Genomic DNA, 57,453 nt, shown 5'->3' with positions numbered 1-57,453 from the left:
CTGAGCTTGTTCGCGGAGAATTCCGGAGTCCGGGAGGTTTTCCAGGGTCATTGGAATGTTGGCGGGGTGCTGCAGGAACCATTCATAGGCGTGGTCATCGTGGACCGTGACCCAGGGTTTCGGTAAGCCTTTGAGCTTCCGGGCCTTCCTTCCCCGCCATTCCTGGGTGACATTGAAGTACCCCTGGACAACGACAAGCCCAAAGACCATTGCGAAGAACAGCATGACGAGGATCATCACGGGGAGCTTGAATAACGCGATGACTGCCAAGAGCAGACAGCCAAGCGCAGCCGGTAGGAACAGCAGGACGGTCGTCACCAGGCTGAAGTAGAAGTAACTGACCTTTGAGCACGGAGTCATGCAGGATTTCCCAATTACTGCTCCGATAATGTCAGTGGTCGACGGAAGACTTTGGTTATGGAAGGCGCTCAGGAAACAGAACCCCGTTGGATGGCAGGGCCATCCGGCGTTGCTTCCTGGAATGCGGCCGTGCGTGGCTTGATTTCTGCCGCAAGAACCACTCGACTGTCCTCCGATAGCGCCGGTTTGATCAATCAAATGCGCGGCCTTGAAGACTTGAAGTCGGCGAACTGTGGCGAGCAAGCGCGGCTTGCGGTGGCCTTTGATGGCCTCGAACGCTGGAAGCAGGCCGAACAGGGGCTCCCGGCCGACGAGCAAGGCCAAGGCGTCAGCGCCCAAGTTGCCCTCGCCCGGAGGGAATCCCCTGCCCGTGGTAGCCGCCTGCTGGGTCTGGCCAAAGCACTGGTGACGGAAATGCCGCACACTTTGGCCGCCCTGGACAGTGGCCAACTGAACGAATGGCGGGCCACCTTGCTGGTGAAGGAGACGGCGTGTCTGAGCGCCGAAGACCGATGTGCAGTGGATGAGGAACTCTCCGCAGATACCGGGACATTCATTGGAGCGGGCGACCAGGCAGTTATAGCGGCGGCACGGGCCGCTTCCTATCGCCGTGATCCGCGTTCGATCAGCCAGCGGGCCAGCCATGCAGCATCGGAGCGGGCTGTCAGCCTGCGCCCGGCACCGGACACTATGGCTTATCTCACTGCCCTTTTGCCCGTCGCGCAGGGTGTGGCAGTGCACGCAGCCCTTACCCGCCACGCCGACGCCCTCCGCTCGGGTGGGGACACACGATCCCGCGGCCAGGTAATGGCCGATGCCCTCGTGGAACGTATCACCGGCACTCCTGGCGGCGTCACGGGCGTCGAAATTCAACTGGTCATGACCGACAGAACGTTGTTTCAGGGTGACAGTGAACCCATGCGCTTGGCAGGCTACGGAATCGTGCCGGCGGTTTGGGCGCGCAGAATGGCCATGCACGGGCAAAGCCCTTCAGGAACAGAAAATGACGCTGATGGAGGCTCCGGACACTGCACGGGCGCCCTCAGCGTTTGGCTTCGACGGCTCTACACAGCTCCCGAAACGGGGGACCTTGTGGCCATGGATTCCCGGGCGCGCCTGTTCCCGGCGGGCTTCGCCGTTTGATCAGTGCCAGGGACGACACCTGCCGCACGCCCTATTGCGACGCACCTATCCGGCACTATGACCACGTCGTGCCTTGGCACCACGATGGGCTGACCGCCGCCGCGAACGGGGCGGGACTCTGCGAAGCGTGCAATCACACCAAGGAAATATCGGGCTGGAAGGCGAGACCGCGGCCGGGACCCCGGCATACCTTCCTACTTACTACCCCTACGGGCCACAGCTACTACTCGACGGCTCCTCCCCTGCCCGGAACGCATGGAGCGGACGCATCATTCAAGCCGCCGAGAAGAGTCGGACGGGCCAGTTAGGGGAAGTGGCCTTCAGCTGTGTGTCCGAACGGCGGCTGGGCACAGTCACTGCTTCGGCGTGCTGCTGTAGACGTGATCGCTCAAGCTGCCCGGTTCAGAGCGTGTAGACGACCTTGTCGGAGATCTGCCTGACCGGAGATAGGGCTCGGACGGACCACCTATGCTGCCGACTGCAAGGAAAGCATTGCCTACGCGACCGTTTGGGTCCGCATTCTTATCGGCGTCCTCCTGATCCTTGGCAGTGCCATCACTATGGCAATACTCAGGTCAGAGCCTGCTTCCCGCGCCGCCATCCCATCGGCTAAGAGGGCGCCGACGGCCGCTAGCCAGATCCTAGAGCTAGCCCGGCTGAGGGATGTGGCCTAATCACGCCCGACGAGTTCGAATGGAAGAAGCAGGACCTGCTGTGGCGTTCCTTGTAGACCCAGGTTGCTTGAAGCCTCAGCTTGCGAAGCGGGGGATGGGGACGGCTGTCGAGCGGGTGGTTAGGCTAGGTGGATGGCGACAGTTCTTCTCGTGCGGCACGGCCGCACCACAGCCAATGCCGCTGGACTGTTGGCTGGTCGGGCCGCTGGCGTCAGCCTGGACGAGATCGGGCGCGAGCAGGCGGCTTTGACAGGAGGCCGACTCGCGGTCGTGCCCTTGGCTGGGGTGGTATCCAGCCCTCTAGAGCGTTGTCAGCAGACCGCCCAGTTCATCCTCGATCGTCAGGCTGGCAATCCCTATGCGCCGGTCGATCCCGATCTCACCGAGTGCGATTACGGTCAGTGGCAGGGCCGCACGCTCAGTGATCTCGAGACCGAGGATTTGTGGCCGGTTGTGCAGTCCCAGCCGTCCGCCGTCACTTTTCCCGGCGGTGAATCTATGGCCTCGATGCAGGCTCGGGCGGTAGCAACGATTCGACGCCACGACGCAGCCTTCGAAGCCGAGTACGGACAAGGAGCCGTGTGGGTGGCGGTGAGTCATGGTGACATCATCAAATCAATCCTCGCCGACGCGCTCGGCATGCACCTTGACCTATTCCAGCGGATTAACGTGGGCCCCGCCTCCGTATCGATCGTGCGCTACGGTGCTAGTCGGCCCAGCGTTTACGCGACCAACACCGACGCGGGAGATCTGTCGTGGCTGACGAACGCACTCCACTCAGGCGATGCGCCGGTGGGCGGCGGTGCAGGGCAGAAGGCGCCATGAAGCTCATATGCCTAAAATACTCATATGCCTACACGTGTTCACGAATTCGCCTGGCCTGATCGGGTCGTCGTCGGCACCATTGGCATCCCGGGGGCCCGCACGTTCTATCTGCAGGTGCGCACAGGGACTCAAATCGTAAGTATCGCCTTGGAGAAGCAGCAGTCCGCTCTGCTCGCCGACAAAATCGATGAAATTCTCGACCAGCTTCTCACCGTCGAGGGCAACCCCCACAGCGTTCCCGCCGGTACTCCCATCGAACTCGTCGACAATGACCAGCTCGAGGCCGTTCAGGAGCAGTTTCGCACCGGCGCCATGGGATTAGGTTGGGACCCGACGACGGCGCAGGTTGTGATAGAGGCCTACCCAATCACCGATGTCGACCCTGATTACAACGAGGAATCCCTTGATGAGGACGGCGCTGACGTGCCCGAAATGCTGCTGGTGCGGATGCCGGTTGGCACCGCCCGCGCATTCGCCAAGCGAACCCGTGAGGTGGTGGGCGCCGGGCGTCCCGCATGCTCGCTCTGCGGTTACCCCCTAGACGCCGACGGGCACGTCTGCACTCTTCCCGAGGTCTGATGCCGGCGCCAGACCTGTTGACGGCCGAGCTGACGCTCACTGGGCGCATTACGACGGCGTCGAACGCCACCTTCCTGGGCAGCATCGGCGACACGACGGTCGTCTATAAGCCGATGGCCGGGGAGAAACCGCTTTGGGATTTTCCCAACGGCTTCCTTGCTCACCGGGAAGTTGCGGCCTACCTCGTCTCGGAGGTCCTCGGCTGGAACGTGGTGCCATGCACCTGGCTGCGCGATGGTCCGTTCGGCGAAGGGATGGTGCAGCTGTGGCAGGAGACTGACCCAGACCAGAACGCGGTGGACCTCGTTGCATCGAACGACGTACCAGCGATTGGTTGGAAACACGTCCTCGAGGGTCAGGATGAGAACGGACGGATGGTCGTCCTCATCCACGAGGACTCTCCGGCGCTCAGACGCATGGCGGTGTTCGATGTCGTCGTGAACAACGCCGACCGCAAAGGCGACCACATCCTGGCGATGTCAGACGGACACCGGCGTGGTGTGGACCATGGGCTCACGTTTCACCGTGACCATAAGCTGCGCACGGTGCTGTGGGGGTGGCTAGGAGATGCTCTGACCGCGGAGGAACGCGACGGCATCGATCGCGTCAGCGAAGGACTGAGCGATGAGCTGGGCCGAAACCTGGCAGATTTGCTCAGCGTCGAAGAAATCGCTTCGCTCGCCGCGCGCTGCGCCCGGTTGCGTTTGGCAGGGCGGCTTCCGGCTCCGAGTGGTGAGATGTCGGCGGTACCCTGGCCGCTGTTCTGAAGAAGTTACGGCTACGAGCTTCGCAGGCTGCGCCACGTTGATGGCCACATGGTCAACGCTCACCGGCCAGAAGGCGCAGAAGGCCCCGCGCTGGAAAGCACGGGACCTGTGACTGCGCGAGTGAGAAGTCAGCTAGGCCGCCTGATCGGCGACCAACTTTGTTGTTCCTAGAAGTCCCAGTCCTCGTCTTCAGTGTTAACAGCCTTGCCGATCACGTACGAGGAACCGGAACCCGAGAAGAAGTCGTGGTTCTCGTCAGCGTTCGGGGACAAGGCAGAGAGGATAGCCGGGTTCACGTCGGTGACCGATGCCGGGAACATGGCCTCGTAGCCCAGGTTCATCAGCGCCTTGTTCGCGTTGTAGTGCAGGAACTTCTTGACGTCCTCGGCCAGGCCAACGGAGTCGTAGAGGTCATGCGTGTACTGGACTTCGTTCTCGTACAGCTCGAAGAGAAGCTCGAACGTGTAGTCCTTGATCTCCTGCTTCCGCTCCTCGGAAAGTCCCTCCAGGCCCTTCTGGAACTTGTAGCCGATGTAGTAACCGTGCACGGCCTCGTCGCGGATGATGAGGCGGATCAGGTCAGCCGTGTTCGTCAGCTTGGCCCGAGAGGACCAGTACATGGGCAGGTAGAAGCCGGAGTAGAAGAGGAAGCTCTCCAGCAGTGTGGAGGCTACCTTGCGCTTCAAGGGGTCATCGCCCTGGTAGTAGTCCATGACGATCTGAGCCTTCTTCTGAAGGTTCTCGTTTTCGGTGGACCAGCGGAAGGCCTCGTCGATCTCCTTGGTGGAGGCGAGCGTGGAGAAGATGGAGGAATAGCTCTTTGCGTGCACGGACTCCATGAACGCGATGTTCGTGTAGACGGCCTCTTCATGCGGAGTGAGGGCATCCGGAATCAACGAAACAGCCCCGACAGTGCCCTGGATGGTGTCCAGCAGGGTCAGTCCGGTGAAAACGCGCATGGTGAGCTGCTGCTCGTCGGGGGTCAGCGTTGCCCAGGACTGGATGTCGTTGGACAGCGGCACTTTCTCCGGCAGCCAGAAGTTGTTGACCAGGCGGTTCCAGACGTCAACGTCCTTGTCGTCCTGAATGCGGTTCCAGTTGATGGCTTCGACGTGCGTCAGCAGCTTGACCTTCTCGGTCATTTCTTCCCCTAAAGGTTGGGTTTCTTCTTAAGGTAAAGCGTACGACGGCGGGCGGTGGCCCGCCGTCGTAATCAACCGATTTCGGTTACAACATGCACGAAACGCAGCCCTCCACCTCCGTGCCCTCCAGCGCGAGCTGGCGGAGACGGATGTAGTAGATGGTCTTGATGCCCTTGCGCCACGCGTAGATCTGGGCCTTGTTGATGTCGCGGGTGGTGGCGGTGTCCTTGAAGAACAGCGTCAGGCTCAGGCCCTGGTCCACGTGCTGGGTGGCAGCGGCGTACGTGTCGATGACCTTCTCGTAGCCGATCTCATACGCGTCCTGGTAGTACTCCAGGTTGTCGTTGGTGAGGTAGGGCGCCGGGTAGTACACGCGTCCCAGCTTGCCTTCCTTGCGGATCTCGATCTTGGATGCCACCGGGTGGATCGAGGAGGTGGAGTTGTTGATGTAGCTGATGGAGCCCGTCGGCGGAACAGCCTGCAGGTTCTGGTTGTAGATGCCGTGCTCCATGACCGAAGCCTTCAGCTCACGCCAGTCATCCTGCGTGGGAATGTGGACGTTCTTGAAGAGTTCCTTGACTTTCTCGGTCTGCGGAACCCATTCCTGCTCGGTGTACTTATCGAAGAACTCGCCGGTTGCGTACTTGGACTTCTCGAAGCCGCCGAAGGTCTCGCCGGTCTGGATGGCCAGCTTATTGGAGGCGCGGACTGCGTGGTACACCACCGAGTAGAAGTAGATGTTGGTGAAGTCCAGGCCCTCTTCGGAGCCGTAGTGGACCCGCTCGCGGGCAAGGTAACCGTGCAGGTTCATCTGGCCCAGGCCGATGGCGTGCGACTGGTCATTGCCCTTGGCGATGGAGGGAACCGAGGTGATGTTGGACATGTCCGAAACCGCTGAGAGGGACCGGATGGCCGTCTCGATGGTCAGGCCGAAGTCCGGTGAATCCATGGTCTTCGCAATGTTCAGCGAGCCCAGGTTGCAGGAGATGTCCTTGCCGGTCTCCGCGTAGGAGAGGTCATCGTTGTACGTGGTGGGCTGGGAAACCTGGAGGATCTCCGAGCACAGGTTGGACATGATGATCTTGCCGTCGATCGGGTTGGCCCGGTTCACCGTGTCCTCGAACATGATGTACGGGTAGCCGGATTCGAACTGGATCTCGGCGAGGGTCTGGAAGAACTCGCGCGCCTTGATCTTGGTCTTCTTGATCCGGGAATCGTCCACCATCTCGTAGTACTTCTCGGTTACCGAGACGTCAGAGAACGGCATCCCGTAGACGCGTTCGACGTCGTACGGCGAGAACAGGTACATGTCCTCGTCCTTCTTGGCCAGCTCGAAGGTGATGTCCGGAATCACGACGCCGAGCGAGAGGGTCTTGATGCGGATCTTCTCGTCAGCGTTCTCCCGCTTTGTGTCCAGGAACCGGTAGATGTCCGGGTGGTGGGCGTGCAGGTACACCGCTCCGGCACCCTGGCGGGCACCGAGCTGGTTGGCGTAGGAGAAGCTGTCCTCGAGAAGCTTCATCACGGGGATGACGCCGGAGGACTGGTTCTCGATCTGCTTGATGGGCGCGCCCACTTCGCGGATGTTGGTCAGCGCGAAGGCCACGCCGCCGCCGCGCTTGGAGAGCTGCAGGGCCGAGTTGATGGAGCGGCCGATCGATTCCATGTTGTCTTCGATACGCAGCAGGAAGCAGGACACGAGCTCGCCGCGCTGGCGCTTACCGGCGTTCAGGAAGGTCGGAGTCGCAGGCTGGAAACGCCCCTCGATGATTTCGTCCACCATCTGCAGGGCAAGCTGCTCGTCGCCGCGGGCAAGGTGCAGGGCCACCATGCAAACGCGGTCCTCGTAGCGCTCCAGGAAACGCTTGCCGTCAAAGGTCTTCAGCGTGTACGAGGTATAGAACTTGAACGCTCCGAGGAAGGTTTCAAAGCGGAACTTCTTCTGGTACGCCCGCTTGTAGAGGTCGCGGATGAAGTTCATCGTGTACTGGTCGAGGGTTTCGCGCTCGTAGTACTGGTTCTTCACCAGGTAGTCGAGCTTCTCCTCGAGGTCATGGAAGAAGACCGTGTTGTTGTTCACGTGCTGCAGGAAGTACTGGTGCGCCGCTTCACGATCCGCCTCGAACTGGATCTCTCCGTTGGGACCGTAGAGGTTCAGCATCGCGTTCAGTTCGTGATAGCCGAGGCCCTTGTAGGCAGCCGGCAGCGCCTTTTTAGCGGGGGCGACGGCGGTTACTTCTGTATCTGCGACAGTCGTGTCCAAAACTTGTCCAATCCTTGGTTGACCAGGCGGACGTCGTCTGGCGTCCCCATAAGTTCAAATCGATAGAGGTGTGGGACCTTGCATTTGGCCGCGACGATGTCGCCGGCCATGCAGTAGTTGTCCCCGAAATTCGTGTTTCCGGCGCCAATGACCCCGCGGATCAGCTTCCTGTTCTGCGGATTGTTGAGGAAACGGATGACCTGCTTGGGAACCGAGCCCTCTCCCCCGCTCCCGCCGTATGTTGGCAGCACCAGCACAAAAGGCTCAGTAGCGACCAAAGGACTCTCGCTCGCGTAGAGCGGAATCCGCGCCGAATCCCGTCCAAGCTTGTCGACGAAGCGCTTGGTGTTCTCCGACGTGGAGGAAAAATAGATCAATGCGCTGTGCGTGGTGTTGATGGCCTGAGCCCCAAGCGGAGCATCGGCCACTGCCAGTGCTGCCATGGGAGTCACCTCACCTGTGCTTGTTCATGTACTGCGGCTGTCTCGGTGCCGCAGCGGTCGGGGTTTGAGCCCCGGTCCTATGCGACGGAGGAAGTGGCCAGCATGGCCAGTTCCTCGATCTTGTCCGGACGGAAGCCGGACCAGTGATCCTGGTCGGTGACCACAACTGGTGCCTGCATGTAGCCAAGGGCCTTCAGGCGCTCGAGGGCATCCGCATCCTGCGAGATGTCGACGCTCTGGTATGTGATGCCCTTCTTGTCCAGCGCGCGGTAAGTCGCGTTGCACTGAACACAGGCCGGTTTCGTGTAAACCGTAACGGTCATGGTCCCTGTCCCCTTTGTTGAACTCTTAGCTCTTCGTTATCCGTAGGCCGCAACCGGAACTGGGATTCCTTGTCCGTTACTGCCCCTGGTTCAAGCTGCCTGAGCCACACTGAACCAGTTTCTTGTCTTCGCTGATTCCCCGATCAATCAGTAAGTCGATACTACATGTAGTGCACGTTCCTCCGTGGAACCCCAAGATGATGTATTACAAGTATGTCATTTAATGCACCGTTAATCCACAGGCAAGGTCTTTCAAAATGTCCGGATTTCTCCTGTTTTGACGGACTTAATCCACACCCTGTGGAGTACTTAGCCACATTTAAACCCCAGCGTGTCGCCTCGTGGACGGCGTGTCGCGGCACGTCCCCTGAAGCATCTGGACGCCGCCGTTTGCCCTGACCTAGGGTCGAACCAACTGCACACCAGCCTGCAACGGATCAGCTGCAACGGATAGGGAAGGCCGAGTGGCCATGGCGAAATTGATCTACACCGGGATCACGTCCCTGGACGGCTACATCGAGGACCGCGAAGGCAACTTCGACTGGAGTGCTCCGGACGATGAAGTCCACACGTTCATCAACGCGAATGAAAGGTTGATTGGCACATTCCTTCTGGGGCGCCGGATGTATGAGGTGATGGTCTGGTGGGAGACTCTTCCGCTCGCCGACGAACCCCCTGCCATACGGGAGTTCGCCCGGATCTGGAAGGAGGCAGATAAGGTGGTCTACTCCACCACGCTCGACGCTGTGTCCAGCACCAGGACCAGCATCGAGCGGGGCTTCGACCCCGGAGCAGTGCGGCAGCTGAAGGAAATGGCCGACCGGGATATTGGTATTGCCGGCCCGGATCTTGCTTCCCATGCCATCAGGGCAGGGCTGGTGGATGAGTACCGCGTCTACGTCACGCCGATGATCGTTGGAGGGGGCAAGCAGTTCCTGCCCGACGACGTCCGTCTCGGGGTCGAATTACTGGAGGAGCGCCGCTTCGCCAGCGGCGTGGTCTATCTCAGGTACCGCACCAGGTCCTGAGCGGGGATCGCCGCAACGCGGCGCACGAAAGGAAAATCATGGCACCTGCCCGGGGAACTGTTGCCGTTATCGGCTCCATCAATGTCGACCTCTTGCTGATGGTTGATCGCCTCCCGGCCGCGGGTGAAACCGTCCTGGGCACTGGCGGCACGCTTTCGCCAGGCGGCAAAGGCGCCAACCAGGCGGTCGCTGCTGCGCGTCAAGGCGCAAGCGTGCTGATGGTCGGTGCGGTCGGCAGTGATGCCAACGCCGCAGAAGCAACGAGACTGCTCCATAAAAGTGGAGTCAGCCTGGATCTGGTAGCTACTGCTGGAGGCCCCACCGGGTTGGCGGTGGTGAGCGTTGACCGTAACGCCGAGAACAGCATCGTGGTGATTCCCGGGGCCAATCAGCACGTGGATGCCTCAGCGGTTTCGGTGGCACTTCCCCGCCTGCGCTCTTGCGACGTTGTTGTGCTCCAGGGTGAGCTGCCCCTTGCCACCACGGATTTCGCCCTCCGGGAATTGCGCGGCACGGGAGTCCTGGTTGTTTTAAATCTTGCCCCGGTGATTCCCCTTCCTGCCGAAAGCATCCGGTCGGTCGACGTGCTGATCGTCAACGAACATGAGGCCGTTGAGGCCTTGCGGTTGCTCTCGAAGGAAACAAAAATCCAAGCAGGGCATGAAATGGACGACGACGACGATGCCGTGCGCATTGGGGTGGCCCTGGCGGACTCACTGGTTTCCAGCGGCATTCCTTCCGCCATCGTCACGCTGGGCGCCCGCGGGGCAGTCGTCGGTAGGTCGGAAGGCTCGGTCCACGTTCCGCCGGTTGCCGTGGATGCAGTGGATACCACGGGCGCAGGCGATGCTTTTGTGGGCGCCGTGGCTGCCGGACTGGCTGAAGGCCTGACGCTGCACGCAGCTGCGGAACTGGCAGTGGCCGTCGCCGCACAATCGGTGATCTCATACGGCGCACAGGAGTCCTATCCCTGGCGTTCGGGGAATGCACCTGCTCTGAGCTGACTCGACTCCTCTTTGAACTAAGATGTTCGGACGGGCCGATGCATCAGCAAGGCTGTTGCAAGTACGCCGTCAAGGAAAGGACTTCTGATGGTCAACCCCGTTCACCTCCGAACCCTGGTCGAAGTGGTTCGGCTGGGATCCTTTGCAGCGGCCGCCACCCGCCTGGGCTATACAGCGTCCGCTGTCTCACAACAAATGTCCGCCCTGGAGCGTGACACGGGGGTGGATCTGTTCCATCGTTCAGCGAAGAGCATCCTGCCCACGGAGGCTGCTGTGGTGATGACCCGGCATGCTTCCAAAGTGCTGACCGACATTGAAGCTCTCATGGCGGCAGCCACCCGAACGCACGATGTCACGAGCCAGGAGCTGAGGCTGGGCATCTTCCCCAGCCTGGCCACGTACGTTCTCCCCAAGATCCTGCAGAAGCCGGCCTGGAAAGACCTCGGCATCGATCTGCGCGTCTCGGTGGCAGAACCGTCCCAGACCATTCAGGGCCTGCGGACTGGCGGCGAGCTGGACCTTGCTCTTGTCTATCAGGTGGGTCAGTCCGGGCTGGCCTGGCCTCACACCTTGAACCGCCAATGGATCGGTGACGACAACTTCAGGGTTGTGCTCCCTGCTGCCTGGGGAATCCGCACTGACGCGAAAATGGCCGCCGATCACCTGTCCGAAATGCCTTGGATCGTACACCACCCGGGAACCAGCGACGCCACAGTGATTGAGCGGCTGTTCGCCAGCTGCAACCTGCATCCCAGGGTGGTGGCCTACAGCGACGACTTCCACGCAAGCCTGGAGATGGCAGCTGCAGGACTCGGCGCGGCACTTGTACCCGAGCTCGCCCTCCTGCGCCAGCCACCCGGCGTCGTCGTACTGGACGTCCCTGAAATTCGGCTGGCCCGTAACGTCTTTGCCCTGTTGTTCAACGAAAAGAAGACCGCCCGCGTCCAGCTGTTCGTGGATCTTCTGGCTGAAACACTCACCAACCTGGGCTCGAAGGGGAAATAATCCCGGATGCTGGAAATACGGGGCTTTTGGGGACTATGTTGAAGTCATGAACAAGGTAGCGAGCCAGCACTTTGGTGAGATTGAACTCAATCACGGCCGGGATCACAACATCGCGGCCAGACACGAGCTGGCGGGTCAGACCCTTGAGCTGGACCTGAACATCAACGCACATGACCATTTCGACGAAGCCGCCATGCACAAGGTGGACTACCGGCTGCGCTTCCTTCCCGAGCTCGTTGACGAGGTGCGGGACATGATCGCCATCGAACTCGAGCAAGAGGGAACCAGCCCCCAGGAATACCTCCGGTTCCACAGCAACGCACTCAAAGCGGAGCACCTCCAGAAAGTGTTCGGCGTCTCGGATAAGAGCGAGCTAACCAGCGCCGTTTTCCTGAAGGCCCTGAAACTGGGCCATGTCGGGATTTATCCCGGGCAGCCCGAGCGTTATTTCGTCCTCGATTTCACCCTCGGCCAGCACTTCACTGATGAAGTCCTGGTTGCCTCGGCGGATGAAGACGGCGTTGTGGACGACGAGATCGTGTGGGAGTCCTGACCTCAACCAGACACGCTTTAACGTACGACGCCGGCCGGTCACCATTAACGGTGACCGGCCGGCGTCGCATTTAGCCAGTTACTACTTGGCGGTTTCCAGCAGTTCGGCGCGAACCGTCTTGGTGGCCTCAACCAGGTTGCGCAGGGACTCTTCAGTCTCGGCGTAACCGCGGGTCTTCAGGCCACAGTCCGGGTTGACCCAGAGCTGGCGTGACGGGACATGCTTGACAGCGGTGCTGAGCAGTTCGGTGACTTCCTGCTTGCCCGGAACGCGGGGCGAGTGGATGTCGTAGACGCCCGGGCCAACGCCGCGGCCGAAACCGTGGGACTCGAGGTCATGGACGACCTCCATACGTGAGCGGGCAGCCTCGATGGAGGTGACGTCCGCGTCCAGGCCATCGATGGCATCGATGATGGCGCCGAACTCCGAGTAGCACAGGTGGGTGTGGATCTGCGTTGCATCCGCTGCACCGGCAGTGGAGAGGCGGAACGAGTTCACGGACCAGTCAAGGTAAGCGGCCTGGTCTGCCTTGCGCAGCGGCAGGAGCTCACGCAGTGCGGGCTCGTCCACCTGGATGACCTTGATGCCTGCAGCTTCGAGGTCGGCGATCTCGTCGCGGAGTGCCAGGCCAACCTGGTTGGCGGTCTCGCCCAGCGGCTGGTCATCGCGAACGAAGGACCAGGCCAGGATGGTGACCGGACCGGTGAGCATGCCCTTCATGGGCTTGCTGGTCAGGGACTGCGCGTACTTGGCCCATTCCACCGTGATGGGGGCGCTGCGGGTGACATCGCCCCACAGGATGGACGGACGGGTGCAGCGTGAGCCGTAGGACTGGACCCAGCCGTGGACCGTGACGTCGAAGCCTTCGAGGTTCTCGGCGAAGTACTGGACCATGTCGTTGCGCTCGGGCTCACCGTGCACCAGGACGTCGTAGCCGAGCTCTTCCTGGAGCTCCACAACGCGCTTGATCTCGTCCTTCATGAGCTGCTCGTACTGCTCGTTGGTGAGGTCGCCCTTGTTGTTGCGGGCGCGGGCCGACCGGATTTCGGACGTTTGCGGGAACGAGCCGATGGTGGTGGTGGGCAGCGGCGGCAGGTGCAGGGCCTCTTCCTGGGCTGCTTCGCGGACCGAGTACTCGGAGCGGTTGAAGTCAGCCGGAGTCAGGGCTGCGGTGCGGGCACGGACGTCTGCGCGGCGGACGCCTTCGGCTTCGGCGCGGGAAGCAATGACGCGGGTGGCTTCGTCGATGGCGGGCTGAACAGCAGCGGCATCGGTCAGCAGGCCGGCAAGCGTAACAACCTCGACTGCCTTCTGGTCCGCGAACGCCAGCCAGCTGCGGAGCTGTTCGGACAGCTGGGCCTCTTCCTCGACGTCGTGCGGGACGTGCTGGGTGGAAGTGGAGGTGCTGATGGCGAGCTTGGCTACCGACTTCTTCAGCTCGGCGATCTTGTCTGCCGAGGCTTGGAGGTCGTTGCGCCAGATGTTGTGGCCGTCCACGACGCCGGCAACGAGGGTCTTGCTGCCCAGGGCGGCGAGCTCTTCGGCGGACGGAACCGCACCCTTGAAGGCGTCAATGTGCAGGGCATCGATTTCGGTGGCGGCAAGCGTTGCGAACTGGCCGCTGAGGGCACCGTAGGGGGTGGAGACGAACAGCTGCGGGCGGTTGGCGGCCGCGGAAAGGACCTCGTAGGAGCGGGCGACGGCGGCCTGGATCTCCTCGGCGGAGGTGTCCTGGTCAACCACCAGGGAGGGTTCGTCAAGCTGGACCCAGCTGGCACCGGCAGCAGCCAGCTTCTCCAGCAGGGCAGTGTAAACCGGCAGGACGTCCTCTAGACGCGACAGCGGGCTGAAGCCGGCAGGGGCGTCGTCGGAAGCCTTGCTGAGCAGCAGGAAGGTGACCGGGCCCACAATGTACGGGCGGGTTTCGACGCCGTTGGCCAGGGCGTACTCGAACTCTTCAACGATGCGGTTGGAGGTCAGGGCGAAGTTGGTCTCCGGGCCGATTTCAGGCACGAGGTAGTGGTAGTTGGTGTCGAACCACTTGGTCATTTCCAGCGGCTGCTGTTCCTTGTTCCCGCGGGCAAGAGTGAAGTAGCCGTCGATGTCCAGCTGGCCGTCGGCGTTGAGGAGCTGACCGAAACGTGCCGGTACGGCGCCGAGGTGGGCAGCGGCGTCGAGCACCTGGTCGTAGTACGAGAACGTGCCCGGAATGGCGGCGGCCTCGGTCAGGCCCAGGCCCTGAAGGCGCTTGGCCGTACCCAGCTGGATCTCCTTGGCTGCGGTGTCGAGGGCAGAGGCATCAATTTTGCCGGCCCAATAGGCCTCAATGGCCTTCTTCAGTTCGCGGCGGCGGCCGATGCGCGGGTAGCCGAGGATGGAGGCGGACGGGAAAGCTGTGGCTGCGGTGGCAGTCTGTTCAGTCATGTGAGGATTCCTTGAAATGTGTTGGTCAAATTCTTGGATGGTATTCAAACGCAGACGGGTGTTCACCCGTCAGCCGACGTGTTGATCCGTCAGGTGCCAGCGGGTATTCAGCTGGCAAGAACCTGCCGGCGGGCGATGGCACTTAGCCTGCTGGCCGGACGTGCCGGGCGCGGCAAGGCCAGCTTGTCGAGAACGTCGAGAGCGCACGCATGCTCGTTGAAGGTGTAGAGGTGGATGCCAGGAGCACCGGCGTCCAGGGCAGCATTGGCGAGGTCTACTGTGGCAGCCACACCAATCCGTCGGCGCTCGATGTCGTTGTCCGCGGCCGCAAGGCGTTCCATCAGCCGTGGATCCGGTGCGACACCCGCAAGCTCGCCGAGCCGCGTGACACGGCGGAGGCTCGTCAGCGGCATAACGCCGGGGATGATGGGGATGGTTACACCGGCGCGCCGTGCCCTTGTCATCAGGTCCGCGTACTGCTCAGAGTGGAAGAACACCTGGGTAATAGCGAAATCGGCCCCTGATCGCTGCTTGGCCAGCAGCACCTCGACGTCGTGGGCCTCGTTCGGTGATTCCGGATGCCGTGTGGGGTAGGCAGCGACGCCAACAGCCACCTTGCCTGCACAGAGCAGGGCAGAACGCCGCTGCTCCACCCGGCGGATCAGTTCGATGAGGTCCTGGGCATACCGAAGGGAACCGCTTGCCGGTGCAGCGCCGTCCTTGGGCTCGTCTCCCCGGAGGGCCAGGATGCCGCGGACGCCGACGTCGAGCAGTTCACCGATGATCCCGGCAAGCTCCTCGGGCGTGTTGCCCACGCAGGTCAGGTGCGCCAACGGGCGGAGCGTGGTTTCGAGGATGAGCCGGTTGATCAGTTCGACGGCGGTGTCCCGGTTGGAGCCGCTGGCCCCGTAGGTCACGGAGACGTAGTCGGGGTCCGTGGACTCCAGCTCTCCGATGGTGGTCCACAGCGACTCGGCGGCAGCGGGCGACCGGGGCGGGAAGAGCTCATAGGAGAGCGCCACCGGCGCGGTTTCCGAAAGATTTGAATGTGCCTCAATAAGGCTTGGTGGTGACATTTGCGTCCTTGGCTTTGACATTGGTGATACGTCGTCCGGTCCTGTGGCTGGAAAGCCCGATACCAGTACGGCAGTGCCGTCAATGAATGGAGTTTGGGGAACACGAAGGAACTCCCGCAGGACGCAGCCGCGACTGTTACGCCTGGAAGGAAGTTCTCCGTGAGCAAATGTCAGGCCCACATGGGGGCACCCACACCCTCCTCACACGCCGCATTTGCGACGGGCACTGCGGAGGATCGCTGACACGTTACCTCGGTAACTTGTATAGAACTCTATGGGCCATACCGGATGGCTTCAAGTTAGCCTCCGAATTAAGACGCAGTTTTACGGTCAGTTGACGTGGGAAGCAGAAGAATCTTCGACCGGAGCAGCCTCAGGGGTCATGTCGGACTTCTTCCGCTGGCGGCTGCAAACCATATCTCACCACGGCCGGTCTGTACCGGCTCCGTCGGTGTCGAGATATTCGTCCCGTTGCCGGCCTGTGTTGCGTTCCTGCTGGGCTGCCTTACCGCTTTGCTCGAGCTTTTGGAGCTGGCTCTGCCTGGCCTCATCGGAAGGCTCAGGCTGCCCTTCACCGTCGTCACCTTGCTCCGGTTGCTGCTGTGAGCTCTGCCCGGATTTCTGCTTCAGGCGTGCGTCGGCGCGATTGAGCTTCTCACCTTCGCTACCCTGCGCACTTGGGGACTCCGGAAAACATTCCGGTGGTGCTTGTTTGATCAGGGCGAGCCCTTCTGCAAAGAGGCGAGCAGCTTCCGAGTTATCGCCTGACTCCAGCGCCGAGTCACCGAGCGCCTCGATGGTCAGCACCAGGTTCACTCTGATCCTGCAATCGTCCGACGCCGGAGCTGCTGCCAGCGCTTCCTCGAACCTCCCGCGCGCACCTGCATAGTCCTGCTCGAGCACCAAGGCGTCTCCGGCGGCAAAGAAGGCCTTATGAGGCTCGAAAATGTTGGCGAACGCCAACCTCGAAGCAGCGGAGGAGACAACCGCAGAGTCGCCTCGGTCAAAACCGTCCGCTGCGGTGTCGGCCAGGATTCCGAGACTGAATATTTTTGCCGCGGTAAGAATAACAAGGAGGACAGGAACCACAGACCAGATCAGCAGCTTGCGGCGCCGCCTCAGCCGTTTGGTAGTTTCGGGGCTGGAATTCCTATCCCTCACGGAGCGGCCTCAACATCCTCAGTTGCCTCATAACCAAAATGCCCTCGCGCAGGGCGAGCAAGAGCGCTGCGAGCGCCGGGATCCAATACAACTCGGTCCGGCCGTTCAGGACCTGTTCAGTACGGTCCAGGTTGCCGGGGCGGGCATCCTGCATCATCGATGCCGTGGAATCGCCTTCGGTGCGGTGCACATACGGGATCCCAAGCTGGCCTGCCATTTCCTGTAACTGGTCCTCATCAATTTTGGAGATCGCATCACGGGATTCGCCGCCGGACCGGTCCTTGATGTAGCGCCTTTCGCCGTCGTCGGCCGAACCGGTGTTTTCCAGCATTCTTCCGCCTTCGGGCGTGCCGTATCCCAAGACCGCCCCGCCGTCCACAAGGGAAGTCTCCACTCCCAATGGTGCCGGCCGCTCGGCACTGGTCTGCTCGCCGTCACCGAGGTAGTAGACAATCCGGGGCCTTTCGGGATGGCTTTCCCTGGCGGCCTGTAGCCGGGCCTGGAGCACCTTCCCCGCCATCGTGACGCTGCTTCCGGTGGAGTAGTCCGTGACTTGGGGACCGAGTATGGAAACGACTGTTTCCAGCGCCGAAGAGTCAACGGTCAGCGGCATCCGCACCGTGGTCGACGAATCGAACGTGATGACCGAAAAACGTGCCCCGCTGAGTTCCCCCGCGATGGACAGCATGTCCGCCTTGGCTCCTTGCATCCGCGGCTCCGAGTTTCCGAAATCCTCCGCCACCATACTGCTGGTGGTGTCCACCACAAAGAAGACGTTGAGGTCGGAGGCTGCAGCAGCCAAGTGGCCGCCCGGCAATCCCGGCCTGAGCGCTGCAAGGATCAGCAGGGCCACAAGGCTGCCGCGGAACAGCCAGTCCCTGGCTTCCGCCCTGCTGGTATAGCCTCGGCCATCGCTCCCCCTGCCGACGCGTGCCCTCAGGAGGATCCGGAGAACGAGCGCCAGGGAGACCGCGAAGACCAGGCCAAGCATCCACCAGGGCGCAATCGGGTTGAACGTCATGGCTTCAGCCGCCATGACGCCCCTGCGAGCACCAATCCGGACAGCAGCGCAATGGCCAGCGGGACCTCGGCCTGATCCGCAACCACTGCCCGTGGGGAACCTTGGAACCTGGATGCCTCCGTGGCCTGCACACTATGGATGATGCCCGCCACGGCGTCAGGATCGTCCAGAACGTAATAGCCGCCATTGGTCTTCTCGGCGACAGACCGTAACTGGGCTCCAGGCTGCCCCGGATCACCGCCGAAATCGTAGTCGCCAGGATTCAAGGCATAGATCCGGACGCCGCTTTCCAGGGCCAACGCGCCTGCTTCGTCGAGGGTGAAGATCGGGTTTCCCGACAGATAGTTATCGGTGGCCAGGATGATGGATCGTGACCGCTGTTGTGATGATTGGTGCTGCACAGCCCCCGGTTCACCGTCAGTCTTGGGGAAGCTCCGCACGCAGGATGCCAGACCGTCTCCGATGAGGGATGATCCCTCACCGCCCCAGGTTCCGTCGAGGAAGCCGGCAGCCTCTGATTCCCCATCAAATGCCCGTCGTGCTTCCTTGAGCTGTTCGGCGACGTACTCGTAGTCATCCGTCAGGGGGAAGACCTGGACGGCGGTGCTGTCGAAAATGGTCAGCCCTATCCGCTCGCCGTCGAACTCCTGAGCGAGCCGGCCGAAGGTCTCCACGACTGCAGAGTCGGCACTGCTCATCGAACCCGAGGCATCGAGGCAGAGGACTATGTCCCGATTGTGCTGCTCAGGCCGGACGTTGCTGCGTTCGGCGGGCCTGGCCGCAGCCACAGTGCATGCCGTGACCAGCAACCCCGCCGCCACAGCCATGACCAGGAGCCAGCGCCGATACCGCCGGACCGCTGCCTGGTACTCAGGCAGAGCGGTGAGCCGATCGCCATGGGCCACCGGCCGCCGTCGGGCATTCCCGGCCTTGTACTGTCTGAGTCCCCACCAGACAGCGGCCCCAGCCATCACCAGTGCGGCAGGCAGAACCCACCAGAAAATCAGCTCCATGACCGGACCACCTCCCGGGCCGTCTCCGCAGCAGCGGCCGGTTCATCCTGGGGATACGCCGCGAACTCGCCAGGGTAGATCCGCGCTATGGCTGTGACCAGGGCGGGCGGGCCGTTCTCCTGCAACTCGGCTAGCGTCATCCGCGGAGCGGCGACCCCTGAAGCTCTCTGCACAAACATCCGGACAAGGAGACTCAGTTCCTGATGTGCCTGCCGTGCAGGTAAGCGGCCCGAGTGCGCGTCAGAGGCCACTCCGTTGATGCGTTCCAGAAATTCCTTCTGTAAAGTTTTCAGGTCCGACGTCGGTATGTAACGCTCCGCCTGGACCTCCGGACTTCTGGTACTAAGAAACACAAACAGGAACCAGCCTGCCACCAGGGCAAGCAGGCCGAGCCCGAGCCACAGCAGCCACGGACTGTACAGCAGTGGTCCATAGAAGTCCGCCCTACCGTCCATGGCGGTGCCGTTCCAGCAAGGAGAAAATCGCGGGAACAACCTCGTGGCTGCTTCCGGCGGCCACTTCAGCAATCCCGAGCCGGCGGAACATTCCGGCGCGTGCGGCTGTCCGCTCGGCAACGGCGACGCCATATGCGCGACTGACTGCTTCTGATCCGGCCAAATGGCTCATGAGTACGCGCGAATCGGCGACGTCGTACGGCTCCCCCGCCTGGCCCAGGTTTGCATCGCGTATGGTCAGCCACAGGATCTCGTGCTGAGCCCGGAGCCGGCGCAGCAGAGCCTCCAGTCCGGCATCCGGGAGAAACTCGTCCGCCACGACGAACAGCAGCATCCGCTGCCGATAGTTTCGGGCCACATGTTCCAGCTGGACACGTAGTTCACTGGGAGGAGCTGAAAGTCCCGCGTGGGCATCCACCTCGCGCAGAAGCCGTTCCAGGTGGGCCTCTCCCCCTTTGGCTGGCAGTGACCGTGAACCAGTCGAATCTCCTGCGACCAAGCCGACGACATCCCGGTGGCGGAGGGCAAGATACCCCAGGACCCCAAGGGCCATCACCGCGATGTCCTTTTTATCCTCACCGTCAGCCGCCGTGGCTGCCATATTCCGGCCTGTATCGGTCACCAGCAGCAGGGTCTGGCGCCGGACAGCAACATAGCGCCTGATCAGCGGTGAGCCGTGGCGGGCCGTCGCCTTCCAGTCGATGTCCCGGACTTCATCACCGGGAACGTAGGCCCGGAGGTCCTCAAAGTCCAGGCTGCGGCCCTTGAAGACAGAACCGTACTCGCCGTCGAGCATTCCACGGGCTTTGCGATGGGCGAAGATGGACATCTTCGACTTCACCCGCTGCACCAGGCTGGTGGTCATGGCGGACTCATGGTGTTTGCACGGACGCGACAATGGCGTCGATGATTGTCTCCACCCGGACCTGCTCGGCTACCGCTTCAAAGCCAAGGATCAGCCGGTGCCGGAACACACGGTGTGCCAGGGACTTTACGTCCTCAGGGATCACGTGGTCGCGGCCGTTCAGGAGGGCCACCGCCCGGGCCGCCTGGCTGAAGGCAATGCTGGCGCGGGGGCTGGCGCCGAATTCGATGAAACCGGCAAGCCTGGCGTCAATGTATTGAGCCGCGTTCCTGGTGACGTAGACCAGTCCGACGATGTACCGGACGATCGCGGGATCGATGTAAACCCGGCGGACCACTTCCTGGACCTCGGAAATGGCCCCCAGGGATGCAGCTGCGGCAGGCCTTTGTTCCTCTGTGAAGATGCCGGCATCGATCCGGCGGATAACTTCGGCCTCTTCAGCCGGCGTTGGGTAGTCCAGCACATCCTTGAGCATGAAACGGTCCATTTGGGCTTCCGGCAGAACGTACGTCCCCTCCTGCTCAATTGGGTTCTGGGTGGCCAGCACGAGGAACGGGGACGGCAACCGATAGACCACGCCGCCGATGGTGGTCTGCCGTTCCTGCATGGCCTCCAGCATGGCGCTCTGGGTTTTGGCGCTCGACCGGTTAATTTCGTCCAGGAGCACGATGTTGGCATGCACGGGGCCCAACTGGGTGACGAATGTTCCCTTGGCGGCGTCGTAGATCTGGGTGCCGGCTATGTCGCTGGGCAGCAGGTCCGGCGTGCACTGGATCCGGCGGAAGTCCGCGCTGACGGCGTCGGCTACCGTCTGGGCGGCAGTGGTTTTGGCCAGCCCGGGCACACTCTCCAGGAGGATATGCCCTCCGGTCATGAGGCCGATGAGGAGCGATTCGCGCAGCCGCTTCTGTCCAACTACTTTCGCTTCAAAACTGCGGGAGATGTCCCCCATGATCTGTTGGGCGAGCGCGAGTTCCGCGGGTTCGATCCTGGCGGGCGCCGTCGTCTGAAGCACTGAAATCCCCCTGAGAGCTGCTGGTTGCCGAAGGGAGTTGCCTCCCTGCGGCGCGACGGCGGAATGAAGCTCCGCCACCGGCCATCCTATCCAAACGGGAGCAGCCATTTTGGGCAATGGGGACCTCTCCCCATGAGCGGTCGGCAGGTCTATCCTGAGGGCATGATTCAGCTTCCAGCCAGCTACCAGCAGTATCTCGCCGCACAGGACCAGCACGTTGTGGACACGATCCGCCCTATCCTGATGCAGTCAGCAGCCGACCAGAAGTATGGCGTCCGGGTGGTTTACAACGCCGGGGCCACCGGCCACCAGGCCCATCTCGATGAGACGGTGCCTTACGGGACGATTGTGGAGGACATCGACTAAAGACGCTGCCGGAGCGGGCCTGGAAAAAATGCCCCACCCGATTTGCTGGTCAGTGTAAGAGGCGGGCGTTACCATGGGGCTAGTACGCCTCGCGCGGTCTCACGCCCGCCTGTCCAGTACCCGTGGAGAGCAAGGGTGGCTACGCCCGGTCCGGGCCCTGGCTCCGGCTTTTTTGTGCCGGTTCTTCGGGTACAGGGAGTCACCATGCACAGGGGAATCTTTCGCAAAGGCAGAACCGGGATCCTGGCGCTTGCCACCGTCGCCCTCGTACTCGGAACACTTCCGGGCCTGAGTGCCGCGAGCGGACCCACTCTTGCTGCGGTTAAGCCGGCCGCTGTTCCGCAGGCGGTGATACCCGCGGTGCCGGGGCAACTTCATGTGACCGCCGCAGGGGATTATTCATCCACGACACAGGCAGCCGGTGTGCTGTCCAGGATCGGCACAATTAAGCCCGATCTCCACTTGGCTCTGGGCGATCTTTCCTATGGTGCCACGGGAGCTGAGCAAAGCTGGTGCGATTTCGTGACCTCAAGAACCGGAGCCGGCTTCCCTTTCCAACTGATCGCCGGCAACCATGAAAGCAATGGACTGAACGGCAACATCAACGACTTCTCTGCATGCCTTCCGAACCAGCTTCCGGGGGCGATTGGCAGCTACGGACGTCAATACTATGTTGACGTTCCCCAACAGAACCCCGTGGCGCGTTTCGTCTTCATCTCTCCGGGCGTACCGTTTACCGAGGCCACCTGGGACTACTCTGTCGGGACCGCGCGCTACAACTGGACGGCAGCAGCGATCGACGGTGCCAGGGCTGCCTCCATTCCTTGGGTTGTTGCGGCAATGCACATGCCCTGCATCTCCATGGGGCAGTATGGCTGCACGGCAGGTACAGACGTGATCAACCTTCTCGTGAGCAAGAAAGTCGACCTGGTACTGAACGGCCATGAGCACATCTATCAACGGAGCAAGCAGCTCTCCGTGGCCGCTGGCTGCACCGGTATTGCAGCCGGCTTCTATAACGCGTCCTGCGTCCGAGACAGCGACAACTCCCTGGTAAAGGGTGCCGGGACAGTAATCTCAACGGTCGGCACGGGCGGTGTCCCCCTGCGAGACGTCTTCCCCGCTGATGCCGAAGCGGGGTATTTCGCAGCCTCTTCCGGACTTAACTCCAATCCGAGTCATGGCCTCGTTGATCTCCAATTCACCGCTACTTCGTTAACGTCCCGCTTTGTGGCGACCCAAGGCGGCTTCACAGACGAACTCACTATCGTCGCAAGCGGGGAGAACGCCCCTCCAACAGCGTCATTCACAGAATCCTGCACAGCACTGGCTTGCAACTTCAACGGTTCCGCTTCCTCCGACCCTGACGGAAGCATTGCTGCGTATTCCTGGAACTTCGGGGATGGCGGCACCGCAACCACTGCTACTCCTTCCCACAGCTACGCGGCCGCGGGAACATACACTGTCACATTGACCGTTACGGACAACGCCGGGGCCACAGCAATGGCCGCCCGGCAGGTCAATGTTGGTACAGCTTCCGTGCTGGCATCGGATGCGTTTAGCCGGACCGTCGCAAACGGGTTTGGCACGGCCGACGTCGGCGGCGCCTGGAGCACTACGGGAACCACATCTTCTTATGCAGTGTCCGACGGGGCGGGCAGGATCAGGATCCCGACGGCGGGCAGTGGCAATAACGTTTATCTGAACGGGGTCAGTTCATCCACCACGGACCTCTACCTCACGTTGGCGACGGACAAGGCGGCAAGCGGGTCAGGCCTGTACCTCTCAGTGGTAGGCCGACGCGTAGCGGGTGCCGGGGAGTACAGGGCCAAGGTTCAGCTGACAGGAAACGGTGCTGTCAGCCTTTACCTGATACGCGCATCGTCCACAGGCGCGGAGACGACCCTGGGCACGGGCCTGACAATTGCGGGGCTGAACTACGCTGTTGGTGACAAGCTCGCCGTCCGGCTACAGGTGACAGGAACCGGCCCGACGACCGTGAGCGCAAGGGTGTGGGAGCTCGGAACCACCGAACCCACAACGTGGCAGCGCACTGTCACGGATTCGACAGCAGCCCTTCAGGTCCCCGGAAGCATCGGCCTGATGGCTTACCTCTCAGGCAGCGCAACCACTGCTCCGCTGACTGTGTTGGTCGATGATCTGCGGGCAACGAGGGTAGGTTGATGCGGACCTTTCACTGATCTGGCGATTTCACTGACCCGGCTATTTCGCCTGAGCGATGTCAGCCCTCGAGCAATAATCGCTGGGAACGCGGCGCGAGGGTGTGCTCCAGGACCAGGCATGCGGCACCCACAGCACCGACGTCCTCGCCGACGCCGGTGCCCACGACCTCGATGCCGTGGATCTGCCGCGCGGCGCTGCTGCCTTCAAGCAGTTCCGGGATCCGGTTGAGATAGCGCTCTGACAGGAGGTTCCAGAAGGGGCCCCCAAATACAACGCGTTCAACGTCGAGTGTGTTGGTGATCACCGCTACAGCCCGCGAGACCAGGACGGCCGACCGGTCAATAATCTCCGCTGCCGTGCTGTTTCCTGCCTCCGCTGCCTCGAACAGCTTTGCGAAGCTGTTTTGTATTGCGGACGCCGCGCCTGAATCCCCCGCGTCGTCGTGCTCCAGCACTCCAGCCTCCACGGCCTGGGCAACCAGAACCTGAGGGATGCAGGAAGACTTAACGCAGCCTCGGAGCCCGCAATCACAGGGCGGGCCGTCAGGATCGACGACGATGTGGCCGATCTCTCCCGCGTTGCCGGACGTTCCTCTTACCAACTCGTCATTGAGCACAATTCCACAGCCGATGCCCGTACCCATATACATGAATACGAAGCTCCCCGAGCCACTGGGACCACCCGCCCAGGTCTCCGCTACAGCAGCGCTGGTGACGTCCTTATCCACCAGCGTGGACAGCCCTGTGGCCTCGGCAAGAGCATCCCGCAGGGGTACGCGGTCCCAGCCGGCAAGGAGCGGAGGGGCCACAACAGTGCCGTGCTCCAAATCGATGGGCCCCGGCGCAGCGACGCCAAGTCCGGCGATCTTCGAGGCATCCACTCCTGATTCGTCCACAAGTTTTTTGATTTCACCTGCGATCGTCGCAATCACGGCGGCGGGATCGGATCCTCCGGGCGTGTTGATCCTTGAGTGTTTTACCACTGCACCCACAAGGTCCAGGACCACGAACGTCGTTACGGCAGGGTCAAGGTGAACGCCCACAGCGTACATTCCCGAAGGATTCAGCTGCAGGATCGTCCTCGGTTTCCCAGGCCCGTTGCCCTCTTTACCGGCCTCGATGATCAGATGCTGGTCCAGGAGCCGCCGCGAAATGTTGGAGATGGTCTGCGGGGAAAGTCCGACAATCTGGGCAAGTTCCACCCGGCTCAGTCCCGCTGTTGACCGGCGAATGGCATCCAGGATGACCGTGAGATTAAAGTCACCCATCCGGGGCAGATTGGTTCCGCGCCTTGGGGACGGCTGGCGGATCTCAGTCAAGGATTCCCCTACACTTTCTCGGCAAATTTATTAGTAATCTCTGCATCGTACGTTACTCCCGGGCGTCCCGGCACGACCCCACGCGCAGTTGACCATCAGGTCTGCCGACGCCCTCAAAGTCGGTTGTCCGGTTTCAGTTTCGTCCCCGCGAAATGCTCCTGGCGACAGTGAATTTTGTGTTCCTTCCCTGCACCGTCGTCCGTCCCACCAGCCGTTCCAGAGCAGGTAAGTAAGGCAGGTGGCTGTTGAAGACGGTCCACAGTTCGCCTCCCGGTTCCAGGACTCTTGCAGCAGCCTCAAACAGCTTGATGCCGGCGCCTGCGTGAACGCTCGCTCCGAGATGGAACGGCGGGTTGAGCAGGATGAGTCCGGCGCTGGCCTCGGGCAGTGATTCCATGGCGTCATCCTGCAGCACTCTGATGCGACCCGACAGCCCGTTTGCCTGGACGGTGCAGGTGGCCGAGGCCACTGCCGCAGCGGAGCGGTCGGTCGCAGTGACCTGGGCGTCGGGATGGCTGCGGGCGTACATGGCCGCCAGAATTCCTGTTCCGCAGCCCAGGTCCACGGCATGGGCAGCGGAGGCCATTTTGGGAAGGAACGTCAGAAGGAACCTTGTTCCGATGTCCAGTTTGGTGCCGGAGAACACGGCGCCGTGGGCGCAGACAGTAATGCCGAGCTCGGCGTTTTCCTCAACAATTGGATATGGCAGGGGCCGGGTCCGGAGCTTGGGAGTACGCGCCACCAGCACGCGGGATTTCTGCCGTGCCAGCTGGGGCTTTACGTCCTCGAAACAGCGGGCAAGAACATCGTTCATACCCAGGCTCATGTGTTTGATCCGGCCGCCGGCCAGGAGAACCACGTCCGGTTCGGCATAGCGCGCCACGGCATCGGCTGCTTCTTCGAGCTCGGCCAGGGTCCGGGGAAGCTGCATCACTACAAGGCGCGCTCCGGCCAGCAGTGACGGGCCCAGCGGCAATTGCTCAAATCCGCCGATGCCAAGGGTGTCAGCGTTGTTTCGCAGGGCTTTTTCCCCGGTCACAAGATCCTGATGGACACGGACTGCGCCCGTTGTGGTGGCCTGGGACTCTGCCAGCGAAAGAGTAAGGGCCCCATAGCGGTCGCCGATCACCGTCACATTGCCGTCCCCCGGCAGGAACTCGGCTGCCGTGTCGAGCAGCAGGCTGTCCGTGGCATCCCATGCCTGCAGGTTGGCGGCCTCCACATCGGGGAACCTCCGGAGGCGGTTTAGCAGGGGAACGGCTCCGCTCTCAGTCGTGTCGTTCATGTTTCCCCTCAAGAAAGCGCAGGACACCTGCGACGGCAGCCCTGCCTGCGCGGTTAGCCCCGATGGTGGACGACGACGGGCCATAGCCCACCAGGTGCACCCTGGGCTCTGCGGCCACCTGCGTTCCATCCATAGCGATTCCGCCGCCCGGGCCTCGAAGGTGCAGCGGGGCCAGATGCTCCAGTTCTGCCCTGAACCCCGTGGCCCACAAAATAACGTCGGCGGCGAGGAAACCGCCGTCAGCCAGACGGACTCCGCCAGGCTCAATGGCAGTAAACATCTGGCTGCGGTTAAGCGCACCACGCTTCTGTGCGGCCCTGAGCGTCGGCGTCCACAGAAGGCCGGTTACCGCTACGACGCTTTGCGGCGGCAAGCCCAGCCTGACCCGTTCTTCCACAAGGGCGACGGCGTCGTGGCCTGCCTTCTGGTCGAAGTCGTCGTCCCGCCAGACGGGCTCCCTTCGGGTGAACCAGCTGGTGCTGGTGACTTTGGAAATCTCATCCAGTAGCCCTACGGCCGAGATTCCGCCGCCCACCACCAGAACGTGCTGCCCGCGGAACTCCTCCGCCGAGGCGTAATCCGCCACGTGCAGTTGCCTGCCGCGGAAGGTGAATTGGCCTGGATACACGGGCCAGAAGGGCCGGCTCCACGTTCCTGTCGCATTGATCACAGCGCGTGCGCTCCACGATCCTCCGGATGTCTGAATGAGGAGTCGCCCAGAAGGGTCAGCATCCTGCCGGGAGACGGTCCGCACTTTGACCGGGCGCTGAATTGCCAACCCCAGTTGCTGCTCGTAGTCGCTGAAGTAGCGGGTGAGGAATTCCGAGCTCGGTTCTGACGCGTCCACTTCCGGTTTCGCAATGCCAGGAAGGTCACTGATTCCGTTGACGGTAGCCATACGGAGGCTCTTCCAGCGGTGTCGCCACGCTCCCCCGGGTCCTTCTTCGGCATCAAGCACTGCGTAAGTCCATGGTGCAGCCGCCGGGCTTGTCGACGGAACAACGCTGGCGACCGGAACAACACCGCGGCGGGCCAAATGGTAGGCAGCGGACAGGCCTGCCTGGCCGGCGCCAATAACAAGGACGTCGGCCTCCGCGTCCGGCTGGGTTGCGGTCAGACCTTTTTCACCACGCCCGATTTGAGCTGCATCGGCCCCACACCGTCAACTTTGCAGTCGATATCGTGGTCTCCCACCCCATCCAGTAGCCGGATCCCTCGGACCTTAGTACCGACCTTAATGACGGTGGAACTTCCCTTGATCCTCAAATCCTTGATAACGGTGACAGTGTCTCCGTCCGCCAGAATGTTGCCCACTGCATCCCTCGTTACCCGTTCAGGGACCTCCGCAGCAGCCTCGTCTGACCATTCGTGAGCGCATTCGGGGCAGACCAGGAGTGCCCCCATTGCATACGAGTATTCACTGGAGCATTCAGGGCAAGGGGGCAGAGCTTCATTCACCTTGCCATCGTAGTCGAGTGCCTGGCTGGCGCCATGCCGGTTGCTGGTCCAGAACCGGGTTAATAAGACAAAGAAAAACCGCCAGCCCCAGGGATAGTCCCCGGTTCCAGCGGTATTCGGTGGAGCTGAGGGGACTCGAACCCCTGACCCCCTGCATGCCATGCAGGTGCGCTACCAGCTGCGCCACAGCCCCGAATGCCGACCCCCGTGAAGAATTATTCTTTGCGGAAGCAACTCGACCAGCTTAATGCACAAACTGACGGGATGCGAATCCGGACAGGAAACCTCCGCGTCCATGCGGGAACACCAGAAATCAACGGCCCGCCATCAGCGGATCGGGAAACAAAAAATCCGCCGGAACCTTGCGGTCCCGGCGGATATCCGGTGGAGCTGAGGGGACTCGAACCCCTGACCCCCTGCATGCCATGCAGGTGCGCTACCAGCTGCGCCACAGCCCCGAATTTTCGTTGCCCCTGCACAAATTCGACCGGATATTCGGTCTCATCCAGCTGATTTCCGATCCGGATCTCTCCGGAGCAACTCAAATATCTTAGATCAGCCCTTCGGAAAATTCCAAATCGGGCATATTCGTCTTTTGGCGCTATTACTCGGTCTCGGAGGAGACAGCAGCTTTGGCAGACGTGTCATTTCCCAGTTGCAGATCCACCACAGGGCAATCCTTCCACAGGCGCTCCAAGGCGTAGAAAACCCGGTCTTCCTCATGCTGGACGTGGATGACGATATCCGAGTAATCCAGCAGCACCCAGCGGCCGCCGGACCTGCCTTCGCGGCGGACCGGGCGCAGTTCCTGCTTGGAGAGCTCCTCCTCGATGCCGTCAACGATGGCATTGACCTGACGCTCGCTCGGTGCTGACGCGATCAGGAACACGTCGGCGAGGGCCAGGCGCTCACTGACGTCGAGGGCAACGATGTCCTCGGCGATTTTCTCCGCCGCAGCCTTGGCTGCGAGACGGGCTGTGGCGATGGATGATTCAGATGCAGTCACGGGACTCCTTGTAGTGGGTTAAAGCGGGGTTCAGCGGGTCAGGCCGCTGATAATCATGGTGACGCCGGCAATCAGCGCAACGATGCCAATGGCGAGTACAGCCAACTGAAGCAGGCGCAGGCGGTGGGCCCTGCCCAGGCCTGCAGTGACGGCGTCCAGCGGTTCAAGGCCATACGCTGCATTTGCGCTGACACGCGGATGCTCGGTGTAATTTTCCTCTGCCTCTGCGTCCCAGGTCTGTGCCTGTCTGCGCTGAACGCTGACGGGTGTTGTCTGCGGGGCCGCGGGGGCCGCGGGTGAGGATGCTGCCTGCGCCACGGCCTCAGCACGAGCCAACACTCCGGAGCGACCGGTGACGGGACCGCTGGTGTTCAGCCGAGGCGCTCCCGGCTTTCGTGGACCAGACTGCCGTTTTGCCGGGACGCGGGGTCCCGGGTGGGTCACCACCGGCACGTAGGACGTGGCCGGCTTCTTCATGACCGGGCGGTCGATGCCTGGGACCTGCACAAATTCGAGCGGCGTCACCATGGCAAGGTTGCTGGCTGCTGAAGGGTCGTGGCGTGGCTGCTGGGGTGCCGTCGCTTGCTCCGCGAGCTTCTGCTTTGCCATGGCACGCTTGTTGAGCACGGCGGCACGCTCGGCCAAGGCAATCTGCTGGGCCAGGATCTCGGGGTCCACGGCCTCCGGATCATTCGCCGCGATGTGCTCCATTTTGGCCAACTGGTTCCTGGCCTGTTCGGCAATAAGCGTGCGGGTGGCCAAAGCCTGCTCCACAGTCATGCCGTCCGGAACGTTCAAACCGTCTAAACCGGCATCCTGACGTTCAGCAGGGGACCCTCCATGCGATTCCTGGCGCCGTGACTTGTCACCTTCGGCTGGGGCACTCGCGCCACCCCGGGGTGCCGGGATCACCGGATTCGCAGCAGTCGGCGGAGAAGCTTCAGCCCTCAACTGCTGAAGCCTCAGCTGACGCCGCGTGGGCGGCCCGCCAGCTGAAAGCTGCTCTTCCTTCTCGGCCAATTCTTTGATCGTCCGCAGCGCGGCACGGTCCCTGGCGCGGATCTGGGAAGAACGTTCAGCAGATGTCCTGACTGAATCCACTGGCTCAGTCGCAACCCGCCGCACCCGGCCCGTGCTTCCGGTGTCCGGAGATTCGGTGTCCGGGCTGTCCGTGTGCTGGCTGTCTTCGGGCTGGGGGGCTGCTGGCTGTTTCGAGACAGGAGGAACCTGACCGGGTGCCTGTGCTCCGGCGTCGCGGGTTTCTTCCAGACGCGCATCTCTTGCCTGTCGTAGTTCACGACGGCTGCGGACGGGTGGCTGTTCCTGACTCATTTAAAACTCATTCAGTGCTGGCTGGTTTGTCTGGCGGTGGGTTGTGCGCGGTGCTCGTGGCCGGGCTGAGTCCCGGCGTAGAGCCCGTATTTGGCAATGTATTGGACGACGCCATCGGGTACGAGATACCAGACAGGCTCCCCTGCGGCCACTCTGCTGCGGCAGTCCGTTGAGGAAATCGCCATGGCCGGCACCTCAAGGAGGCTGACGTCATCGCGGCCCATTCCATCCAACACATGGCCTGGCCTTGTCACCCCGACGAAGTGTGCGAGGGACCAGAGTTCCTCGATGTTCTTCCATGACAGGATCTGCGCCATGGCGTCAGCGCCGGTGATGAAGAAAAGATCAGCGTCGGGACGCTGGATGTGAAGGTCGCGGAGCGTGTCTATCGTGTAGGTCGGTCCGGGCCTGTCGACGTCGACACGGCTGACAGTGAAGCGGGGGTTGGATGCCGTGGCGATGACCGTCATCAGGTAACGATGCTCCGGCTCACTGACTTTCTTAGTCATTTTCTGCCAAGGCTGCCCGGTGGGCACAAAAACAACTTCGTCCAAGCCAAACTGCGCGGCCACTTCGCTGGCCGCGACAAGGTGCCCGTGATGGATGGGGTCGAATGTGCCGCCCATCACGCCCAGACGCAGGCGGCGCTTCGCACCGCTCTGCTGCAGTTTGGCGGAAATGTTAGTGACCCTGGCCGTGATCGTGCTTGTTCGGGTGCTGACGGTGGGGATCCGCATGTTCGTCAACAGCTTCGTGGCGCCTGCCGAGGTTGGTGTAGGACAGGGTCACGAACATCAGCGCTACGAGGATGGCAAAAATCACCGCGCCGAACACCCAGGGCTCGGCCCACAATGGAGCGAGCTCCTCATGGCCGGCTTCGCCGCCGGCGGTGGCAGCGATGGACGTGGCGATCTGCTGAAGCAGCATTTTCTCCCCTACTGAGTACAAAGGATGACGACGGCGGGCGGTCCCACCGTTCAGGACTTCTGTTCTATGTTACAGCTTTGCTAGCTGCGGATTTGGCCCTCGCCCTGGACGATCCACTTGGTGGTGGTCAGTTCGGGCAGGCCCATCGGTCCGCGCGCGTGCAGTTTTTGGGTGGAAATTCCCACCTCGGCCCCGAGACCAAACTCACCGCCGTCAGTGAACCGCGTTGACGCATTCACTATCACTGCGGCCGAATCCACCTCGGCGATGAACCGCTCCGCGTTGGCGAGGTTGTTGGTCAGAATCGCCTCAGTATGGCCAGTGGACCACGTCCGGATGTGCTTCACGGCGTCGTCCAGGCTGTCCACAATGGCCACTGCGAGATCCAGGTCCATGTATTCGGTGGCCCAGTCCTCGTCCGTGGCAGGAACAGTGTCAACCGAGGCAGGCAAAGCTGCGCGGGTCCGTTCATCAGTGTGAAGGGTAACCCCTGCTTTGCGAAGCGCCGCGGCAACAGCGGGGAGGACACTCGATCCGGAATGGACCAGGAGGGTCTCCACGGTGTTGCAGACACTGGGACGCTGCGTCTTGGCGTTGAGGAGGATCTCGGTTGCCATCTCTTCATCGGCGGATTCGTCAATGAAGATGTGGACGTTTCCTTCGCCTGTCTCGATGACAGGAACCGAGGAGTTCGCCACCACCGTCTGGATGAGCTCCCGGCCGCCCCGGGGAATCAACACGTCCACACGTCCGCGTGCACGCATCAGTGCATTCGCGCCTTCACGCCCGTACTGGTCAACAGTCTGGACTGCATCCGCCGGAAGGCCTACTGATTCGAGGGCATCGCGCAGGATCTGAACCAAGGTGTCGTTTGTTGAGGCCGCTGCCGTTCCGCCACGAAGAATAACGGCGTTTCCGCTCTTGAGCGCGAGGCCGGCGATATCGACAGTGACGTTGGGTCGGGCTTCGTAAATCGCGGCAACCACGCCCATGGGCACGTTAATCTGGCGCAGGCGCAAACCGTTGGGCAGCGTCTGCCCCCGCACCACATTTCCCACGGGATCAGGCAGATTGGCGAGGCTCTCCAGCGCCGCGGCGAGGGCTTCGATGCGCTTTTCATCCAGCGTCAGCCTGTCCAGTAGCGCAATTGAGGTGCCGTTGGCTTTGCCCGCGGCTACATCCTTTGCGTTAGCGGCCAAAATCCGGCCACGGTGCTCAAGCAGGGCATCACCGACGGCCCGGAGTGCCCGGTCTTTCCACGCACGATTGGCGCGCGCCATCCGCCGTGCGGCGTGGCGGGAGCGGTCTGCGATTGCGTGGACGGCGGCTTCTACTTCAGCAGGAGTCGACGGCGTAATTCCAGCGTCCGGAGCCGGGGCAACCAGGGGGGTTTCCTCGGAAATCGCAGGTGCATTGGGAATCAGGGCCTCAGTCATGGTTCAAGTTTAGGCGAGCACGCGGGCTAAACCAGCACCAGATCGTCAACGTGAACAACTTCACGGTCATAACCGCGACCCAAGGCCTTGCCGAGTTCCTTCGTGGAGCGGCCCAACATCTGGGGAAGTTCGGAGGCGGAGTAGTTAACCAGTCCGCGCGCAATCACGGTGTTGTCGGCAGAAACCATCTCGACGGCGTCGCCCGCTTCAAAGTCGCCATGCACGGCGGAAATACCGGCAGGGAGCAATGAGGTCCGCCTGTCCCGGACAGCCAGCACCGCGCCGTCGTCGAGAACGAGACGTCCCTGGACGGAGGCGAGGTGGGCCAGCCAGAGCAGCCGGATGGGTTTCCGGGAGCCGTTGACTGAGAACCACGTGCCAACGTCCTCCCCCGCCAGGGCTGCCGCAGCGTTCCGGGTGGAGGTGACCAGTGCGTGGATCCCGGATCCCGCGGCAATCGTTGCCGCTTCCACCTTGGTGAGCATCCCTCCGGTTCCCACTCCCGCCTTGCCAGCACTGCCGATGGAGACCCCGTCAAGATCGTGCGGCCCGGCAACGTGCGGTATCCGCAGCGCACCGTGCGAGGGGGGCCCGTCGTAAAGGGAGTCGACGTCGGACAGCAGAACCAGGACGTCGGCGCGCACGAGGTGGGCCACGAGGGCGGCGAGGCGGTCGTTGTCACCGAAGCGGATCTCGTGGGTCGCCACGGTGTCGTTTTCGTTGACCACCGGAACCACGCCGAGGTTCAGGAGCCTGTCGAGGGCACGGAAAGCATTGGTGTGCTGGCTGCGGCGCATGAAGTCATCGGCGGTCAGGAGTACCTGGCTCACCGTCACCCCGTGGGCGCCGAAAGCCTGCGTGTAGCGGGCCATCAGGAGCCCTTGCCCAACGCTCGCGGCAGCCTGCTGGGTGGCAAGATCCCTGGGACGTTTCGCCAATCCGAGAGGTGCCAGACCCGCGGCGATGGCTCCCGAAGAGACCAGGATGATCTCGGTTCCGGCGTTCCGTTTGTGGGCCAGTGCATCAGCAAGGCCGGTCAGGGCTTCTTCAGAAATACCGCCCTTGATGCTGGTCAGGGAGGACGAACCCACCTTGACCACAATGCGCCGGGCACCCGAAAGGACGCTCCGGTCAGGAACCGCTGTGGTCCTGGCCGGGCTCACGGCCTTAGTCGTCATCTTCTGCGCCCAGTCCACTCTCCTTGAGCGGGCGTGCAGCACGGCGGCCGCTTACGGATTCGGTCCAGATACCAGCCTTGCGTTCTGTTTCCAGTTCGGCGCGGGCGGCAGCTTTCGCGTCCTTGCGTTCCTGTTGCTCGTCGCGTTTCTGTCCACGGGTGGGGCGGTCGCCTATATCGGCAAAGCGCACATCCGTGCCGCGAGGCGATGCGAGCAGCTCGGCACCGGCCATCATGGTGGGCTCCCAGTCGAAGACCACGCCGTCGTCCTCGCCGATCACCACAGTGTCGCCGGGCTTGGCACCCTGTTTGAAGAGTTCGTTCTCGACGCCGAGCTTGGCCAGGCGGTCCGCGAGGTAGCCGATGGCTTCCTCGTTGGTGAAGTCAGTCTGCTTGACCCAGCGCACCGGCTTGTCACCAAGCACGCGGAACAGCGGCTCCAGGTTCTTCTCTTCCCTGCGGATTTTGAAGCCTGCCTCATTGACGGCGCGGGGCCGGAGCACGGGGGCGTGAACCTTCGGCGGGGTGGCGGCCACGGCGTCACGGGCTGCCTTAACGATTTCGGCCATGGCGAAGCCCAACTGGCGGAGTCCCTCGTGGCTTGTCGCGGAAATCTCGAACACACGGTATCCACGCGATTCCAGCTCGGGGCGCACAAATCCGGCCATGTCCTTGCCATCCGGGAGGTCCACCTTGTTCAGGGCAACCAGGCGCGGGCGGTGGTTCAGTGGCACAACCTCGCCGTCTGTGCCGGCATAGCTCATGTCGACGGCGTACTTCTCAAGTTCCGCTTCAATGATGGCCAGGTCGGACAGCGGATCGCGATCGGATTCCAATGTGCCGCAATCGAGGACGTGAACCAAGGCGGCACAGCGTTCGACATGCCGAAGGAAGTTATGGCCCAGGCCCTTGCCTTCGCTGGCACCTTCAATGAGGCCGGGAACGTCGGCGATGGTGAAACGGACATCGCCGGCCTGGACCACACCGAGGTTAGGGATAAGCGTGGTGAACGGGTAGTCGGCGATCTTGGGCCTGGCCGCAGACATGGCCGCGATCAGGCTGGACTTACCCGCCGATGGGAAGCCGACCAGGGCGATGTCCGCGATGGACTTGAGTTCCAGGACGATGTCGCTGGATTCGCCTTCGATGCCGAGGAGGGCGAAGCCGGGCGCACGGCGCTTTTGTGAGGAGAGCGAAGCATTTCCCAGGCCACCGATTCCGCCGGCTGCTGCAATGTACTCTGCACCTTCTCCTACGAGGTCAGCGAGGACTTTGCCGTCCTTGGATTTGACCACGGTGCCATCCGGAACGGGCAGGATCAGGGTTTCGCCGTTCTTCCCGCCGCGCCAGTCGCCCATGCCGGGGCCCCCATTGGTCGCGTGGCGGTGGGGTGCGTGGTGGTAGTCCAGCAGGGTGGTGGTCTGGTGGTCAACGCGCAGGATGACGTCGCCGCCATTGCCGCCATTGCCGCCGTCGGGTCCGCCCAGGGGCTTGAACTTTTCACGGTGAACGGAAACACAGCCGTGGCCGCCGGTACCGCCGGATACGTGCAGTACTACCCGGTCTACAAAGCTCGCCACGTGGATCTCCTCAGTGCTGTTTTCCGGACGTCCGAAAGATGCCCAAGATGATTGTAATGCGGTTAAAACACCGGTGGAGCGGACCATATGGCCCGCTCCACCGGTTCAAAAACTATTTGTTACTCTGCAGCTGCAGCAGTAACGATGTTCACGACCCGACGGCCGCGGCGGGTGCCGAATTCAACAGCGCCTGCCTGCAGTGCGAACAGGGTGTCGTCGCCGCCGCGTCCTACGCCGGCGCCCGGGTGGAAGTGGGTGCCACGCTGGCGGACGATGATTTCGCCTGCCGAAACGACCTGGCCACCGAAGCGCTTGACGCCAAGGTACTGTGCGTTCGAGTCACGACCGTTGCGAGTGGAACTCGCGCCTTTTTTATGTGCCATTTGAAATGCCTGCCTCTAAATTCTGGGGAATCTGCTGAAAACCTGAACAGTAACCAGTGGCTACTTGATACCGGTGATCTTGACCTTGGTCAATTCCTGACGGTGACCCTGGCGCTTCTTGTAGCCGGTCTTGTTCTTGAACTTCTGGATGACAATCTTCGGACCACGGAGGTCCTGAAGGATTTCAGCCGTAACAGTTACCTTAGCCAGATCCGCAGCTGCGGACGTGATCTTGTCACCGTCTACCAGGAGCAGTGCGGGCAGCTGAATAGTGCTGCCGGCTCCACCGGTGACGCGGTTCAGGGTAACGAAGTCTCCAACGGAAACCTTCTCTTGGCGGCCGCCTGCGCGGACAATCGCGTACACCACTTGGGAACTCACTTCTCTCGACGTTTCTTACTAAATTTGCGTGCGGAACCTGGGTCCGGATATTTGGCCTGGCTCACGCTGTGCCTCAACGCCGTGGATTCCTCAAGGAAATCCGTGAGCTAGCCCGGAAACAATGTCCACTTGTTTTCCAAGTGGCCGGTTCCCGAGGTCAAAACCCAAGTGTTGGCGTAAGCACCGAAGATCTAGTTTACGCTAATTTTGCCTTCGGCCGCAAATGAGGCTGGTTCCGGGGCTGAGTACGTGATAGGGGCCACAACGGCTGACCTGACGACTTCCCGAACCTTGCCCCATGATCTTACAGGCTCCCCGGCCGCTTCAGGTTCACGCGTGCAGGCGTGGCGCGTCAAAGAATTCGACCTCGTAGCGGGAGGACTGCCCGAACGCCGCCACCATTGCTTGGCGCTCGGCCTCGGAACCTGCCCGTGCGGCCCTCTCCGTAAACTTGATGGCCTGGCGTGTTGCGGCGGCAAACTCCTCGTCCGCGTACGTCCGCAGCCAGTCGGCGTAGGCATGTCCCGCCGGAGCACCGGTGGCCTGGAATTCCGTGTGGAGGGTGGCTCCTACTTCAGCGTAAAGCCAGAAACATGGCAAAGCAGCAGCAACAAGCACTCCGTAGCTTCCCGCAAGTGAGCTGGCAAGGAGGTGGTCCACGTACGACTTTGTCACAGGCCCCAGCCCCGACTGGACGGGGCGTGTGCTGAGCCAACTGCGGTGGAGTTCGGATTCGACTTCCAGGCACTGCTGTGCGGACCGTGCCCAGAACAATTGTTCCTCTTCGGTGGGAGCCATTGCCGAGGCCCTTGCGAGCACCCTCGAATATCCGTTCAGGTAGATCGCGTCCTGGCTGAGGTAGTAGGCAAACTGCTCTTCGGGCAGGGAGCCTTCAACGAGGCCACGGATGAACTCGAGGCGGTAGATGGATGACAAATGATGGTCCGCGCTCTCGCGCAGCTCCTCCATGAAGTCTTTTCCGGACTGCCCTGCTGGCTGCCCTGCGAGCTCCCTTGCGGTGTTGGCCTGAAAGTGGTGAAAGTGATGGACAGGGCCGGCTCCCCTGCCAACCTCGAGGATCTCTGATTCTTCCAAGGCTCCGCGGAGCCAGGGCTTGACCTCCCGCAGGGCCTCTTCCCAGCTTCCCAGCCGCGCCTGGGCGGTCGCCAAAGCTGACGACAGTGAACATCCGGTTCCGTGGCTGTTCCTCGTCGGCACACGGTCACCCGGCACCACCACCACCTCCGCCTCGAATCCGGGCGAAGCACTCACGAGGGCATCCGGGCATTCCCCGCCGTCGAGATGCCCGCCCTTAACCAACACTGTGGCGCCCGTGACGGCTGCGAGGCGCCTGCCCTGCTCCAGCGCCGCGTCCCAGTTCTTCGCCAGGGGCTCCTCCAGCAGCATGGCGAGCTCCGCGAGGTTCGGCGTGAGCAGATCAGCCAGGGGCAGCAGAGCACGCAGTGCTGCTTCAGCGGATTCCTGGAGCAGCCGGTCCCCGCTGGTGGCCACCATGACAGGATCCAGGACCACGACGCCGGGGCGTACTTTAGTAAGCCAGCTCCTGACCACCCCGATGACGTCAGCGTCTCCCAGCATCCCGATTTTCACGGCGTCCACGACGATGTCATCACTGATGGCATCCAGCTGTTCGGCTAAAAAGGAGGCGGGCGGCACATGGACGGCACGGACGCCTTGGGTGTTCTGCGCCGTAAGTGCCGTAACAACTGCCATTCCGTAGCCACCATTGGCCGCAATACTCTTCAGGTCTGCCTGGATCCCGGCGCCGCCTGACGGGTCTGAGCCTGCTATCGCCAGTACTCGGGGGATGGTCCGGAGAACAGCTCTGACGGAATCGGCAGGCGCAGGTGACGGCAAAAACGTTGAGGACAAAGGAGACATCCCTTCGCCGGTGCTAACCGGACAGGTTCAACGGGTGTGGATCTCAGCCGGCCCTTTGCGCGGCACCCCGTGTCAGGATCCCAGCCTAGCTGGTGTGAGCCGGTGTTAAACAGCTGAAGCCCGGACCGGGAGATTCCAGTCCGGGCTTCAGCCCTATCTAATGCCTATTGGCTGCAGTTCGCTTTGGAACAGCTCAACTCTCACAGCTCTGAGGCGGGCACTCCCACACCGAGGATGATGGGCTCGCTTGCCGAGGCGGCCGGCTTCGCGGGCGCCAGCGGAACCTTGGCCGCGTAAGTGGAACCGGTGGCGGCAGGCGCATCCTGGTTCTGCTCGACGGCGGTCTCGTTCGCAGCCCCCTGCGCACGGCTGGCGCTGCGGTTACGGCGCCCCCGCCTGGAGGACGATCCAGCTGCGATCGGAGCGGCGTGGACCTCGGCTACAGGCCTACGGGCTTCCTCAGGCTTCCGTGTTTCCTCAGTCTCCTGTGGCTGATCACTCTGCTCACCCAGGTGGGCAAAGGCCTCCGCCAACAGGTCCAAAGTCAACTCAGGTGTCCCCGTTGACGCCTCACCAGCGTGGTCCACGAACGGAAGAACCACTCGTTCACCACCGAAGGTAAGGACAGCGGCGGGACGTCCACCGGAGGTGTCGTCGCCCTGGCCGGAGCGGCTGGCGTCGGAACCTGCCTGAACAGGCTCTGTTGCCTGCGCCCGCGACGTTTCGCGGGAGCGGGACGGCGCGTGGGCAACGGATTCCGAGCGAACAGCTTCCCGTTCGGCAGTGGCTGCGTTGGCACGGGCCGCCTGGACGTCGTCGTCATGAAGGTGGGCGGCATGCGCCGCGGCGGCGATGTTGGCCAGCGCTGCCCGGGTTGCTTCGGCCTTAGCGTGACGTTCGGCCTCAGTGGGTTCGGCGTGAACCGGTGCCGGAAGCGTCAGCGGCTCTCCAAGGCCCTGCCCGCCCTTGCCGCGGCGCCGCTTGCGCTCTGTCCGCGCAGCCGGCTGCACTTCGGCGCGCGGCACATAGTGCTCGGCGGCAACGGTGTTGGCCCTGCGGTGCTCCACTGGCTCGTCATGGGTGACAACGCCGCGGCCGGCGCAATGCTCGCACTGCTCGCCGAAGACCTCAAGGAGGCCGGTACCCATCCGCTTACGGGTCATCTGGACCAGGCCCAGTGAGGTAACTTCAGCCACCTGGTGCTTGGTCCGGTCACGGCCCAGGCACTCGACCATCCTGCGGAGTACCAGATCCCGGTTGGACTCCAGGACCATGTCGATAAAGTCGATGACGATGATGCCGCCGATGTCCCGCAGGCGCAGTTGGCGCACAACTTCCTCAGCAGCTTCCAGGTTGTTCTTGGTGACGGTCTCTTCAAGGTTTCCGCCGCTGCCCGTGAACTTGCCGGTGTTGACGTCCACTACCGTCATCGCCTCAGTGCGGTCGATGACCAGGGAGCCACCTGACGGCAGGAAGACCTTACGGTCCAGCGCCTTGTGGATCTGCTCATCGATGCGCCAGGCCGAGAAGATGTCCTGGTCCTTGGTCCACTTTTCCAGGCGGCCAACAAGGTCAGGTGCCACGTAGGTCACGTAGGCCTCGATGGTGTCCCAGGCGTCCTCACCGGAGACGATCAGCTTGGAGAAGTCCTCGTTGAAGACGTCACGGACCACCTTGATGGTGAGGTCCGGTTCCCCGTAAAGCAGTTCCGGTGCCAGGACTTTCGTGGAGGTCGCTTGGCTTTCGATGCCTTCCCACTGCGCGCGGAGGCGGTTGATGTCGTGCGTGAGTTCCTCTTCGGAAGCCCCCTCCGCGGCAGTGCGGACAATGACGCCCGCATCTTCGGGCAGGCGGTCCTTGAGGATTCGCTTGAGCCGGTTCCGTTCGACGTCGGGAAGCTTGCGGGAGATTCCGGTCATGGAGCCGCCCGGCACGTAGACCAGGTAGCGGCCCGGCAGGGAAATCTGGCTGGTCAGGCGTGCGCCCTTGTGCCCTACGGGGTCCTTGGTGACCTGGACCAACACGGAGTCGCCTGATTTGAGGGCGTTCTCGATGCGGCGCTGCTTGCCTTCAAGGCTGGCAACATCCCAGTTGACCTCGCCCGCGTACAGCACGGCATTACGGCCGCGACCGATGTCGACGAAGGCAGCCTCCATGGACGGCAACACGTTCTGGACTTTACCCAGGTAAACGTTGCCGATCAGTGAATCCTGCTGGGTCTTGGACACGAAGTGCTCGGCCAGGACGCCGTCTTCGAGAACGGCGATCTGGATTCTGTCGTCGCGCTGGCGGACGATCATCTGCCGGTCGACGGATTCACGGCGTGCCAGGAATTCAGCTTCAGTGATGACCGTGCGACGACGGCCCGTATCGCGCGACTCGCGCCGGCGCTGCTTCTTCGCCTCAAGGCGCGTGGAACCCTTGACGCTCGTGACGCGGTTGTTTACGGGCGCCTCGCTGACGGCCCGCGGAGCGCGGACCCTCGTTACGGTGTTGGGAGGATCATCATCTCCCCCGCCGGTAAGTTCAATGTCCTGGTCACCACGGCGGCGACGACGACGGCGACGCGACGTCACGCCGTCACCCAAACCTGCAGTTCCCTGCTCATCAGCTTCCGCTTCACCGGCGTCACCGTCGGTGTCCTCTGTATCGTCTCCGGGCTCACGGTCGGTTCCGCGGCTACGGCCACGGCGGCCGCGGCTGCGGCGACGGCGGCGGTTGCCGGATTCGTCCAGTTCGCCCTCGTCAGAGGCGTTCTCGGTTTCATCTTCGTCCTCAACAACAGGTGCCGGGACAGGCCGGACGACCGTGCTGAGATCGGGCGCCTGGAAAATCATGGAGGTTACCGAACCTGGCTCCAGGAACAAGGAACCCACCGCGCCGGCTGTCTCGGGCTTAGGCTGCTCGGCAGCCACTACTTCCGGAGATTCCGGGCGTTCCTGGGCAGCCTCGGTTTCCTGGCCCGGAGCAGTAACAGCGGCACCGGCAGACTGGACAGCGTCAACTGCTGCTTCTTCAGGCTCGGTAGTCCCCTCGGCGGCTTCCTCGTCAACTGCGGGACCAGCTACTTTGGCGCGGCTGGCACGCCGACGTACAGGCTTCTTCTTCGGGGCGTCTTCCACCGCAGAGTCCAACGCTGCGGGTTCTTCGGCGACTGCTGCTTCTCCAGCGGCGGCTGCGTCCTCAGCGGCGGCTTCTTCGGCCACGGCGGCTTCCTCAGCGACGGCGGACTCAACGCGCTTGCGTGCACGGCTGCGTTTTGCGGGAGCGGCCTTTTCCGGTGCCCCGGTTGCTTCACCCGTGTCCGCGGCAGCAGCGGCCGGATCGATGGGGATGCCTTCTGCGGTGACGGCTTGGGTCTTAGGTATGGCCTTGCGGCGGGTCCGGGTGGCCTTCTTTGGCGATTCGGGAGCTTCCGCAGCTTCGACGTTAACGGCTACAACTTGGTCTTTATCCATATGTGGCGATACTCCTGCCCCTGACGTACCGCCACATTCGGCACCCATTGGGGCACATATTGTCAAAACCCGCAGGCATTGACAGAAGTCAATTGAATACCCTCAGGTTCGCACCGGCAGTGGGGTGCGGCAGCCCTGGAGGGCCGGCGAAATTGTTCTGAAAACCCGTTGTTCTACCAGCCACAACCAGGTGCCGTCCAATGGCATTGCGTGATAGGCCGTGATCGAAGGATCCCCGGCGTGCCCTGCTCATCATTGGCGGTCTTGGGAAACAAGTCACCGGACCGGAATCCGAATGTGGTTCGTCTTCCAGCCACGTTCATTCTCTCACACGAGGAGTCGATTCACGGGGGACGCGCACAACAGCGGCCACGGTGCCGGCGACTCCGGGTGGACTGCCACACCGGGACACCGCCGTCACACCGCGCACCCAGAGTCCGGCGTTACAATCGGGCAAGGACCACTCAACACAAAGGACGCATCAAGCTCATGCCCAGCATCTCCAAGACCACTGGCGGCGCTGCGCCTGCACAGGGTTTCACCGACTCCGCCGGAAACCCCGAGGAGCAGGGGTTGCCTCCGATGACCCGTGCCCGCCCGTTCGCCTGGCTTCTGGTTACCACGGGCATCATCGGCTGGCTCGCCTCGGGAATTCTGGTTCTTGAGAAACTCGAAACGCTCAAAGACGCCAACTACACCACCGTATGCGACATCAACCCGTGGATCTCCTGCGGTCAGGTCATGCAGACGTGGCAAAGCTCTGTCTTCGGCTTCCCCAACATGTTCATCGGCATCGTGGCGTTCGCCATCATTATCACCACGGGCATGGGGTTGCTCGCCGGGGCCACGTTCGGCCGGTGGTACTGGCTGGGCCTTCAGACCGGCGTGACCTTAGGCTTCATTTTCGTGATCTGGCTCTGGTCTCAGGCACTGTACGACATCCATGTCCTGTGCCCCTTCTGCATGGTTGTCTGGGCGGCCATGATTCCGCTGTTCGTCTGGGTGACGATCCGCAACGTGGCCCACAAGGTCATCCCTGTTTCCGCGGGCCTGGCAAAGACACTTGGCGATTATGGCTGGATCATCACGGCACTCCTGTACGTAGCCGCGATCGCGTCGATCTTTTTTGCCTTCCTGAACATGTTTGTTGGCAACTCGGGAATGTAACCCGGGTTCCTCACGCGCCGAAAGTGCAGATAAGGCCAATGTCCGCGCCGGACATTGGCCTTATCTGTCATCTCGCGCAGGAGTGAGGGGTGCCTACGGGAACCAGATGCCGATCTCGCGCTCGGCCGAGTCGATGGAATCGGAGCCATGGACCAGGTTCTGCTGGACCTTCAGGCCCCAGTCACGGCCGAAGTCGCCACGGATGGTTCCGGGGGCCGCGGTGGTGGGATCGGTGGTGCCCGCCAGCGAACGGAAGCCCTCGATCACTTTGTGGCCTTCGAAGATGGCAGCAACCACCGGGCCGCTAAGCATGAATTCCACGAGGGGCTCGTAGAACGGCTTGCCGGCGTGCTCGGCATAGTGCTGCTCGAGCAGTTCCCTGCTGGCATTGACCTTTTTCAGCTCGGCCAGCGTGTAGCCCTTGGCCTCAATCCGGCTCAGGATGATGCCGCTCAGGTTCCGGACAACGCCGTCGGGCTTGATCAAAACGAGGGTGCGCTCAACGCTCACAGGTGCTCCAAAGTAGTTGGTGGTGGGGTTCTCCGTAAGTCTACGGGGTTTCGCTGCCGGCTTCGGGCTCACTCCCGACCGGATGGGAGGCTTCCCATTCGGCCTGTTCACGCTCCCGCTGGGCGGCTTCAGAATCGAGCCGGATGCCCGTACGGATGCCGTACCACCAGGCAAGGGCAAACAGTCCGCCAACGAGGAACATCATCGGTTCCACGAGTCCGGTAAGGATCAACACAAGCTGCAGCACCCAGCCGAGGCCTACGCCCCAGGGTTTGGACAGCACAGCGCACGTGAAAACCAGGACAAGGCTTAGGGCGATGCCGACGGAAAGAATGAGTACGGGAGAAATCTCCCCACGCCTCAGGCCAAATACCGCCAGTGTTGCGAAGAACGCCACGAAGCCCTCAAGCAACAGGACCGTCGAGGCGAACATCACTTTGGTGGAGCGGCGTTTCTTTGGCATGCCCGGCTGCCATTCACGCTGGGCCTTGGTGAGTCTGGCCATCGCCTATACCTCGGTCTTCCCCAGCAGGATGCGGGCTTCTGCAACGAGGGTGATGGAGCCGGTCACGAGGACGCCACCGGAGAGGTCATCATTAGACTCGGCGCGCTCCACGGCCCATTCAAGGGCGTCGTCCAATTGGGCCGCGACGTGGACGTTGTCCTCGCCAAATCCCAGGTCCAGGGCCAGCTCTTCAAGGTCTTCCGCCGGGACAGCACGGGGCGAGTTGGACTGCGTAAAACAGTATTCAGCCGCGAGGTCTCCAAGTGACTCTTTGAGCTGACGGAGAATCTCCTCAGCATCCTTTTCCTTGAGCACGCCCACCACCACCACGAGTTTTGTCAGGGTGAAGGCTTCATGGATGGCTTCGGCCGAGACCCGGATTCCTTCGGGGTTGTGGGCGGCATCCACGATGATGGTGGGCGCAGTCCGCACCACTTCCAGCCGGCCGGGCGAGGTCACGGATGCGAAGGCCTCCTGGAGGATTTCGGCGTCGAGCTCTTTCTCCCCTCCGCCGAGGAATGCCTCAAGAGCTGCCACGGCCACAGCAGCGTTCTCAGCCTGATGCGCGCCGTGCAGCGGCAACAGCAGGTCCTCGTAGCGCCCTGCGAGTCCCTGGATGGTGACGACCTGGCCGCCGACAGCAACAGTGCGTGACGCTACACCGAACTCAACACCCTCAAAGCGGAACGGAACCTGGACTTCCTTCGCTTTTTCCAGGAGCACCTGTGCTGCGTCCACGGGCTGGGCTGCGCTGACCAGGAATCCGCCGGGCTTGATGATGCCCGCTTTCTCGTACGCGATGTCCTCGGTGGTGTCGCCAAGGAGGTCGGTGTGGTCCAGCGAAATCGGCGTAACGACGGCAACCTGCCCGTCGCCCACGTTCGTGGCGTCGGTGATGCCGCCCAAACCGACTTCCATCACAGCAACGTTGACCGGCTGGTCCGCGAATACGGCGAAGCCGAGGATGGTGAGGCATTCGAAGTAGGTCAGCCTGGGCTGGCCTTCGGCAACGAGCTCTTTGTCCACTATCTCCAGGTAGGGCCTGATCTCGTCCCAGATCCGCACGAAGGTGTCATCCGGTACCGGCGAGCCGTCAATACTGATCCGTTCCGTCACCTTGGAGAGGTGCGGGCTGGTGTAGCGCCCGGTGCTGAGGCCATGGGCGCGCAGGCCGGCCTCGATCATCCGGGCGGTAGAGGTCTTCCCGTTGGTGCCCGTGATATGGATGATGGGGAACGCCTTGTTAGGCTCCCCCAGGATTTCCATTGCCCGGAACAAGGGAGCAAGCCGCGGCTCCATCTTGTTTTCCGGGGCACGGCCCAACAGCTCGGCGTAGACGCTTTCTACGGAGAATTCGTCGGTCATTGCTCAGGCCCCTATTTTTTCGACGGAGATTCGCGGTTCTGCTGAATCGGCGGGAGTAGCCACGAGATCCACGGTGAGTGTCTCGGTCTTGACCAGGTCCGCATTGGCCAGCAGGGAGTCCACGACGCCCTGCGCTGCTGTGACAGTGGTCCGGATACGGTCACTGACGTTCAGTCCTGCATCCTTGCGTGCCTGCTGGATGGCGCGGACCATGTCGCGTGCAAGGCCCTCGGCCTCGAGTTCGGGCGTGACTTCGGTGTTGAGGACCACGAATCCACCGCCGGGCAATACCGCGACGGAGGCCGAACCGCCGTCGGACTCGGCAACCACTGTCTCCAGTGCGTACTCCTGCGGCTCAAGTTCCAGCCCGCCGGCAGTAACCACCCCGGCTTCGTCTACCGACCAGTCCCCGGACTTTGAGCCCTTGATGGCCTGCTGGACGTTTTTCCCGAGACGCGGACCCGCGGCCCTCGCGTTGACCACGAGCTTCTGCTCGATGCCGAATTCCTCCGGAGAGGCGCTGGCAGCGTCGAGCAGCCGAACGGAGCGCAGGTTCAGTTCATCGGCGACGACGGCGGCGAAACCTTCCAGCGCATCCGCGCCGGATGCCACCACAGTGAGTTCCTGCAGCGGCAGGCGGACACGGAGGTTTGCTGCCTTGCGCAGGGACGAGCCCGTTGAGCAGATCTGCTGCACGCGGTTCATGGCCTCGACGAGGCCGGCATTTGCGGGGAACAGCCCTGCGTCCGGCCAGTCGGCCAGGTGCACGGAGCGCCCGCCTGTCAGTCCGCGCCAGATCTCCTCGGACACGAGCGGCAGCAAGGATGCCGAGACGCGGCAAACAGCCTCAAGCGCGGTGTAGAGCGCGTCGAAGGCGTCAACGTTCTCGTCGAAGAAGCGCTGACGGCTGCGGCGGACGTACCAGTTGGTGAGCATGTCCAGGTAGCTGCGGAGTTCATCGCAGGCACCTGAGATGTCGTAGCTGTCCAGCTGCGCGGTCATGTTCCGCACCAGATCACCGGTGTTGGCCAGCAGGTACTGGTCCATGGTGTCCGTGTAGCCGTCGTAGCGGAGGCTGGCTTCGTAGCCGTCGCCACCAGCGGAAGCGTTGGTGTACAGCGTGAAGAAGCTGTAAACGTTCCAGAGCGGCAGGATGACCTGGCGGACGCCGTCGCGGATTCCCTGTTCGGTGACCACAAGGTTGCCACCGCGGAGGATGGGGCTGGACATCAGGAACCAACGCATAGCGTCAGAGCCGTCGCGGTCCAGCACCTCGGACACGTCGGGGTAGTTCCGAAGGCTTTTGGACATCTTCTGCCCGTCAGAGCCCAGCACGATGCCGTGGCTGATGACGTTCCGGAAAGCCGGGCGGTCAAACAGCGCAGTCGAGAGGATGTGCAGCATGTAGAACCAGCCGCGTGTCTGCCCGATGTACTCCACGATGAAATCTGCGGGGTTGTGGGTGTCGAACCATTCCTCGTTTTGGAACGGGTAGTGGACCTGGCCGTAGGGCATGGAGCCGGAGTCGAACCAGACGTCCAGGACGTCCTCAACGCGGCGCATGACCGACTGGCCCTCTTCCGGGGAGCGGGGGTCATCCGGGTTGGGCCTGGTCAGTTCGTCGATGAAGGGCCGGTGCAGGTCAACCTGACCGTCCTTGTTCAGCGGCAGCCGGCCGAAATCGGCCTCGATCTCGGCGAGCGAGCCGTAGACGTCAGTGCGCGGGTACTCGGGGTCAGTCGACTGCCACACCGGGATGGGGCTGCCCCAGTAGCGGTTCCGGCTGATTGACCAGTCGCGGGCATTTTCCAGCCACTTGCCGAACTGCCCGTCCTTCACATTGCCCGGGATCCAGTTGATCTCCTGGTTAAGCTCGGACATGCGGTCTTTGAATTTGGTGACTTCCACGTACCAGGAGGACACGGCGCGGTAGATCAGGGGGTTGCGGCAGCGCCAGCAGTGCGGGTAGCTGTGCTCATAGCTGGCCTGGCGGACCATGCGGCCCTGGGCGCGGAGCACCTGCGTGATGGGCTTGTTGGCGTCGAACACCTGAAGCCCCACAATGTCGTGGAGGTCTCCGTGGGAGAACAGCGGCAGGAATTTGGCGCCCTCATCCACTGACAGCACCACTGGAATGCCGGCCTCTTCACAGACCTTCTGGTCATCTTCACCGTAGGCAGGGGCCTGGTGGACGATGCCCGTACCGTCCGTCGTGGTGACGTAGTCGGCCACCAGGAACCGCCAGGCATTCTCCGTGCCGAATTTTTCGGCATCGCTAAAGTCGTTCCAAAGCGGCTGGTACTGAAGGCCGTCAAGCTCGGCTCCCGTGACAGTGGCCGTCACCGAGGCCTGGGCGGCTTCAACGCCTGCCGCGCCATCGCCGTATCCAAGGTCCTTTGCGTACATGCCCAGAAGGTCTGCAGCAAGAAGGAAGCTTCCGGTCACCGGCGCTTCAGGGGAGGCGGCCTTGATCCCGTGGGGACCGGCCGGAAGCACGGCATACGTGATGGAGGGCCCGACGGCGAGCGCCAGGTTGGTGGGCAGCGTCCAGGGCGTTGTGGTCCAGGCGAGCGCCTGTACCCCTTCGAGGCGCCGGGACAGTTCGGATGCTCCTGCCTTGATGGGGAACGTCACGGTGACGGTCTGGTCCTGGCGGTTCTTGTAGACGTCATCGTCCATGCGCAGTTCATGGTTGGAGAGCGGTGTCTCGTCCTTCCAGCAATATGGCAGCACCCGGTAGCCGTTATAGGTGAGGCCCTTTTCGTGGAGCTGCTTGAAGGCCCAGAGCACGGACTCCATGTATTCGACGTTGAGTGTCTTGTAGTCATTCTCAAAGTCCACCCAGCGGGCCTGGCGGGTGACGTAGTTCTTCCACTCATCGGCGTACTTCATCACCGAGGCCCGGCAGGCGTCGTTGAATTTGTCGATGCCCATGGCTTCGATCTGGGTCTTGTCGGTCATGCCGAGCTGTTTCATGGCTTCGAGCTCGGCAGGAAGCCCGTGGGTGTCCCAGCCGAATCGGCGCTCGACACGCTTTCCGCGCTGCGTCTGGTAACGGCCCACCAGGTCCTTGGCGTAGCCGGTCAGGAGGTGGCCGTAGTGAGGCAGGCCGTTGGCGAACGGCGGACCGTCGTAAAAGACGAACTCGTTGCTGCCCGGGGCGCCTCCCGGGAGATCCGAAGGGCGCTGGTCGATGCTCGCCTGGAATGTCCCGTCATGGTCCCAGTACTTCAGGATCCGCTCTTCAATCTCCGGAAATTTCACGGAGGCGGAGACACCTGAGGTAGGGGAAGCTGCACCGGCAGGTGCGGCCGAGGCCTTGGGGTAATGGGTCATTTCGACATCCTGGGTTGAGCTGGTGAATAAGTGGATTCATTCAGGATGCGAGGACGGCTCCTGGCTGGTCGTCCAGTCTCGCTGTCCTGCGATACTTTCCAACGTAGCCCGGCACCGCGGTACCACCTCACTTACCTCCGCCGTCTGACTCCCTCGTAAGGGAGCTGAACCGGCGTCGGCCGCTCATTACTGCTGTGACGGGCTTACCCGTCCGGCTCTACTGACCCTCCCCGCGTATGACCTACGGTGAGGGCGTTCTTCCGGAAGCTCGCCGGTGATTGCCGGGTCAAAGCTGTTGCAGCCAGTCTAACGGTTCCCGCCCGGGGCCCGCTAACCGGAATCCCTCCGAAGGATGAGGCGTTGGTGCCGCGGTCATCTCTAGACTCATGGTCATGACAGTGCCTACCGCCGAGCAGGCTGCCCCACCTTCCGGCTTTCGCTTTGCTGCCCGGTTCATAGCCATCCTGGTAAGTCTGCCGGTGGCGGTCCTGACTGTCTTCCGCGCCATTCCTGCTGAATGGCCGACGCCGGTGGTCCAGTTGCTGTCCTTCACACCATGGCTGGTGTTGCCCGCGGCCGCTGCCGCTGTTTTGGCTGTTTTGGGCAGGAAGGCCTGGGCAATGGTCATCGCCGGGGGGCTGTTCGCTGTGCAGTTGTTCTGGCTGTTCCCTCTGGATCCCGGCAGGCACGTGCAGGCGCCTTCCGCGCCAACGGTGGAACTTACAGTGATGAACATCAACTCGGAGTACGGAGAAGCCGACGCCGGGGAGATTGTCAGGCTGGTGAGGGAGAACAGTGTTGGACTGCTGACGATCCAGGAACACAGCCAGGCTTTGGAGGACCGGCTTGCTGCCGAGGGCATAGGCAGGATACTCCCGAACAGGATCAGCGATCCCACCGATGATGCAGCGGGAAGCGCCATCTACTCGGTGCATTCCCTGCAGCCCGTGGGTGAGGTTCCCGACAGCCCGTTCCAGATGCCCACGGTCCGAGTGACTGTCCGCAAGGAAGCCCTGAGCGCCGTGCTAGAGGCGACGAACGTTCATGTACTGCCTCCGGTGGATGTCCGGGTCGAGCAGTGGCGCAGCGATCTCCGGGCGCTTGGACGGGTGGCAGACCGTTCCGGCAACCAGTTGCTGATCGGGGACTTCAATGCCACTTATGACCACTCGGAGTTCAGGCAACTGCTCGACCGCGGCCCCGCTGATACAAAAATGGTGGATGTGGGAACGGCCACAGGCTCCCGGCTGCTCCCCACCTGGCCCATGGAAGGTCCGCGGCTGCCCGGAATCGCGATTGACCACGTAGTGATCAGCCCCCACGTGCAAAGTTCCGAATATTCGGTGCACCGCGTCCCGGGGTCTGATCACGCCGCGATCGTTGCCGCGCTCCGGATTCCGGCCGGCGGCTGACTGCTGGTTCGGCGGTCTGTTCCGGATGGTTTGATCCGACGGGTCTGTCCCGGAGGATTACCTGCCTGGAGACTAGGTGTTCTTCCGGATTACTTTGTGATTGGCCGCCTGAGCTACCGGCCGGATCACGATCTGGTCCAGGTTCACATGGTGGGGAGCCGTGACTGCATACCGGACGACGTCCGCTACGTCTTCGGCTGTCAGGGGGTTCTCGACGCCCTGATAGACATTTTCGGCGGCTGTGCGGTCTCCACCGAGGCGGTTGAGGGAAAATTCCTCCGTTTGGACCATCCCCGGCGCAATTTCGATGACGCGGATGTTGTGCTCTGCCTCTTCCAGCCGGAGTGCCCCGGTCAGGGCGTGCTGGCCGAACTTGGCTGCGTTGTAGCCCGCACCGCCTTCGTAGGCCACCAGACCGGCAGTGGAGGTGAGGTTCAGTACGGTGCCTTTGCCGTTGGCCCGAAGCATGGGCAGGAACGCGCGGGTAAGTTTCATGGTCCCCAGGACATTCACCTCGAACATCCAGGTCCAGTCGTCGGTCTTTGCCTCGCCGACCTTGTCGGTGCCGCGGGCGCCCCCGGCGATATTGACCAGAGTGTCGGCACCTCCGGCCTCGGTGACCTCAGCCAGCAGCTGTGCGACGTCGGCATCCTGGGTAATATCCGCCGGGATGGCGACGGCGCCTGTCTCGGCAGCCAGCGTGGCCAGGCGTTCCTCCCGGCGGGCCACCGCGAAGACGTTCCAGCCCTCTTTACGCAGCGCACGGACAGTAGCCTCGCCTATGCCTGTGCTTGCCCCGGTAACCACTGCCGACTTGTTCGGTGTCTCCTCAGTCATGGCACCACCCTAGCGGGATTGCGCGCTCCGCGATTAGTGTGACCAGCTCCCGTGCGGCCCATGGAAGAGACCATGAAACAATTGCTCCATGGCTCAAGCAAATCAGGGTACAGACACGCCCACCACTGCCCCTATTAACGTTCCCGACAAACCCGCGCTGGAAGGGCTCGAATCTGCCCTCACGCAGCGCTGGCTGAACGAAGGCACATACAGGTTCGATCCGCAGACGACGCGTGAACAGGTCTATTCCATAGACACTCCCCCGCCCACGGCATCAGGATCCCTTCATGTGGGCCACATGTTCTCGTACACGCAAACAGACGCGCTGGCACGCTACCAGCGGATGTCCGGCAAGAACGTCTTTTACCCCATGGGCTGGGACGACAACGGCTTGCCCACGGAGCGCCGCGTACAGAACTTCTATGGTGTGCGCTGCGATCCTGCCATTCCCTATAACGCCGATTACCGGCCGCCGGCAGTGCCAGCCAAGAACCAGCGCGATTTCGACGTCGTCTCGCGCCGGAACTTCATCGAGCTGTGCGAGGAACTGGCGGTTGAGGACGAAAAAGTCTTCGAGAACCTCTTTCAGACCCTGGGGCTCTCCGTCGACTGGAACCTCACCTACCGGACCATTGACGACAACTCCCGCGCCGTTTCACAGCGTGCCTTCCTGGCCAACCTGACTGCCGGTGACGCCTATATGGCGGAGGCTCCCACCCTGTGGGATGTGACTTTCCGCACCGCTGTGGCGCAGGCCGAGCTGGAGGACCGGGAGGTAGCCGGCGCATACTACCGCTACCCGTTCTTCACCGAAGACGGCGAGAAGATCTACATCGAGACCACCCGTCCGGAACTTCTGGCAGCCTGTGCCGCCCTCGTGGCGAACCCCGACGACGAGCGATACCAGCCGCTGTTCGGCAAGAAGGTCACCTCTCCCCTGTTCGGAGTGAAGGTGGAGGTCAAGGCCCACCCCCTCGCGAAAGCGGACAAGGGTTCAGGCATTGCCATGGTCTGTACCTTTGGTGACCTGACCGACGTCACCTGGTGGCGTGAACTCCAGCTGCCCACCCGTGCCATTGTTGGCCGGGATGGCAGGATCATCGGCGAGACACCGGAATGGATCACCACCGACGCCGGCCATGAAGCCTTTGAAGCCATCTCCGGCAAGACGGTGTTCAGCGCCAAGGAATCGGTAGTGAAGCTCCTCTCCGAGGCCGACCTGCTCGACGGCGAGCCCAAGAAGATCATGCACCCGGTCAACTTCTACGAAAAGGGCGACAAGCCCCTCGAAGTGGTGACCTCCCGCCAGTGGTACATCCGGAACGGTGGCCGGGACGAGGACCGCCGCGAACGACTTATTGCCCGCGGGCATGAGATCGAATTCCACCCGTCTTTCATGCGCTCACGTTACGAGAACTGGATCTCGGGGCTGAACGGCGACTGGCTGGTTTCCCGTCAGCGCTTCTTCGGTGTCCCGATTCCTGTCTGGTACCCGCTGGATGCTGACGGCAACCCGGAGTATGACGCCCCGATCCTGCCTGCGGACCAGCAGCTGCCCGTGGACCCGGCTGCCGATGCTGCACCGGGCTACGAAGAAGCCCAGCGCGATGTTCCCGGCGGCTTCACTGGAGACGCAGACATCCTTGACACCTGGGCGACGTCCTGCCTGACGCCGCAAATTGTGGGCGGCTGGAGCCGGGACGAGGAACTCTTTGCCAAGGTCTTCCCGTTCGATCTCCGCCCGCAGGGCCACGACATCATCCGGACGTGGCTCTTTTCCTCCGCCGTCCGTGCCGATGCCCTGCAAAACACCGCGCCCTGGAAGCATGCTGCCATTTCCGGCTGGATCCTGGACCCGGAGCGGAAGAAGATGTCCAAGTCCAAGGGCAATGTGGTGGTTCCTACCGACATCCTGGAAGAGTTCGGCTCCGACGCCGTGAGGTACTGGGCTACGTCGGCCAAGCTGGGAGCGGATACGGCCTACGAGATCGCGCAGATGAAGATCGGCCGCAGGCTGGCCATCAAGCTGCTGAACGCCTCCAAGTTCGTCCTCAACCTTGGCGCAACCGAAAACTCGGTCGTTTCAGGCGACTTGTCCGTTCTCACCAATCCGCTGGACCGCGCCGTGCTCGCGCAGCTTTCGGACGTGGTGCAGCAGGCCACCAAGGCTTTTGAGAACTACGACTACGCTCGAGCGCTGCAGATTACCGAGAGCTTCTTCTGGCAGTTCACGGATGATTACGTGGAGCTCATCAAGGACCGGGCCTACGGTGCGTCCGGGCCGACCGAACAGGCATCGGTTCTGGCCGCCCTCGCTACCACCCTGGACACGCTGCTGCGCCTGTTCGCACCCTTCCTGCCCTTCGCCACCGAGGAAGTGTGGAGCTGGTGGCGCTCAGGTTCGGTTCACCGCGCCGCCTGGCCGTCCGTGCTGGAAGTTACCGATGGCGACACCACCATGCTCGCAACAGTGGGCACAGCACTGAGTGGAATCCGCAAAGCCAAGTCCGAGGCCAAGGTCAAACAGCGCACCGAGGTTCTTTCCGCAACGATCACTGCATCCGAGGCGCTGACAGCGCAGCTGCGGGCCGGCCTTGGCGACCTGAAAGCCGCCTCCAATGCCCGGGAGATCACCCTCGAAGCCGCGAACGGGGAATTGACCGTGAGTGCCGTGGAGTTGGCTCCCGCTGAAGAGGTGCAGAAGGCCTAGGAGCGTCCAGGAGCCATTTTTGGGCAAAGGGGAAGCCCCATCAGCGTTTTGCCGTTGGTGGGGCTTCGACTTTTCGGCTGTCTGGTGACGTCTTTGACAGTCTGGCAAGATCCTCAGATTTTCAGGTCTTCCTACCCCGTCACTGGTAGTCTGCTTCTGACTTTGCCGAAGGCTGCGTCAGATGCATGTCACTGAATCTTTGGTTCTTGCGTCCCACTTCTTTCGAAGTGGGTAAGAACTATTGTTGTCCCGCGTGCAGGGATGCGCAAGAGCACCGGGAGAACTACAACAGGGTAGTTTTCCGGTGCCCTCGGGTCAGCTTCAGTCGAACTCGGGGCGTTCCGTCCGGCTCCGCTTGAGCTCAAAGAAATGCGGGAACGATGCAAGGGTGACCGTTGCGTCCCACAGCCGGCCCGCTTCCTCACCCCGCGGTATCCGCGTCAGGACCGGGCCAAAGAATGCGGTGCCGTTGAAGGCAACAACCGGGGTGCCGACGTCCTGGCCCACGAGGGAGATCCCGGCTTCGTGGCTTGCGCGCAATTGGGAATCGAAGTCATCCGAAGAGGCAGCATCAGCAAGAGCTGCAGGGAGGCCGACATCAGCCAGGGCCTTCGCGATCACGAGCCCGTAGTCCTTCTCGCCGCCGTCGTGGATGAGGGAGCCCATCGCGTCATACAACGGCTTGATCACCTGGGCCCCATGCTGCTTACTGGCTGCAATGATGACCCGAACCGGTCCCCATGCCTTGTCTATGAGTTCGCGGTAGCCGGCGTCGAGATCGCGGCCCTCGTTCAGGACAGCGAGGCTCATGACGTGCCATTCAGTGGTTATGTTGCGGACTTCCTCCACCTCACCGATCCACCGGGACGTGATCCAGGCGAAGGGGCAGATGGGATCGAACCAGAAGTCGGCTTTACTGGCAATGGTTTCAGGCACAGTGAATCTCCTCGAAAAGGCGTCAGGGCATGGCGCGATACAGGCGCACGCTCAGCACAGCGAAGGCCTAGGCGGATTTATTCCGCCGTTTCGCAACCACGTCATGGCCGATCATGGTGGGTTGGCCCTTCTTGGAGACAACGTCGGCCGTAATGACAACGCTGGCGATGTCGTCCCGGCTGGGGAGATCGAACATCACCGGAAGCAGGACTTCCTCCAGGATGGCACGCAGGCCGCGGGCTCCGGTGCCCCGCTCCAAAGCCTGATCGGCGATGATGTTCAGGGCCTCGTCGTCGAACACGAGTTCCACGCCGTCCAGCTGGAACATCTTCTGGTACTGCTTGATGAGGGCGTTCTTGGGGGTGGAGAGGATCTGGATCAGCGCCGAACGGTCCAGGTGGGAGACGGTGGTGATGACGGGAAGCCGGCCAATGAACTCCGGGATAAGTCCGAACTTCAACAGATCCTCCGGCATGACTTCGCCGTAGGAATCGACCTTGTTCTTGACCTCGTTCAGCGGGGCACCAAATCCTATGCCCTTGCGCCCGGAGCGGGAACCGATGATTTCTTCCAGGCCCGCGAAGGCGCCGGCCACGATGAACAGAACGTTCGTCGTGTCTATCTGAATGAACTCCTGGTGCGGGTGCTTGCGTCCGCCCTGCGGGGGAACTGAGGCGACAGTTCCTTCCAGGATCTTCAGGAGCGCCTGCTGCACGCCTTCACCGGAGACATCACGGGTGATGGAGGGGTTCTCGCTCTTCCGCGAGATCTTGTCGATCTCGTCAATGTAGATAATGCCTTGCTCGGCCTTCTTGACGTCGTAATCCGCCGCTTGGATCAGCTTCAGCAGGATGTTCTCAACGTCCTCCCCAACGTAGCCGGCTTCGGTCAGTGCGGTCGCATCCGCGACGGCGAACGGAACATTGAGCCGGCGGGCAAGGGTCTGTGCCAGGTAGGTTTTACCGCAGCCGGTGGGACCGATCAGGAGGATGTTGGATTTAGAAATTTCGACGTCGTCATGGTGGACACCTTCAGCGAGAGTACCGATCTTGGGTGCGTGGCCTGCCTGGATGCGTTTGTAGTGGTTGTAGACGGCCACTGCCAGCGATCGCTTGGCCGGCTCCTGGCCAATGACGTATTCCTGCAGGAAGTCGAAGATCTCGCGGGGCTTGGGGAGTTCGAAGCTGCCAAGATCAGCTACTTCCGCAAGTTCTTCCTCAATGATCTCGTTGCAAAGCTCAATACATTCGTCGCAGATATAGACACCGGGCCCGGCAATGAGCTTGCGCACCTGCTTCTGGCTCTTTCCGCAGAAAGAACACTTCAGCAAATCGGTGCTCTCGCCAATCCGAGCCATATGGAAACCCCTTAGTATCTTGCTGCGGAAGCAGCTCTGCACCGGTTGTTGGAATCACCGACGTGCCTGAGACAAGCCCCGCCGTGACAACATCCACTCTAGGTCACATTGGGCCTGAAGGGTGGAAACCGGACGCCGATACGGTCCAAAAAAATCTGAAACGTACCGGCGCCGGGTGGAATTGCTACCGCGTGATGGCCTGCGGCTTGATCTTGCGCGAGTCGAGAACCTGGTCGATGAGGCCATAATTCATAGCCTCCTCAGCCGTGAGGATCTTGTCGCGCTCGATGTCATTGTTAACCTGCTCGGACGTCCGGCCCGAGTGGTGGGCAAGCGTATCCTCAAGCCAGGCGCGCATCCGCATGACCTCCGCGGCCTGGATCTCGAGGTCCGAAGCCTGGCCGCCCTGTCCGCCGGAGAGGGCGGGCTGGTGGATGAGGACCCTGGCGTTCGGCAGAGCGAGGCGCTTGCCCGGGGTTCCTGCGGCGAGGAGAACTGCTGCGGCACTGGCAGCCTGGCCGAGGCAGACCGTCTGGATCTCAGGACGGATGTACTGCATGGTGTCGTAGATGGCCGTCATGGCGGTGAAGGAGCCGCCCGGCGAATTGATGTACAGCGTGATGTCGCGGTCCGGGTCGGTGGACTCGAGTACCAGCAGCTGTGCCATGACGTCGTCGGCAGAAGCGTCATCAACCTGGACGCCGAGGAAGATGATGCGGTCCTCGAACAGTTTGGTGTACGGATCCTGGCGTTTGAAGCCATAGGGGGTGCGCTCTTCGAACTGCGGCAGCACGTAGCGGCTGGTAGGCAAATTACCGGCAGACGATCCGAAGTTGTAAGTCATGTTCATTGCTCCTGAATTCAGTTCTGTCTGTGCCGGTTAGTTCTGGGCGGTTCCGCCGCCACCGGCAACGGAGCCGGCGTGGGCGGAGATTCTGTCGAAGAAGCCGTATTCCAGGGCCTCGACGGCTGTGAACCACTTGTCGCGGTCATTGTCCTTGAGGATGGTATCGACGGTCTGGCCGGTCTGCTCTGCAGTGAGTTCGGCCATGACCTTCTTCATGTGCAGAATGAGTTCCGCCTGGATCTTGATGTCGGAGGCGGTGCCTCCGATGCCACCTGAGGGCTGGTGCATCAGGATGCGGGCATTCGGCGTGGCGTAGCGCTTGCCCTTGGTGCCCGAGGAGAGCAGGAACTGGCCCATGGAAGCTGCGAGGCCTGTGGCCACCGTCACAACATCGTTCGGAATGAACTGCATGGTGTCGTAGATAGCCATGCCGGCAGTGACGGACCCGCCCGGAGAGTTGATGTAGAGGTAGATGTCCTTATTGGGATCCTCAGCCGAGAGGAGCAGCAGCTGCGAGCAGATCGCGTTGGCGTTCTCGTCACGGACCTCGGAGCCGAGCCAGATGATGCGCTCTTTCAGCAGTCGGTTGTAGATGTAGTTGTCCTGGGCGGCCGGATCGACAGTGGCCATTCTCGGAGCCGCTGATTGCTGTGACATATGTGCTTACCTCTCGCTGGTGACGGTGACGTCACTGAACGACATCACGGAACTTCACTACTTGGACACTAACCGTTTTCATGGCCGTTTTGTTCTCAGGAATCGCGCTGTTCGCTGACGGCGCACCGTACTCGCGCAGATGGTTCCACGCGTCCAAACGGTGGTTAAATGCGGCAGCCCCCGGATCAGAAATCCAGGGGCTGCCTTGCAACATAGCTTAGAACTTTACGGCTGCCGGGTCATCGCTCGCAGCGACGTCGGTTGCCGGCGCTTCGGCTGCTTCGGCCTCTTCGCCTTCGGCGACAGGTGCCTCTTCAGCACCGGGGCGGACGAAGTCGCTAAGGTCAACCTTGTTGCCCTCGGAGTCGGTGACCTCCGCCTGGCCCAACACTACGGCCAGCGCCTTCCGGCGGCGGACCTCGGATACCATCATGGGAACCTGGCCGCTCTGATCGATGATCTGGGCGAACTGGTTCGGGTCC

At 62.2% G+C, this 57,453-nt stretch carries 50 protein-coding genes, 2 tRNA genes, 1 pseudogene and 1 riboswitch (2 of these 54 running past the window's edge); of the genes and pseudogenes, 13 read left to right on the top strand and 40 right to left on the bottom strand.

Features of this window, described 5'->3' with window-relative positions:
• Positions 1-360 carry the 5' portion of a hypothetical protein gene (locus MU551_RS14845; protein WP_247045873.1) on the bottom strand. The gene continues 27 nt to the left of window position 1, outside the view, so 360 of the gene's 387 nt are visible here — the first part of the coding sequence; the start codon lies at positions 358-360; the stop codon falls past the left edge of the window.
• Positions 361-450: 90 nt separating this feature from the next.
• Between MU551_RS14845 and MU551_RS14840 the strand changes: the two are divergent.
• From MU551_RS14840 to MU551_RS14825, 4 genes and pseudogenes are all read left to right on the top strand, one after another.
• Positions 451-1,811 (top strand): annotated as a pseudogene (locus MU551_RS14840) (HNH endonuclease).
• Between the two features lie 498 nt (positions 1,812-2,309).
• Complete coding sequence (locus MU551_RS14835; protein ID WP_247045871.1) at positions 2,310-3,002, top strand: MSMEG_4193 family putative phosphomutase; 693 nt, start codon at positions 2,310-2,312, stop codon at positions 3,000-3,002.
• Between the two features lie 24 nt (positions 3,003-3,026).
• The gene (locus MU551_RS14830) at positions 3,027-3,581 is read left to right on the top strand and encodes a DUF3090 domain-containing protein (RefSeq protein WP_247045869.1); all 555 of its coding nucleotides are present in this window, start codon (positions 3,027-3,029) and stop codon (positions 3,579-3,581) included.
• On the top strand, positions 3,581-4,348 hold the full coding sequence (locus tag MU551_RS14825; RefSeq protein WP_247045867.1) for an SCO1664 family protein: 768 nt from the start codon (positions 3,581-3,583) through the stop codon (positions 4,346-4,348). The genes MU551_RS14830 and MU551_RS14825 overlap by 1 nt, the downstream gene beginning before the upstream one ends.
• Positions 4,349-4,515: 167 nt before the next feature.
• Here MU551_RS14825 and nrdF read toward each other — a convergent pair whose 3' ends face one another.
• From nrdF to nrdH, 4 genes are all read right to left on the bottom strand, one after another.
• Positions 4,516-5,490 (bottom strand): class 1b ribonucleoside-diphosphate reductase subunit beta, encoded by a 975-nt coding sequence (nrdF, locus tag MU551_RS14820; protein ID WP_247045865.1) that lies wholly within the window; start codon positions 5,488-5,490, stop codon positions 4,516-4,518.
• Between the two features lie 85 nt (positions 5,491-5,575).
• Positions 5,576-7,696 carry a class 1b ribonucleoside-diphosphate reductase subunit alpha gene (gene nrdE, locus MU551_RS14815; protein WP_247045946.1) on the bottom strand — a complete coding sequence of 707 codons (2,121 nt, stop codon included), beginning with the start codon at positions 7,694-7,696 and terminating at the stop codon, positions 5,576-5,578.
• Between the two features lie 26 nt (positions 7,697-7,722).
• On the bottom strand, positions 7,723-8,196 hold the full coding sequence (gene nrdI / locus MU551_RS14810; RefSeq protein WP_247045864.1) for a class Ib ribonucleoside-diphosphate reductase assembly flavoprotein NrdI: 474 nt from the start codon (positions 8,194-8,196) through the stop codon (positions 7,723-7,725).
• Positions 8,197-8,273: 77 nt separating this feature from the next.
• The gene (nrdH, locus tag MU551_RS14805; RefSeq protein WP_247045862.1) at positions 8,274-8,519 is read right to left on the bottom strand and encodes a glutaredoxin-like protein NrdH; all 246 of its coding nucleotides are present in this window, start codon (positions 8,517-8,519) and stop codon (positions 8,274-8,276) included.
• A 470-nt stretch (positions 8,520-8,989) separates the two neighbouring features.
• On the opposite strand from nrdH, the gene MU551_RS14800 reads away from it, so the two are divergent.
• From MU551_RS14800 to MU551_RS14785, 4 genes are all read left to right on the top strand, one after another.
• Positions 8,990-9,547, top strand: coding sequence for a dihydrofolate reductase family protein (locus tag MU551_RS14800; protein ID WP_247045860.1), 558 nt, complete (start codon positions 8,990-8,992; stop codon positions 9,545-9,547).
• A gap of 38 nt (positions 9,548-9,585) precedes the next feature.
• Complete coding sequence (locus tag MU551_RS14795; RefSeq protein ID WP_247045858.1) at positions 9,586-10,551, top strand: ribokinase; 966 nt, start codon at positions 9,586-9,588, stop codon at positions 10,549-10,551.
• An 87-nt stretch (positions 10,552-10,638) separates the two neighbouring features.
• The gene (locus MU551_RS14790; protein ID WP_247045856.1) at positions 10,639-11,556 is read left to right on the top strand and encodes a LysR family transcriptional regulator; all 918 of its coding nucleotides are present in this window, start codon (positions 10,639-10,641) and stop codon (positions 11,554-11,556) included.
• 46 nt (positions 11,557-11,602) lie between these two features.
• Positions 11,603-12,109 (top strand): DUF2004 domain-containing protein, encoded by a 507-nt coding sequence (locus MU551_RS14785; RefSeq protein WP_247045854.1) that lies wholly within the window; start codon positions 11,603-11,605, stop codon positions 12,107-12,109.
• 81 nt (positions 12,110-12,190) lie between these two features.
• Here MU551_RS14785 and metE read toward each other — a convergent pair whose 3' ends face one another.
• The 8 genes from metE to MU551_RS14745 all read right to left on the bottom strand — a co-directional run bounded on the left by metE (position 12,191) and on the right by MU551_RS14745 (position 21,139).
• Positions 12,191-14,533, bottom strand: a complete 2,343-nt coding sequence (gene metE / locus MU551_RS14780; protein ID WP_247045852.1) for a 5-methyltetrahydropteroyltriglutamate--homocysteine S-methyltransferase — start codon at positions 14,531-14,533, stop codon at positions 12,191-12,193.
• Positions 14,534-14,640: 107 nt separating this feature from the next.
• On the bottom strand, positions 14,641-15,609 hold the full coding sequence (locus MU551_RS14775) for a methylenetetrahydrofolate reductase (RefSeq protein ID WP_247045850.1): 969 nt from the start codon (positions 15,607-15,609) through the stop codon (positions 14,641-14,643).
• A gap of 420 nt (positions 15,610-16,029) precedes the next feature.
• A complete protein-coding gene (locus MU551_RS14770) occupies positions 16,030-16,770 on the bottom strand; it encodes a hypothetical protein (RefSeq protein WP_247045848.1) in 741 nt (246 codons plus the stop codon).
• Positions 16,760-17,806 (bottom strand): vWA domain-containing protein, encoded by a 1,047-nt coding sequence (locus tag MU551_RS14765; RefSeq protein WP_247045846.1) that lies wholly within the window; start codon positions 17,804-17,806, stop codon positions 16,760-16,762. The genes MU551_RS14770 and MU551_RS14765 overlap by 11 nt, the downstream gene beginning before the upstream one ends.
• Positions 17,788-18,804 (bottom strand): vWA domain-containing protein, encoded by a 1,017-nt coding sequence (locus MU551_RS14760; protein ID WP_247045844.1) that lies wholly within the window; start codon positions 18,802-18,804, stop codon positions 17,788-17,790. Before MU551_RS14760 ends, MU551_RS14765 begins: the two co-directional genes overlap by 19 nt.
• Positions 18,795-19,259 carry a hypothetical protein gene (locus MU551_RS14755; protein WP_247045842.1) on the bottom strand — a complete coding sequence of 155 codons (465 nt, stop codon included), beginning with the start codon at positions 19,257-19,259 and terminating at the stop codon, positions 18,795-18,797. Before MU551_RS14755 ends, MU551_RS14760 begins: the two co-directional genes overlap by 10 nt.
• A complete protein-coding gene (locus MU551_RS14750; RefSeq protein WP_247045839.1) occupies positions 19,249-20,124 on the bottom strand; it encodes a DUF58 domain-containing protein in 876 nt (291 codons plus the stop codon). Before MU551_RS14750 ends, MU551_RS14755 begins: the two co-directional genes overlap by 11 nt.
• 7 nt (positions 20,125-20,131) lie before the next feature.
• A complete protein-coding gene (locus MU551_RS14745; protein ID WP_247045943.1) occupies positions 20,132-21,139 on the bottom strand; it encodes an AAA family ATPase in 1,008 nt (335 codons plus the stop codon).
• A 162-nt stretch (positions 21,140-21,301) separates the two neighbouring features.
• Between MU551_RS14745 and MU551_RS14740 the strand changes: the two genes are divergently transcribed.
• A complete protein-coding gene (locus MU551_RS14740) occupies positions 21,302-21,505 on the top strand; it encodes a hypothetical protein (protein WP_247045837.1) in 204 nt (67 codons plus the stop codon).
• A gap of 204 nt (positions 21,506-21,709) precedes the next feature.
• A complete protein-coding gene (locus tag MU551_RS14735; RefSeq protein ID WP_247045835.1) occupies positions 21,710-23,689 on the top strand; it encodes a PKD domain-containing protein in 1,980 nt (659 codons plus the stop codon).
• A 58-nt stretch (positions 23,690-23,747) separates the two neighbouring features.
• Here MU551_RS14735 and MU551_RS14730 read toward each other — a convergent pair whose 3' ends face one another.
• From MU551_RS14730 to MU551_RS14650, 17 genes are all read right to left on the bottom strand, one after another.
• The gene (locus MU551_RS14730; protein ID WP_247045832.1) at positions 23,748-24,956 is read right to left on the bottom strand and encodes an ROK family transcriptional regulator; all 1,209 of its coding nucleotides are present in this window, start codon (positions 24,954-24,956) and stop codon (positions 23,748-23,750) included.
• Between the two features lie 184 nt (positions 24,957-25,140).
• The gene (locus MU551_RS14725) at positions 25,141-26,292 is read right to left on the bottom strand and encodes a class I SAM-dependent methyltransferase (protein ID WP_247045830.1); all 1,152 of its coding nucleotides are present in this window, start codon (positions 26,290-26,292) and stop codon (positions 25,141-25,143) included.
• Positions 26,276-27,409, bottom strand: coding sequence for an NAD(P)-binding domain-containing protein (locus tag MU551_RS14720; RefSeq protein WP_247045941.1), 1,134 nt, complete (start codon positions 27,407-27,409; stop codon positions 26,276-26,278). The genes MU551_RS14725 and MU551_RS14720 overlap by 17 nt, the downstream gene beginning before the upstream one ends.
• A complete protein-coding gene (locus MU551_RS14715) occupies positions 27,406-27,750 on the bottom strand; it encodes a zinc ribbon domain-containing protein YjdM (protein WP_247045828.1) in 345 nt (114 codons plus the stop codon). Before MU551_RS14715 ends, MU551_RS14720 begins: the two co-directional genes overlap by 4 nt.
• Positions 27,751-27,870: 120 nt before the next feature.
• Positions 27,871-27,943, bottom strand: a tRNA-Ala gene (locus MU551_RS14710).
• A 192-nt stretch (positions 27,944-28,135) separates the two neighbouring features.
• A tRNA-Ala gene (locus MU551_RS14705) sits at positions 28,136-28,208 on the bottom strand.
• Positions 28,209-28,354: 146 nt separating this feature from the next.
• Entirely contained in the window at positions 28,355-28,756 is a 402-nt protein-coding gene (gene rsfS / locus MU551_RS14700; RefSeq protein ID WP_247045825.1) for a ribosome silencing factor, read from the bottom strand.
• 30 nt (positions 28,757-28,786) lie between these two features.
• Positions 28,787-30,088 (bottom strand): hypothetical protein, encoded by a 1,302-nt coding sequence (locus MU551_RS14695; RefSeq protein WP_247045823.1) that lies wholly within the window; start codon positions 30,086-30,088, stop codon positions 28,787-28,789.
• An 11-nt stretch (positions 30,089-30,099) separates the two neighbouring features.
• Entirely contained in the window at positions 30,100-30,714 is a 615-nt protein-coding gene (gene nadD / locus MU551_RS14690; protein WP_247045939.1) for a nicotinate-nucleotide adenylyltransferase, read from the bottom strand.
• Between the two features lie 55 nt (positions 30,715-30,769).
• On the bottom strand, positions 30,770-31,015 hold the full coding sequence (locus tag MU551_RS14685; RefSeq protein ID WP_247045820.1) for a hypothetical protein: 246 nt from the start codon (positions 31,013-31,015) through the stop codon (positions 30,770-30,772).
• Between the two features lie 80 nt (positions 31,016-31,095).
• Positions 31,096-32,451: a glutamate-5-semialdehyde dehydrogenase gene (locus MU551_RS14680; RefSeq protein WP_247045818.1), complete on the bottom strand. Its 1,356-nt coding sequence runs from the start codon at positions 32,449-32,451 to the stop codon at positions 31,096-31,098.
• Positions 32,452-32,477: 26 nt separating this feature from the next.
• Positions 32,478-33,629 carry a glutamate 5-kinase gene (gene proB, locus MU551_RS14675; protein ID WP_247045815.1) on the bottom strand — a complete coding sequence of 384 codons (1,152 nt, stop codon included), beginning with the start codon at positions 33,627-33,629 and terminating at the stop codon, positions 32,478-32,480.
• Complete coding sequence (gene obgE / locus MU551_RS14670; RefSeq protein WP_247045813.1) at positions 33,619-35,208, bottom strand: GTPase ObgE; 1,590 nt, start codon at positions 35,206-35,208, stop codon at positions 33,619-33,621. The genes proB and obgE overlap by 11 nt, the downstream gene beginning before the upstream one ends.
• A 119-nt stretch (positions 35,209-35,327) precedes the next feature.
• On the bottom strand, positions 35,328-35,591 hold the full coding sequence (gene rpmA, locus MU551_RS14665; protein ID WP_247045811.1) for a 50S ribosomal protein L27: 264 nt from the start codon (positions 35,589-35,591) through the stop codon (positions 35,328-35,330).
• A 60-nt stretch (positions 35,592-35,651) separates the two neighbouring features.
• A complete protein-coding gene (gene rplU / locus MU551_RS14660; protein WP_247045937.1) occupies positions 35,652-35,960 on the bottom strand; it encodes a 50S ribosomal protein L21 in 309 nt (102 codons plus the stop codon).
• Positions 35,961-36,302: 342 nt separating this feature from the next.
• Entirely contained in the window at positions 36,303-37,874 is a 1,572-nt protein-coding gene (locus tag MU551_RS14655; RefSeq protein ID WP_247045809.1) for a bifunctional hydroxymethylpyrimidine kinase/phosphomethylpyrimidine kinase, read from the bottom strand.
• Positions 37,857-37,954: riboswitch (TPP riboswitch) on the bottom strand. (Overlaps the previous gene by 18 nt.)
• 120 nt (positions 37,955-38,074) lie before the next feature.
• The gene (locus MU551_RS14650) at positions 38,075-41,332 is read right to left on the bottom strand and encodes an Rne/Rng family ribonuclease (protein ID WP_247045807.1); all 3,258 of its coding nucleotides are present in this window, start codon (positions 41,330-41,332) and stop codon (positions 38,075-38,077) included.
• Between the two features lie 489 nt (positions 41,333-41,821).
• Here MU551_RS14650 and MU551_RS14645 point away from each other — a divergent pair, with 489 nt between their 5' ends.
• A complete protein-coding gene (locus MU551_RS14645; RefSeq protein WP_247045805.1) occupies positions 41,822-42,499 on the top strand; it encodes a vitamin K epoxide reductase family protein in 678 nt (225 codons plus the stop codon).
• Positions 42,500-42,592: 93 nt separating this feature from the next.
• Here MU551_RS14645 and ndk read toward each other — a convergent pair whose 3' ends face one another.
• From ndk to ileS, 4 genes are read right to left on the bottom strand one after another with little or no spacing between them, the layout of a single operon-like run.
• Positions 42,593-43,009, bottom strand: a complete 417-nt coding sequence (gene ndk, locus MU551_RS14640; RefSeq protein ID WP_247045803.1) for a nucleoside-diphosphate kinase — start codon at positions 43,007-43,009, stop codon at positions 42,593-42,595.
• A 40-nt stretch (positions 43,010-43,049) separates the two neighbouring features.
• Complete coding sequence (locus MU551_RS14635) at positions 43,050-43,514, bottom strand: DUF4233 domain-containing protein (RefSeq protein WP_247045801.1); 465 nt, start codon at positions 43,512-43,514, stop codon at positions 43,050-43,052.
• Between the two features lie 3 nt (positions 43,515-43,517).
• Positions 43,518-44,879: a bifunctional folylpolyglutamate synthase/dihydrofolate synthase gene (locus MU551_RS14630; RefSeq protein ID WP_247045799.1), complete on the bottom strand. Its 1,362-nt coding sequence runs from the start codon at positions 44,877-44,879 to the stop codon at positions 43,518-43,520.
• 3 nt (positions 44,880-44,882) lie between these two features.
• Entirely contained in the window at positions 44,883-48,215 is a 3,333-nt protein-coding gene (ileS, locus tag MU551_RS14625; RefSeq protein ID WP_247045796.1) for an isoleucine--tRNA ligase, read from the bottom strand.
• 392 nt (positions 48,216-48,607) lie between these two features.
• Here ileS and MU551_RS14620 point away from each other — a divergent pair, with 392 nt between their 5' ends.
• On the top strand, positions 48,608-49,627 hold the full coding sequence (locus MU551_RS14620) for an endonuclease/exonuclease/phosphatase family protein (RefSeq protein WP_247045794.1): 1,020 nt from the start codon (positions 48,608-48,610) through the stop codon (positions 49,625-49,627).
• A gap of 72 nt (positions 49,628-49,699) precedes the next feature.
• Here MU551_RS14620 and MU551_RS14615 read toward each other — a convergent pair whose 3' ends face one another.
• Entirely contained in the window at positions 49,700-50,464 is a 765-nt protein-coding gene (locus tag MU551_RS14615) for an SDR family oxidoreductase (RefSeq protein ID WP_247045792.1), read from the bottom strand.
• A gap of 88 nt (positions 50,465-50,552) precedes the next feature.
• Here MU551_RS14615 and valS point away from each other — a divergent pair, with 88 nt between their 5' ends.
• Complete coding sequence (gene valS, locus MU551_RS14610; RefSeq protein ID WP_247045790.1) at positions 50,553-53,174, top strand: valine--tRNA ligase; 2,622 nt, start codon at positions 50,553-50,555, stop codon at positions 53,172-53,174.
• A 321-nt stretch (positions 53,175-53,495) separates the two neighbouring features.
• On the opposite strand, the gene MU551_RS14605 is transcribed toward valS, so the two are convergent.
• The 5 genes from MU551_RS14605 to tig form a co-directional block, all read right to left on the bottom strand.
• Positions 53,496-54,110: a mycothiol-dependent nitroreductase Rv2466c family protein gene (locus MU551_RS14605; RefSeq protein WP_247045788.1), complete on the bottom strand. Its 615-nt coding sequence runs from the start codon at positions 54,108-54,110 to the stop codon at positions 53,496-53,498.
• A gap of 67 nt (positions 54,111-54,177) precedes the next feature.
• On the bottom strand, positions 54,178-55,467 hold the full coding sequence (gene clpX / locus MU551_RS14600; protein ID WP_247045787.1) for an ATP-dependent Clp protease ATP-binding subunit ClpX: 1,290 nt from the start codon (positions 55,465-55,467) through the stop codon (positions 54,178-54,180).
• A gap of 184 nt (positions 55,468-55,651) precedes the next feature.
• The gene (locus tag MU551_RS14595; protein ID WP_247045785.1) at positions 55,652-56,311 is read right to left on the bottom strand and encodes an ATP-dependent Clp protease proteolytic subunit; all 660 of its coding nucleotides are present in this window, start codon (positions 56,309-56,311) and stop codon (positions 55,652-55,654) included.
• A 36-nt stretch (positions 56,312-56,347) separates the two neighbouring features.
• Positions 56,348-56,944 carry an ATP-dependent Clp protease proteolytic subunit gene (locus MU551_RS14590; protein ID WP_247045935.1) on the bottom strand — a complete coding sequence of 199 codons (597 nt, stop codon included), beginning with the start codon at positions 56,942-56,944 and terminating at the stop codon, positions 56,348-56,350.
• A gap of 244 nt (positions 56,945-57,188) precedes the next feature.
• Positions 57,189-57,453: the final stretch of a trigger factor gene (tig, locus tag MU551_RS14585; RefSeq protein ID WP_247045783.1), read on the bottom strand. 1,127 nt of this gene lie beyond the right edge of the window; only the last 265 of its 1,392 coding nucleotides appear in the window; the start codon falls outside the window, past its right edge — the gene reads right to left on this strand; it ends in the stop codon at positions 57,189-57,191.

The organism is Arthrobacter rhizosphaerae (assembly GCF_023062595.1).
In the GTDB taxonomy this organism is placed as follows: Bacteria; Actinomycetota; Actinomycetes; order Actinomycetales; family Micrococcaceae; genus Arthrobacter; species Arthrobacter rhizosphaerae.
Note: the sequence above shows the minus strand (reverse complement) of the source record. Positions and strands in the feature narration are given on the sequence as shown.

What these genes read in the sequence shown, in the direction of transcription:
- MU551_RS14835 (WP_247045871.1), top strand. Translation starts at nt 2,310, where the DNA reads ATGGCGACAGTTCTTCTCGTGCGGCACGGCCGCACCACAGCCAATGCC.
- MU551_RS14830 (WP_247045869.1), top strand. Translation starts at nt 3,027, where the DNA reads ATGCCTACACGTGTTCACGAATTCGCCTGGCCTGATCGGGTCGTCGTC.
- MU551_RS14825 (WP_247045867.1), top strand. Translation starts at nt 3,581, where the DNA reads ATGCCGGCGCCAGACCTGTTGACGGCCGAGCTGACGCTCACTGGGCGC.
- nrdF (WP_247045865.1), bottom strand. Translation starts at nt 5,490, where the DNA reads ATGACCGAGAAGGTCAAGCTGCTGACGCACGTCGAAGCCATCAACTGG.
- nrdI (WP_247045864.1), bottom strand. Translation starts at nt 8,196, where the DNA reads ATGGCAGCACTGGCAGTGGCCGATGCTCCGCTTGGGGCTCAGGCCATC.
- nrdH (WP_247045862.1), bottom strand. Translation starts at nt 8,519, where the DNA reads ATGACCGTTACGGTTTACACGAAACCGGCCTGTGTTCAGTGCAACGCG.
- MU551_RS14800 (WP_247045860.1), top strand. Translation starts at nt 8,990, where the DNA reads ATGGCGAAATTGATCTACACCGGGATCACGTCCCTGGACGGCTACATC.
- MU551_RS14795 (WP_247045858.1), top strand. Translation starts at nt 9,586, where the DNA reads ATGGCACCTGCCCGGGGAACTGTTGCCGTTATCGGCTCCATCAATGTC.
- MU551_RS14790 (WP_247045856.1), top strand. Translation starts at nt 10,639, where the DNA reads ATGGTCAACCCCGTTCACCTCCGAACCCTGGTCGAAGTGGTTCGGCTG.
- MU551_RS14785 (WP_247045854.1), top strand. Translation starts at nt 11,603, where the DNA reads ATGAACAAGGTAGCGAGCCAGCACTTTGGTGAGATTGAACTCAATCAC.
- metE (WP_247045852.1), bottom strand. Translation starts at nt 14,533, where the DNA reads ATGACTGAACAGACTGCCACCGCAGCCACAGCTTTCCCGTCCGCCTCC.
- MU551_RS14775 (WP_247045850.1), bottom strand. Translation starts at nt 15,609, where the DNA reads ATGTCACCACCAAGCCTTATTGAGGCACATTCAAATCTTTCGGAAACC.
- MU551_RS14765 (WP_247045846.1), bottom strand. Translation starts at nt 17,806, where the DNA reads ATGGCGGCTGAAGCCATGACGTTCAACCCGATTGCGCCCTGGTGGATG.
- MU551_RS14760 (WP_247045844.1), bottom strand. Translation starts at nt 18,804, where the DNA reads ATGGAGCTGATTTTCTGGTGGGTTCTGCCTGCCGCACTGGTGATGGCT.
- MU551_RS14755 (WP_247045842.1), bottom strand. Translation starts at nt 19,259, where the DNA reads ATGGACGGTAGGGCGGACTTCTATGGACCACTGCTGTACAGTCCGTGG.
- MU551_RS14750 (WP_247045839.1), bottom strand. Translation starts at nt 20,124, where the DNA reads ATGACCACCAGCCTGGTGCAGCGGGTGAAGTCGAAGATGTCCATCTTC.
- MU551_RS14740 (WP_247045837.1), top strand. Translation starts at nt 21,302, where the DNA reads ATGATTCAGCTTCCAGCCAGCTACCAGCAGTATCTCGCCGCACAGGAC.
- MU551_RS14735 (WP_247045835.1), top strand. Translation starts at nt 21,710, where the DNA reads ATGCACAGGGGAATCTTTCGCAAAGGCAGAACCGGGATCCTGGCGCTT.
- MU551_RS14730 (WP_247045832.1), bottom strand. Translation starts at nt 24,956, where the DNA reads ATGGGTGACTTTAATCTCACGGTCATCCTGGATGCCATTCGCCGGTCA.
- MU551_RS14725 (WP_247045830.1), bottom strand. Translation starts at nt 26,292, where the DNA reads ATGAACGACACGACTGAGAGCGGAGCCGTTCCCCTGCTAAACCGCCTC.
- MU551_RS14695 (WP_247045823.1), bottom strand. Translation starts at nt 30,088, where the DNA reads ATGAGTCAGGAACAGCCACCCGTCCGCAGCCGTCGTGAACTACGACAG.
- nadD (WP_247045939.1), bottom strand. Translation starts at nt 30,714, where the DNA reads ATGGGCGGCACATTCGACCCCATCCATCACGGGCACCTTGTCGCGGCC.
- MU551_RS14685 (WP_247045820.1), bottom strand. Translation starts at nt 31,015, where the DNA reads ATGCTGCTTCAGCAGATCGCCACGTCCATCGCTGCCACCGCCGGCGGC.
- MU551_RS14680 (WP_247045818.1), bottom strand. Translation starts at nt 32,451, where the DNA reads ATGACTGAGGCCCTGATTCCCAATGCACCTGCGATTTCCGAGGAAACC.
- proB (WP_247045815.1), bottom strand. Translation starts at nt 33,629, where the DNA reads ATGACGACTAAGGCCGTGAGCCCGGCCAGGACCACAGCGGTTCCTGAC.
- rpmA (WP_247045811.1), bottom strand. Translation starts at nt 35,591, where the DNA reads ATGGCACATAAAAAAGGCGCGAGTTCCACTCGCAACGGTCGTGACTCG.
- MU551_RS14655 (WP_247045809.1), bottom strand. Translation starts at nt 37,874, where the DNA reads ATGTCTCCTTTGTCCTCAACGTTTTTGCCGTCACCTGCGCCTGCCGAT.
- MU551_RS14650 (WP_247045807.1), bottom strand. Translation starts at nt 41,332, where the DNA reads ATGGATAAAGACCAAGTTGTAGCCGTTAACGTCGAAGCTGCGGAAGCT.
- MU551_RS14645 (WP_247045805.1), top strand. Translation starts at nt 41,822, where the DNA reads ATGCCCAGCATCTCCAAGACCACTGGCGGCGCTGCGCCTGCACAGGGT.
- MU551_RS14635 (WP_247045801.1), bottom strand. Translation starts at nt 43,514, where the DNA reads ATGGCCAGACTCACCAAGGCCCAGCGTGAATGGCAGCCGGGCATGCCA.
- MU551_RS14630 (WP_247045799.1), bottom strand. Translation starts at nt 44,879, where the DNA reads ATGACCGACGAATTCTCCGTAGAAAGCGTCTACGCCGAGCTGTTGGGC.
- ileS (WP_247045796.1), bottom strand. Translation starts at nt 48,215, where the DNA reads ATGACCCATTACCCCAAGGCCTCGGCCGCACCTGCCGGTGCAGCTTCC.
- MU551_RS14620 (WP_247045794.1), top strand. Translation starts at nt 48,608, where the DNA reads ATGACAGTGCCTACCGCCGAGCAGGCTGCCCCACCTTCCGGCTTTCGC.
- MU551_RS14615 (WP_247045792.1), bottom strand. Translation starts at nt 50,464, where the DNA reads ATGACTGAGGAGACACCGAACAAGTCGGCAGTGGTTACCGGGGCAAGC.
- valS (WP_247045790.1), top strand. Translation starts at nt 50,553, where the DNA reads ATGGCTCAAGCAAATCAGGGTACAGACACGCCCACCACTGCCCCTATT.
- clpX (WP_247045787.1), bottom strand. Translation starts at nt 55,467, where the DNA reads ATGGCTCGGATTGGCGAGAGCACCGATTTGCTGAAGTGTTCTTTCTGC.
- MU551_RS14595 (WP_247045785.1), bottom strand. Translation starts at nt 56,311, where the DNA reads ATGACTTACAACTTCGGATCGTCTGCCGGTAATTTGCCTACCAGCCGC.
- MU551_RS14590 (WP_247045935.1), bottom strand. Translation starts at nt 56,944, where the DNA reads ATGGCCACTGTCGATCCGGCCGCCCAGGACAACTACATCTACAACCGA.